The sequence below is a fragment of the Nocardia sp. NPDC049935 genome (assembly GCF_055586645.1).
Genome location: NZ_JBVJHV010000010.1, coordinates 1 through 56,049, shown reverse-complemented (window position 1 = coordinate 56,049; position 56,049 = coordinate 1). Strand labels below are relative to the sequence as shown.

At 68.8% G+C, this 56,049-nt stretch carries 55 protein-coding genes and 1 tRNA gene (1 of these 56 only partly in view); 26 read left to right on the top strand and 30 right to left on the bottom strand.

Annotated features, from left to right (window positions below; all coding sequences use genetic code 11):
- The 12 genes from ACZ6SF_RS30005 to ftsH form a co-directional block, all read right to left on the bottom strand.
- On the bottom strand, positions 1–42 hold the 5' portion of the coding sequence (locus tag ACZ6SF_RS30005; protein ID WP_466066648.1) for a cupin domain-containing protein. The gene continues 576 nt to the left of window position 1, outside the view; the window shows 42 of its 618 coding nt (coding positions 1–42); the start codon lies at positions 40–42; the stop codon falls past the left edge of the window.
- A gap of 195 nt (positions 43–237) precedes the next feature.
- Positions 238–1,032 (bottom strand): type III pantothenate kinase, encoded by a 795-nt coding sequence (locus ACZ6SF_RS30000; RefSeq protein WP_466066646.1) that lies wholly within the window; start codon positions 1,030–1,032, stop codon positions 238–240.
- A 17-nt stretch (positions 1,033–1,049) separates the two neighbouring features.
- Positions 1,050–1,469, bottom strand: coding sequence for an aspartate 1-decarboxylase (gene panD, locus ACZ6SF_RS29995; protein ID WP_357428688.1), 420 nt, complete (start codon positions 1,467–1,469; stop codon positions 1,050–1,052).
- Between the two features lie 70 nt (positions 1,470–1,539).
- Positions 1,540–2,508 (bottom strand): pantoate--beta-alanine ligase, encoded by a 969-nt coding sequence (gene panC, locus ACZ6SF_RS29990; RefSeq protein ID WP_466066644.1) that lies wholly within the window; start codon positions 2,506–2,508, stop codon positions 1,540–1,542.
- A 132-nt stretch (positions 2,509–2,640) separates the two neighbouring features.
- Positions 2,641–3,594 carry a Rossmann-like and DUF2520 domain-containing protein gene (locus tag ACZ6SF_RS29985; RefSeq protein WP_466066642.1) on the bottom strand — a complete coding sequence of 318 codons (954 nt, stop codon included), beginning with the start codon at positions 3,592–3,594 and terminating at the stop codon, positions 2,641–2,643.
- 116 nt (positions 3,595–3,710) lie between these two features.
- The gene (locus tag ACZ6SF_RS29980; RefSeq protein ID WP_466066640.1) at positions 3,711–4,886 is read right to left on the bottom strand and encodes a DUF6779 domain-containing protein; all 1,176 of its coding nucleotides are present in this window, start codon (positions 4,884–4,886) and stop codon (positions 3,711–3,713) included.
- Positions 4,887–5,007: 121 nt separating this feature from the next.
- On the bottom strand, positions 5,008–5,547 hold the full coding sequence (locus tag ACZ6SF_RS29975; protein ID WP_466066638.1) for a DUF3180 domain-containing protein: 540 nt from the start codon (positions 5,545–5,547) through the stop codon (positions 5,008–5,010).
- 25 nt (positions 5,548–5,572) lie between these two features.
- Positions 5,573–6,118: a 2-amino-4-hydroxy-6-hydroxymethyldihydropteridine diphosphokinase gene (folK, locus tag ACZ6SF_RS29970; RefSeq protein ID WP_466066636.1), complete on the bottom strand. Its 546-nt coding sequence runs from the start codon at positions 6,116–6,118 to the stop codon at positions 5,573–5,575.
- On the bottom strand, positions 6,115–6,507 hold the full coding sequence (gene folB, locus ACZ6SF_RS29965) for a dihydroneopterin aldolase (protein ID WP_466066634.1): 393 nt from the start codon (positions 6,505–6,507) through the stop codon (positions 6,115–6,117). Before folB ends, folK begins: the two co-directional genes overlap by 4 nt.
- Complete coding sequence (folP, locus tag ACZ6SF_RS29960; RefSeq protein ID WP_466066925.1) at positions 6,504–7,322, bottom strand: dihydropteroate synthase; 819 nt, start codon at positions 7,320–7,322, stop codon at positions 6,504–6,506. Before folP ends, folB begins: the two co-directional genes overlap by 4 nt.
- Positions 7,323–7,414: 92 nt before the next feature.
- On the bottom strand, positions 7,415–8,086 hold the full coding sequence (folE, locus tag ACZ6SF_RS29955) for a GTP cyclohydrolase I FolE (protein ID WP_450004146.1): 672 nt from the start codon (positions 8,084–8,086) through the stop codon (positions 7,415–7,417).
- Positions 8,087–8,162: 76 nt separating this feature from the next.
- Positions 8,163–10,556 (bottom strand): ATP-dependent zinc metalloprotease FtsH, encoded by a 2,394-nt coding sequence (ftsH, locus tag ACZ6SF_RS29950; protein WP_466066632.1) that lies wholly within the window; start codon positions 10,554–10,556, stop codon positions 8,163–8,165.
- 334 nt (positions 10,557–10,890) lie between these two features.
- Here ftsH and ACZ6SF_RS29945 point away from each other — a divergent pair, with 334 nt between their 5' ends.
- Positions 10,891–11,853, top strand: a complete 963-nt coding sequence (locus tag ACZ6SF_RS29945; protein WP_466066630.1) for a hypothetical protein — start codon at positions 10,891–10,893, stop codon at positions 11,851–11,853.
- A 277-nt stretch (positions 11,854–12,130) separates the two neighbouring features.
- Here the strand turns inward: ACZ6SF_RS29945 and ACZ6SF_RS29940 are convergent, their stop codons facing one another.
- Positions 12,131–12,601, bottom strand: a complete 471-nt coding sequence (locus tag ACZ6SF_RS29940) for an RrF2 family transcriptional regulator (RefSeq protein ID WP_466066629.1) — start codon at positions 12,599–12,601, stop codon at positions 12,131–12,133.
- 80 nt (positions 12,602–12,681) lie between these two features.
- Here ACZ6SF_RS29940 and ACZ6SF_RS29935 point away from each other — a divergent pair, with 80 nt between their 5' ends.
- Positions 12,682–13,437, top strand: a complete 756-nt coding sequence (locus tag ACZ6SF_RS29935; protein WP_466066627.1) for an SDR family oxidoreductase — start codon at positions 12,682–12,684, stop codon at positions 13,435–13,437.
- Between the two features lie 244 nt (positions 13,438–13,681).
- On the opposite strand, the gene ACZ6SF_RS29930 is transcribed toward ACZ6SF_RS29935, so the two are convergent.
- Entirely contained in the window at positions 13,682–14,494 is an 813-nt protein-coding gene (locus tag ACZ6SF_RS29930) for a DUF1266 domain-containing protein (RefSeq protein WP_466066626.1), read from the bottom strand.
- 102 nt (positions 14,495–14,596) lie between these two features.
- Here ACZ6SF_RS29930 and ACZ6SF_RS29925 point away from each other — a divergent pair, with 102 nt between their 5' ends.
- From ACZ6SF_RS29925 to ACZ6SF_RS29910, 4 genes are all read left to right on the top strand, one after another.
- On the top strand, positions 14,597–14,851 hold the full coding sequence (locus ACZ6SF_RS29925; protein WP_466066625.1) for a DUF2277 domain-containing protein: 255 nt from the start codon (positions 14,597–14,599) through the stop codon (positions 14,849–14,851).
- A 186-nt stretch (positions 14,852–15,037) separates the two neighbouring features.
- Positions 15,038–16,630: an aldehyde dehydrogenase family protein gene (locus tag ACZ6SF_RS29920; protein ID WP_466066623.1), complete on the top strand. Its 1,593-nt coding sequence runs from the start codon at positions 15,038–15,040 to the stop codon at positions 16,628–16,630.
- Entirely contained in the window at positions 16,627–17,460 is an 834-nt protein-coding gene (locus tag ACZ6SF_RS29915; RefSeq protein WP_466066622.1) for an SDR family oxidoreductase, read from the top strand. The genes ACZ6SF_RS29920 and ACZ6SF_RS29915 overlap by 4 nt, the downstream gene beginning before the upstream one ends.
- 414 nt (positions 17,461–17,874) lie before the next feature.
- Positions 17,875–18,759 carry a LysR family transcriptional regulator gene (locus ACZ6SF_RS29910; protein WP_466066620.1) on the top strand — a complete coding sequence of 295 codons (885 nt, stop codon included), beginning with the start codon at positions 17,875–17,877 and terminating at the stop codon, positions 18,757–18,759.
- 55 nt (positions 18,760–18,814) lie between these two features.
- On the opposite strand, the gene hpt is transcribed toward ACZ6SF_RS29910, so the two are convergent.
- The 4 genes from hpt to ACZ6SF_RS29890 are packed head-to-tail and all read right to left on the bottom strand — an operon-like array spanning position 18,815 to position 23,078.
- Entirely contained in the window at positions 18,815–19,378 is a 564-nt protein-coding gene (gene hpt, locus ACZ6SF_RS29905) for a hypoxanthine phosphoribosyltransferase (RefSeq protein ID WP_466066618.1), read from the bottom strand.
- A gap of 1 nt (position 19,379) precedes the next feature.
- The gene (gene tilS, locus ACZ6SF_RS29900) at positions 19,380–20,402 is read right to left on the bottom strand and encodes a tRNA lysidine(34) synthetase TilS (protein ID WP_466066923.1); all 1,023 of its coding nucleotides are present in this window, start codon (positions 20,400–20,402) and stop codon (positions 19,380–19,382) included.
- Between the two features lie 25 nt (positions 20,403–20,427).
- Positions 20,428–21,546 (bottom strand): zinc-dependent metalloprotease, encoded by a 1,119-nt coding sequence (locus tag ACZ6SF_RS29895; RefSeq protein ID WP_466066616.1) that lies wholly within the window; start codon positions 21,544–21,546, stop codon positions 20,428–20,430.
- A gap of 14 nt (positions 21,547–21,560) precedes the next feature.
- Positions 21,561–23,078: a D-alanyl-D-alanine carboxypeptidase/D-alanyl-D-alanine-endopeptidase gene (locus tag ACZ6SF_RS29890; RefSeq protein ID WP_466066614.1), complete on the bottom strand. Its 1,518-nt coding sequence runs from the start codon at positions 23,076–23,078 to the stop codon at positions 21,561–21,563.
- A gap of 166 nt (positions 23,079–23,244) precedes the next feature.
- On the opposite strand from ACZ6SF_RS29890, the gene ACZ6SF_RS29885 reads away from it, so the two are divergent.
- On the top strand, positions 23,245–23,736 hold the full coding sequence (locus ACZ6SF_RS29885) for an inorganic diphosphatase (RefSeq protein WP_466066612.1): 492 nt from the start codon (positions 23,245–23,247) through the stop codon (positions 23,734–23,736).
- Between the two features lie 199 nt (positions 23,737–23,935).
- Here ACZ6SF_RS29885 and ACZ6SF_RS29880 read toward each other — a convergent pair whose 3' ends face one another.
- Positions 23,936–24,757, bottom strand: coding sequence for a crotonase/enoyl-CoA hydratase family protein (locus ACZ6SF_RS29880; RefSeq protein ID WP_466066610.1), 822 nt, complete (start codon positions 24,755–24,757; stop codon positions 23,936–23,938).
- Positions 24,758–24,906: 149 nt separating this feature from the next.
- Between ACZ6SF_RS29880 and ACZ6SF_RS29875 the strand changes: the two genes are divergently transcribed.
- From ACZ6SF_RS29875 to ACZ6SF_RS29860, 4 genes are all read left to right on the top strand, one after another.
- Complete coding sequence (locus ACZ6SF_RS29875; RefSeq protein WP_466066609.1) at positions 24,907–25,380, top strand: YbaK/EbsC family protein; 474 nt, start codon at positions 24,907–24,909, stop codon at positions 25,378–25,380.
- Positions 25,381–25,456: 76 nt separating this feature from the next.
- On the top strand, positions 25,457–26,017 hold the full coding sequence (locus tag ACZ6SF_RS29870) for a flavin reductase family protein (RefSeq protein WP_466066607.1): 561 nt from the start codon (positions 25,457–25,459) through the stop codon (positions 26,015–26,017).
- A 361-nt stretch (positions 26,018–26,378) separates the two neighbouring features.
- Positions 26,379–30,299, top strand: coding sequence for a Pls/PosA family non-ribosomal peptide synthetase (locus ACZ6SF_RS29865; protein ID WP_466066605.1), 3,921 nt, complete (start codon positions 26,379–26,381; stop codon positions 30,297–30,299).
- On the top strand, positions 30,299–31,651 hold the full coding sequence (locus tag ACZ6SF_RS29860; protein WP_466066603.1) for a M1 family metallopeptidase: 1,353 nt from the start codon (positions 30,299–30,301) through the stop codon (positions 31,649–31,651). The genes ACZ6SF_RS29865 and ACZ6SF_RS29860 overlap by 1 nt, the downstream gene beginning before the upstream one ends.
- On the opposite strand, the gene ACZ6SF_RS29855 is transcribed toward ACZ6SF_RS29860, so the two are convergent.
- A complete protein-coding gene (locus tag ACZ6SF_RS29855) occupies positions 31,648–31,839 on the bottom strand; it encodes a hypothetical protein (RefSeq protein WP_466066601.1) in 192 nt (63 codons plus the stop codon). The genes ACZ6SF_RS29860 and ACZ6SF_RS29855 overlap by 4 nt on opposite strands.
- Positions 31,840–31,852: 13 nt before the next feature.
- Positions 31,853–32,365: a DUF2752 domain-containing protein gene (locus ACZ6SF_RS29850; RefSeq protein WP_466066600.1), complete on the bottom strand. Its 513-nt coding sequence runs from the start codon at positions 32,363–32,365 to the stop codon at positions 31,853–31,855.
- A 243-nt stretch (positions 32,366–32,608) separates the two neighbouring features.
- On the opposite strand from ACZ6SF_RS29850, the gene ACZ6SF_RS29845 reads away from it, so the two are divergent.
- Positions 32,609–33,661, top strand: coding sequence for an alpha/beta fold hydrolase (locus tag ACZ6SF_RS29845; RefSeq protein ID WP_466066598.1), 1,053 nt, complete (start codon positions 32,609–32,611; stop codon positions 33,659–33,661).
- Positions 33,662–33,787: 126 nt separating this feature from the next.
- Complete coding sequence (locus ACZ6SF_RS29840) at positions 33,788–34,708, top strand: NADP-dependent oxidoreductase (RefSeq protein WP_466066596.1); 921 nt, start codon at positions 33,788–33,790, stop codon at positions 34,706–34,708.
- 4 nt (positions 34,709–34,712) lie between these two features.
- On the opposite strand, the gene ACZ6SF_RS29835 is transcribed toward ACZ6SF_RS29840, so the two are convergent.
- Complete coding sequence (locus ACZ6SF_RS29835; protein ID WP_466066594.1) at positions 34,713–35,192, bottom strand: DUF1772 domain-containing protein; 480 nt, start codon at positions 35,190–35,192, stop codon at positions 34,713–34,715.
- An 88-nt stretch (positions 35,193–35,280) separates the two neighbouring features.
- On the opposite strand from ACZ6SF_RS29835, the gene ACZ6SF_RS29830 reads away from it, so the two are divergent.
- The 7 genes from ACZ6SF_RS29830 (at position 35,281) to ACZ6SF_RS29800 (ending at position 42,216) form a co-directional block, all read left to right on the top strand.
- Entirely contained in the window at positions 35,281–35,877 is a 597-nt protein-coding gene (locus ACZ6SF_RS29830; protein WP_466066592.1) for a TetR/AcrR family transcriptional regulator, read from the top strand.
- Positions 35,878–36,023: 146 nt separating this feature from the next.
- Positions 36,024–37,418 (top strand): lipase family protein, encoded by a 1,395-nt coding sequence (locus ACZ6SF_RS29825; RefSeq protein WP_466066590.1) that lies wholly within the window; start codon positions 36,024–36,026, stop codon positions 37,416–37,418.
- Between the two features lie 58 nt (positions 37,419–37,476).
- A complete protein-coding gene (locus tag ACZ6SF_RS29820) occupies positions 37,477–38,724 on the top strand; it encodes an alpha/beta hydrolase family protein (RefSeq protein ID WP_466066589.1) in 1,248 nt (415 codons plus the stop codon).
- A 153-nt stretch (positions 38,725–38,877) separates the two neighbouring features.
- Positions 38,878–39,933 (top strand): NAD(P)H-dependent amine dehydrogenase family protein, encoded by a 1,056-nt coding sequence (locus ACZ6SF_RS29815; RefSeq protein ID WP_466066587.1) that lies wholly within the window; start codon positions 38,878–38,880, stop codon positions 39,931–39,933.
- Positions 39,934–39,971: 38 nt separating this feature from the next.
- Entirely contained in the window at positions 39,972–40,796 is an 825-nt protein-coding gene (locus tag ACZ6SF_RS29810) for a DUF4253 domain-containing protein (RefSeq protein WP_466066586.1), read from the top strand.
- 115 nt (positions 40,797–40,911) lie between these two features.
- A complete protein-coding gene (locus ACZ6SF_RS29805; RefSeq protein WP_466066585.1) occupies positions 40,912–41,178 on the top strand; it encodes a hypothetical protein in 267 nt (88 codons plus the stop codon).
- Between the two features lie 57 nt (positions 41,179–41,235).
- On the top strand, positions 41,236–42,216 hold the full coding sequence (locus ACZ6SF_RS29800; RefSeq protein WP_466066583.1) for an alpha/beta fold hydrolase: 981 nt from the start codon (positions 41,236–41,238) through the stop codon (positions 42,214–42,216).
- A 7-nt stretch (positions 42,217–42,223) separates the two neighbouring features.
- On the opposite strand, the gene ACZ6SF_RS29795 is transcribed toward ACZ6SF_RS29800, so the two are convergent.
- From ACZ6SF_RS29795 to ACZ6SF_RS29785, 3 genes are read right to left on the bottom strand one after another with little or no spacing between them, the layout of a single operon-like run.
- Positions 42,224–43,063, bottom strand: a complete 840-nt coding sequence (locus ACZ6SF_RS29795; RefSeq protein ID WP_466066581.1) for a transglutaminase family protein — start codon at positions 43,061–43,063, stop codon at positions 42,224–42,226.
- Positions 43,064–43,067: 4 nt separating this feature from the next.
- Complete coding sequence (locus tag ACZ6SF_RS29790; RefSeq protein WP_466066579.1) at positions 43,068–44,048, bottom strand: alpha-E domain-containing protein; 981 nt, start codon at positions 44,046–44,048, stop codon at positions 43,068–43,070.
- A gap of 8 nt (positions 44,049–44,056) precedes the next feature.
- On the bottom strand, positions 44,057–45,661 hold the full coding sequence (locus ACZ6SF_RS29785; protein ID WP_466066578.1) for a circularly permuted type 2 ATP-grasp protein: 1,605 nt from the start codon (positions 45,659–45,661) through the stop codon (positions 44,057–44,059).
- 153 nt (positions 45,662–45,814) lie between these two features.
- On the opposite strand from ACZ6SF_RS29785, the gene ACZ6SF_RS29780 reads away from it, so the two are divergent.
- From ACZ6SF_RS29780 to ACZ6SF_RS29770, 3 genes are all read left to right on the top strand, one after another.
- A complete protein-coding gene (locus tag ACZ6SF_RS29780; RefSeq protein ID WP_466066576.1) occupies positions 45,815–47,059 on the top strand; it encodes an MFS transporter in 1,245 nt (414 codons plus the stop codon).
- Positions 47,056–47,439 carry a nuclear transport factor 2 family protein gene (locus tag ACZ6SF_RS29775; RefSeq protein WP_466066575.1) on the top strand — a complete coding sequence of 128 codons (384 nt, stop codon included), beginning with the start codon at positions 47,056–47,058 and terminating at the stop codon, positions 47,437–47,439. Before ACZ6SF_RS29780 ends, ACZ6SF_RS29775 begins: the two co-directional genes overlap by 4 nt.
- A gap of 122 nt (positions 47,440–47,561) precedes the next feature.
- Positions 47,562–48,569 carry an RNA polymerase subunit sigma-70 gene (locus ACZ6SF_RS29770; RefSeq protein WP_466066573.1) on the top strand — a complete coding sequence of 336 codons (1,008 nt, stop codon included), beginning with the start codon at positions 47,562–47,564 and terminating at the stop codon, positions 48,567–48,569.
- Positions 48,570–48,592: 23 nt separating this feature from the next.
- Here ACZ6SF_RS29770 and ACZ6SF_RS29765 read toward each other — a convergent pair whose 3' ends face one another.
- The 3 genes from ACZ6SF_RS29765 to ACZ6SF_RS29755 all read right to left on the bottom strand — a co-directional run bounded on the left by ACZ6SF_RS29765 (position 48,593) and on the right by ACZ6SF_RS29755 (position 49,723).
- Entirely contained in the window at positions 48,593–49,156 is a 564-nt protein-coding gene (locus ACZ6SF_RS29765; RefSeq protein ID WP_466066571.1) for a dihydrofolate reductase family protein, read from the bottom strand.
- A gap of 69 nt (positions 49,157–49,225) precedes the next feature.
- Positions 49,226–49,588 carry a GFA family protein gene (locus tag ACZ6SF_RS29760; RefSeq protein ID WP_466066570.1) on the bottom strand — a complete coding sequence of 121 codons (363 nt, stop codon included), beginning with the start codon at positions 49,586–49,588 and terminating at the stop codon, positions 49,226–49,228.
- A gap of 59 nt (positions 49,589–49,647) precedes the next feature.
- A tRNA-Asp gene (locus tag ACZ6SF_RS29755) sits at positions 49,648–49,723 on the bottom strand.
- A gap of 355 nt (positions 49,724–50,078) precedes the next feature.
- Between ACZ6SF_RS29755 and ACZ6SF_RS29750 the strand changes: the two genes are divergently transcribed.
- Genes ACZ6SF_RS29750 through ACZ6SF_RS29740 form a run of 3 tightly spaced genes read left to right on the top strand, consistent with a single transcriptional unit; the run spans position 50,079 to position 52,565 of the window.
- Positions 50,079–50,378: a hypothetical protein gene (locus ACZ6SF_RS29750; RefSeq protein ID WP_466066568.1), complete on the top strand. Its 300-nt coding sequence runs from the start codon at positions 50,079–50,081 to the stop codon at positions 50,376–50,378.
- A 16-nt stretch (positions 50,379–50,394) separates the two neighbouring features.
- Positions 50,395–51,327: an SGNH/GDSL hydrolase family protein gene (locus tag ACZ6SF_RS29745; RefSeq protein WP_466066566.1), complete on the top strand. Its 933-nt coding sequence runs from the start codon at positions 50,395–50,397 to the stop codon at positions 51,325–51,327.
- On the top strand, positions 51,324–52,565 hold the full coding sequence (locus ACZ6SF_RS29740) for an acyltransferase family protein (RefSeq protein WP_466066565.1): 1,242 nt from the start codon (positions 51,324–51,326) through the stop codon (positions 52,563–52,565). Before ACZ6SF_RS29745 ends, ACZ6SF_RS29740 begins: the two co-directional genes overlap by 4 nt.
- Positions 52,566–53,459: 894 nt before the next feature.
- Here the strand turns inward: ACZ6SF_RS29740 and ACZ6SF_RS29735 are convergent.
- Both ACZ6SF_RS29735 and ACZ6SF_RS29730 read right to left on the bottom strand, forming a co-directional pair.
- Positions 53,460–53,930, bottom strand: coding sequence for an SAM-dependent methyltransferase (locus tag ACZ6SF_RS29735; protein ID WP_466066563.1), 471 nt, complete (start codon positions 53,928–53,930; stop codon positions 53,460–53,462).
- Between the two features lie 28 nt (positions 53,931–53,958).
- Positions 53,959–55,233 (bottom strand): helix-turn-helix domain-containing protein, encoded by a 1,275-nt coding sequence (locus tag ACZ6SF_RS29730; RefSeq protein WP_466066561.1) that lies wholly within the window; start codon positions 55,231–55,233, stop codon positions 53,959–53,961.
- Positions 55,234–56,049: the final 816 nt, after the last annotated feature.

The following is a 56,049-nucleotide window of genomic DNA, read 5'->3' as shown; positions in this document are numbered from 1 at the left end:
AGACGAGGGCCGCACTACCGACGAAAGAACAGGGGAACGCATGAGCGCATCTCCAGGGGAAGAGTAAGGATCGAGGACTTCACGAATGCCTCGAACCGTCGAGGCGCGTCAGCCTCGACAACACTCCTGGGTACGCATGCGGTTCAGCACATCGAGAGCTTAGCAACCCGGCGCCGTGGCGACCACACGCGGCACAGCGGAATGCGTCACACGGCGGCGGAACCGGCCGCGGACCGGTCAGCCGCGGGTCCGCCGTTGATTACGCTCGTAGACGAGCCCCAAACCCGTCAGCGTGAGATGCGGCCGGTGATGTTCGACCGTTTCCGATTCGCCGATGATCAGCGGTGCGGCCGCACCCGTCGCCACCACCGCGACATCCGGCCCGGAGAATCCGTCGATATCGTCGCGGATCCGGTCGATCAAACCGTCCACCAGCCCCGCGAATCCGAAAATGGCCCCGGACTGGATGCATTCGACGCTGTTCTTGCCGATCACCGAGCGCGGGCGGGTCAGCTCGACCCGGCGCAGGGCCGCCCGTTCGATCAGCGCCTCGGTGGCGATCTCCACCCCCGGGGCGATCACCCCGCCGAGGAACTCCCCCTTCGCCGAAACCAGGTCGACACAGATCGACACCCCGAAATCCACCACGATCGCGGCCGTACCGTACTCGTGGAACGCGGCCAGACCGTTCACGATCCGATCGGCGCCGACTTCCTTGGGGTTGTCCACCAGCAGCGGAATACCGGTGCGCACGCCCGGCTCCACCAGTACATGCGGAACGTGCTGCCAGTAGCGTTCCAGCATCAGCCGCAGCTCCCGCAACATCGGGGGCATGGTGGACAGTCCGGCCACGCCGGACACCAGGTCCAGATCCGCGCCGACGAGACCGCGCAGATTCATCGCGAACTCGTCCGCCGTATGCAGCGGATTGGTGTGGATCCGCCAGTGCCGTACCAGTTCGGCCTGCGGACCGGTACCGGTGATCAGCCCGATCACCGTGCTCGTCGTCCGGACGTCGATGGTCAGGAGCATGCGCGGCGTACCGGCGCTCAGACCAGCGACAGGTTGCGGGGGCTGATCAGATCCGACCCCTCCGGGGCGTGCGCCGGATCCGAACCGAGCTCCACCGCCCGGTTACGGGAATCCACGAACACCACCTTCGGGTCGTAGTTCCGCAGCTCGGCCTCGTCCATCATCCCGTAGGCGATGAGAATCACCAGGTCACCGGGATTCACCAGATGCGCGGCGGCGCCGTTGATACCGATCACCCCGGAACCGCGCTCACCGGCGATCACGTAGGTCTCGAGCCGTGCGCCGTTGTCGATATCGACGATGCAGACCTGTTCGCCCTCGAGCAGATCGGCCGCGTCGAGCAGATCCTGGTCCACGGTCACGGATCCGACGTAGTGCAGATCGGCATGGGTCACGGTGGCCCGATGGATCTTCGACTTCATCATGGTGCGCAACATCGCGGTCACCTTTCTGTGTTGAATTGCGCCGCCTTCGGCGGCGCGGGTTCGGGCCCCGAGGTCTCGGTACTCATCGGCGGCCCGTTCCGGTGGGGATACCGTCCGGAGCCTCCTGCGAGGTGTCGGTTCCGGTGGTGCGGGCGTCGGGGTGACCGTCGAGCTCCACGCCCAGCTGAACGGCGGCATTGTCGATCAGGCGGGTGCTGCCGATGCGGGCCGCGACCAGCAGCCGGGCATTACCGGTCTCGGGAGCCGGGCCCAGGTCCGCGGCGCGCAGTTCGAGGTAGTCGACCGCTATCCCGGGGGCCGCGGCCAAAACCGCGCGGGCGGCGGTGAGCACGGCTTCCGGGCCCGCGGCGCCGGACCGCGCCCCGGCCAGCAGGGCGGCGGACAGGGTGGTGGCGAGTTCGCGCTGGTCCGGCCCGAGATACCGGTTGCGGGAGGACATCGCGAGGCCGTCGGCCTCACGCACGGTCGGCACGGCGACGATCTTCGCGTCGAAATTCAGATCGCGGACCATCTGCCGGATCAGCGCCAGCTGCTGGTAGTCCTTCTCACCGAAGAAGGCCTCGTGCGGTCCCACGATCTGCAGGAGTTTGGCGACCACGGTGAGCATCCCGGCGAAATGGGTGGGCCGGGACGCGCCCTCGAGGTCGGCACCGGCCGGGCCGGGATGGACGGTGGTGCGGGGGCCGTCGGGATACATCTCGGCCGCGCTGGGGGCGAACACCAGGCCGACGCCCTCGCCGCGCAACAGTTCGACATCGGCGTCCAGGGTGCGCGGATAGCTGTCCAGGTCCTCACCCGCGCCGAACTGCAGCGGGTTGACGAAGATCGACACCACCACGACCTGATTCGTGCGCTTGGCCCGGCGAACCAGTTCCAGGTGGCCTTCGTGCAGCGCGCCCATGGTGGGCACCAGACCGACGGTGCGCCCGGCGCCGCGCAGCGCCCGCACGACCTTGCCGATCACGGCGGGATCGTGCTGCACGGTCAGTTCACCGGCACGGTACGCACCGCGCAGAGCCCCATCCGTCATGGCGCCTCCTTCGAAGGGGTTGGATGCGGTCCGCGGAGGCCGGAGCGAAGCCGGAGGTATCGCATCATGGCGCCTCCTTCGAAGGGGTTGGATGCGGTCCGCGGAGGCCGGAGCGAAGCCGGAGGTATCGCATCATGGTGCCTCCTTCGTATTCAGCAGTTCGCGAAGCTCCGCCGGGGCCTGGGCCCGCTCGGCGGTGCGCAGCGACAGCGCGCGATACCCGGCGGCGATCCGCGGGTCGGCGGCGGCGAGCGCGTCCAGATGGGCGGCGACGGCCGCGGTATCGCCGCGCGCCACCGGTCCGGTCAGCGCGGACTGACCGCGGCGCAGGGCGTTGTCCAGCGCCGCCGAGGCCAGCGGCGCCAGCAGACGTTCCGGCAGACCGTTCGGCCGGTCGTCGACGGTCTGCTGGCCGAGCAGGCCGGGCCCGGCCAGGGCCGTCCGCAGCGCTTCCACGGCGTCGAGTATCAGGGTCACCAGATGATTGCTGCCGTGCGCGAGGGCGGCGTGATAGAGCGTGCGGTGCTCTTCGGCGACCCGCACCGGTTCCCCGCCCATTTCGATGACCAGGGATTGCGCGATCGCGTAACCGATCTCATCGGCGGCGGTGATACCGAAACAGGCGTTGGACAGGCGGGAGAGATCTTCGTCGTGGCCGGTGAAGGTCATGGCGGGATGCAGGGCCAGCGGTAGCGCCCCGGCTTCGCGCAGCGGTTCGAGTACACCGATGCCGTTGGCGCCGGAGGTGTGGGCGACGATCGTGCCGGGCCGGACCTTGCCCGATCCGGCCAGGCCGTGGACCAGGCCGGCCAGCTCGGCGTCCGGTACCGCCAGGATCAGTAGTTCGCTGCGGGCCGCGACCTCTTCGACGGGCAGGATGCGCGATTCGGGCAGCCGGGACTGCGCGCGGCGCACGGAGGCGTCGGATATCGCGGCGACGCCGAACACCACATGTCCGGCGCGCTCGAGCGCGGCGCCGAGTGCCGATCCCACGCGTCCCGCCGAGACGATTCCTACCGTCAGTCGTGCGGGCGCCGGATCACCACTCGCGGCCGGATTGCCAGGAGTCACGCGTGGCGAGGTCAACAGTGTCCTCTCGAAGTCGTTCCAGTCCCGCCATGCGGGTACCGGACGTTACGTGTCGAGGATAGGGCGGCCCACGGCCGCTGCGCCATGCCGGGCCGGGTGATGTGCGCCGCACTTCAGGAGCTGCGCTGCTCCTCTTCCCGGCTCAGATTCGCCATGATCTCGGCGACCGACAACTTGCGGGTTCCGGCCGGATCGGCCTGGGTACGGCGGCGCCGGGAATTCACCGACCGGGGGAAACGCGGGGTCGGTATCCGCCCGGCCCGCTCGCGAGGCTTGGCGGCCGCCTCCCCTTTCGACGGCCCGGCGTCCACGGTCGCGGCCTCGGGGGCCGGCCGGGACGGACGATCCTTCGCATCGGATCCGGGCTGCTCTCCGGATCGGGCCGGCGGGCCGGCCGCGGCCGGGTCCGCGCCGGAATCCCCGGCGTCGGGCTCGGTGGATCCGGCCTGGGCCTCGTCGGGGTCGTACTCCACCTCGGTGAACGCGTCGGCCCAGCTGGGGCCGGACATATCCGGTGCGGACCGGTTCCACGGCGGTTCCTGGTCCAAGCGCACGACCGCGGTTTCGGCGGTCACCGGGGCATCATCGGGACCGGCGAAGCGGGGACGGCCGGGATGATCGGTGTCGTATACCGGCGTACCGGGATCGCGGTCCCGGGTCCCGCCCGTCTCGGCTTCCTTCCGGGTGTCTTCGGCGATTTCGGCGGGTTCGGTATCGCCGGTGACCTCGGAGTCCTCGGCGCCGGAGTGCTCCGGTTCGGGATCGACCCAGCCGTCGGCGGCATGAGACCAGCTCGCCGCGGCGTCGGCCCAGGCATCCACCGCATGATGTTCGCCCTCGTCGGAGGCTTTCCACCCCGCCGCCAGCACGGGCCGGTCCTCGACACCGGGCAGTTCGTGCACCCGCACCGCGGTGGCGCGCAGGGCCGGACGCTCTTCGGGGAGATCACCGTCGAACAACCGCTGCAGCTGCCGGCGCAGCACCGCGAGCTCGGCCCGCAGCGCGGCCATCTCGGTGGCCTCGGCACCCACCTCGGCCCGGACCCGGGCCTCGACGCCGAATTCGTGTTCGCGCCGGGCGCTGATCTCCCGTTCGAGTTCCAGCCGGTACACCCGGCGCATCTCACGGACCTTCGCCTGGTACCTGCTCACCCCCCAGGCCCCCAGTACCGCGGCCCACAGCGCCGCCACCAGACCCACCCGGATGTACTGCAGGCTATCGCTGAGAACCAGAAAACCGCTGGCCACCAGTCCGAGTAGAACCAATGCGCCGAGGAAGAGCCTGCCCACATCTTCCCGGCCTCGCGCGGAAGTACTACTGCGGGACGGTGAAACCATGACCGCAAGGGTAGCCGCGATACGCAGCCGCGCCCAGGTCAGAATGGGCGTGATCGATCACGACGACCCGGGGCTACGACGGTGCCGGGTCGTCGGTGGGGTCGTCGGGGGCCCGGCAGCTGTATTCGAGCCACAGGGCGGACAGGACCAGCGCGATTCCGGCGCCGCATCCGATCAGGGCGCCCGGATAGTCGGCGGCGGCCGCGCGGAGATCACCGCGTTGCGGGAAAACCCACAGCAGAAAACCCAGCCATACGCCGGTGACCAGCGACCCGACCTGCGCCGACGCCTTGGCCAGTGCCAGCGCCCGGGCGACGGTGATCGGATGCAGTTGCCGCCGGTCGGCGCCGATCTGCCGGTTGGTCACCCGGCTGCGGATATAGAAGCCGAGAGCGAGCTCCAACGCCGCGACCGGATACAGCGACGCACCCGCGAGTGTGGATATCGGCGGGAAACTCGAGTACGCGAGGCGGGTCGCCACCCAGGCGATCACCGCCGCGATCAGCACATTGGCCAGGAGTTCCCGGATCTTGGTGGGACCGAGCTTCATCCCCCCGTCGTCCCCGCCGCCCGGACCACCACTGGTGTTCATATCGCTGTCCCCGAGTGTCATGGCGCCGCTCCCGCGGCGGTGAGGGTCATGGCGCCGCTCCCGCGGCGGGATTCAACTCGTATCCGGTCCGGTGCACGCCCGCGGGCTCGGCCGGGTCCAGGGCGGCGAGCAGGTCGCGCACCCGGCGCTCGGCGCCGTCGACCTCGAGCGACGCATCCGGCTCCACCGCGAGCCACGGCACCAGTACGAAGGCCCGGTGGTGCGCCCGGGGATGCGGGAGGGTCAGATCGGGATCGTCGAGCCGGACCGGCCGCGGCACGCCGCCCGCCGTTTCCGCGCACCACACGACATCGACGTCGAGCGTGCGGGCGCCCCAGCGCACCGTGCGTTCCCGCCCGGCGGCCTGTTCGAGCCGCTGACCGTGCCGCAGCCAGTCGTGGCAGCCGTAGGCCGGGTCCTCGGCGATCAGCACCGCGTTGAGGAAGTCCTCCTGCTCGACACCGCCCCAGGGCGCGGTGCGGTACACCGGCGATACCGCGCGGACCCGTCCGCCGAATCCGGTGACGACGCCGCGCAGCAGTTCCAGACGGTCTCCCATATTGGAGCCGATGGACAGCACGGCGCGGGTCATGCGCGTTCCCGGTTCCGGTGGCCGGCGGTGACCACCCGGACGTCGGCGAACCGGTGCGGGATCGGCGCGCCCGGTTTGTGCAGAACCACTTCCACGTCCGCGACACCGGGCACCTCGCGGACCCGGTCGGCGATTTCGGCGGCGACGGTCTCGATCAGATCGCGTGGTGGGCCCTGCACGATCCGCACGGCCAGATCGGCCAGCGCCCCGTAGTCCACGGTGTAGGCGAGATCGTCGGTGGCCGCGGCGGTGGAGATATCGGTCCAGACGGTCAGATCCACCAGGAACTCCTGGCCGTCGCGGCGTTCGTGGTCGAAGACGCCGTGGTGCCCGAATACCCGCAGCCCGCGTAATTCGATCCGGTCCGGGGCAGGTGGCGGGGTGCTCACCGGAGGTCTCCCTCGCGCTGGGCCCGGCGCCAGGCGTCGGTCACGGCGATCGCGTCCTGGGATCCCAGCACATCGTGCACCCGCACACCCCACGCACCGTGCCAGGCGGCCAGCGACGAAACGGTCGCGGTGGCGGTATCCCGGCCGGCGGGCGGGCGCGGGTTCTCGGAATCGGCCAGCAGCGACCCCAGGAACCGTTTGCGGGAGGCGCCGACCAGCACCGGGAAACCGTCGGCGACGAACCGGTCCAGGGCGGCCAGCAGCGCCCAGTTGTGCTCGGCGGACTTCGCGAAACCCAGACCCGGGTCCAGGATCAAACGGGCGGGATCCACTCCGGCGTCGATCGCGTACTGCACCTGCGTACCGAGTTCGGCCCGGACCTCGGCGACCACATCGTCGTAGTGATCGGCGGGGCCGGTGTGCCGGTAGTCGGCGGCGGCCCGCCAGTGCATCAGGATCCACGGAATATCCGCGGCGGCGACCACCTCGGCCATGGCGGGATCGGCGCGGCCGCCGGAGACATCGTTGATCATCGCGACCCCGGCCGCGACGGCAGCGTCGGCGACCGCGGCACGCATCGTATCGACGCTGGTGGGCACGCCCGCGGCGGTGAGCCCGGTGATCACCGGAACCACCCGTTCGATCTCGGTTTCCGCGGCGACCCGCACCGCCCCGGGCCGGGTGGACTCCCCGCCCACATCGATGATGTCGGCGCCGGTCTCGTAGAGCCGGATGCCGTGTTCGATGGCCCGCCGCGGATCCAGATAGCGCCCGCCGTCGGAGAACGAATCGCTGGTGACGTTCACCACACCCATCACCACACACGAACGGCCGGGCCGCGGCCGGACTCCCGGCCGGGGCAGGATTCCGGTGAGAGTGGGCACGGCTACGGCCGGTCGCTGAGGGGTCACTTGCGCAGGATCAGGTCGAGGGCCTCCGAGCGGGAGGCCGAGTTGGTCTGCAACAGACCGCGCACCGCCGAGGTGGTGGTGCTGGCGCCGGGTTTGCGGATTCCGCGCATCGCCATGCACAGATGTTCGGCCTCCACCACGACGATCGCACCGCGCGGATCCAGTTTCCGCATCACGGCATCGGCGATCTGGCTGGTCAGCCGCTCCTGGACCTGCGGCCGTTTGGCGTACAGGTCCACCAGGCGGGCGAGTTTCGACAGACCGGTCACCCGGCCGTGCGGGCCGGGGATGTAGCCGACATGGGCGACCCCGTGGAACGACACCAGATGATGTTCGCAGGTCGAGTACATCGGGATGTCTCGAACCAGCACCAGTTCCTGGTGCTCTTCGTCGAACGTGGTGTTCAGCACCGAGTCCGGTTCCACGTACAGGCCGGCGAACATCTCCCGATAGGCGCGGGCGACCCGGGCCGGAGTGTCCAGCAGGCCCGGCCGGTCCGGGTTCTCGCCCACCGCGAGCAGCAGCTCCCGGACCGCCGCCTCGGCCCGGGCCTGATCGAACGGTCTACCGGTGTGCAGGGCGATGAGCTCGGGTGCGGGACCGCCGGTTTCGCCCAGTTCCGCGGGGATAGCGGCGGTATGGCCGTTGGTTTGCTGATTGGCCGACATTCGAGGACACCTCCACATCTCGGGCACGGCAAGGCACACCGCGCGCCGATTCCGTCCGAGCGTAATCGGCGCCGATCTACTGCCGGCCGTTCGGGCCGTCCCATGAGTGCGCCCCGCCACGTCCGGGGTCCTCGCCCTGGCCGTAGCCCGATTCGCCGTGGCCGCCGTTCTGGGACGAACCGGGGCCCTCGCCGGCGTGCCCGCCGGTGTGCTGGTCGGGATGCCGGCCGTGCCACTGCTGCTGCGCGCCGGGCGAGCCGTAGTCGCGATCGGCGGGCGGTGCCTGCGGTTCGTCACGGGGCGGCCAGCCGGGGGCCGACCAGCCCGCGGGAGCGCCGTAATCCGGGCGGGACCCGTGGGTGGCGCCACGCGGATAGGCCGGGGCAGGCTGCTGCGGCGCCGGATAGCCGGTGGGCTGCTGCCCGTACCCGGGCTGCGCGGCGCCGCCCGGGTAGCCGGCGGGCTGGGGCAGGCTCTTCGCGGGGGCGGGATCGCGCGGGGCGCCCGCCGGTACCACCGGCTCCGGGGGCCACGGCTCGCCCCGTTCGGCGGCCAGCTCGCCCGGCGTCTTCACCGGCGGTTTGTCCGAGGGGACGCGGTCGCCGAAATCGTTGAAGGCGGTGATCCGCGGCCGCTTCTGCACCGCGCTGAGAATGGTCTCCAGATCCTTGCGATGCAGGGTTTCGCGTTCCAGCAGGGCCATCGCCAGATCGTCGAGCACATCGCGGTACTCGCTCAGGATCGCCCACGCCTCGGTATGCGCCGCCTCGATGAGGTTGCGCACCTCCTCGTCGATGGCGCCGGCCACTTCGTGCGAATAGTCCGAGGCGGTGCCCATGGACCGGCCGAGGAACGGGTCGCCCTGCTCCTGGCCGTACCGGACGGCGCCGAGCCGGGCGCTCATGCCGTATTCGGTGACCATCGCGCGCGAGATCTTGGTGGCCTGGTCGATATCGGAGGAGGCGCCGGTGGTGGGCTCGTGGAACACCAGTTCCTCGGCCGCGCGGCCGCCCATCGCCATCACCAGGCGGGCGATCATCTCCGAGCGGGTCATCAGGCCCTTGTCGTCCTCGGGGACCGTCATCGCGTGCCCGCCGGTACGACCGCGGGCCAGGATCGTCACCTTGTAGACCGGTTCGATATCGGGCATCGCCCAGGCCGCCAGGGCGTGACCGCCCTCGTGGTAGGCGGTGATCTTCTTCTCGTGCTCGCTGATGATGCGGCTCTTACGGCGCGGACCGCCGATCACCCGGTCCACCGACTCCTCGAGCGCGTCGCCGGTGATGGTCGAACCGTTCTCGCGCGCCGTCAGCAGCGCGGCCTCGTTGATCACATTCGCCAGATCGGCGCCGGACATCCCGACCGTGCGCTTGGCCAGCCCGTCCAGATCCGCTTCCGCCGCGATCGGCTTACCTTGCGAATGCACCCGCAGGATCGACCGGCGACCGGCCAGGTCGGGATTGCTGACCGGGATCTGGCGATCGAACCGGCCGGGACGCAGCAGGGCGGGATCGAGGATATCGGGGCGGTTGGTGGCGGCGATCAGGATGATCCCGGTGCGGTCGCCGAAACCGTCCATCTCCACCAGCAGCTGGTTGAGGGTCTGCTCGCGCTCGTCGTGACCGCCGCCCAGCCCGGCACCGCGCTGGCGGCCGACCGCGTCGATCTCGTCGACGAAGATGATGCACGGGCTGTTCTGCTTGGCCTGTTCGAACAGGTCGCGCACGCGCGACGCGCCGACACCGACGAACATCTCCACGAAATCGGATCCGGAGATGGTGAAGAAGGGCACCCCGGCCTCGCCGGCCACCGCGCGGGCCAGCAGCGTCTTACCGGTTCCGGGCGGGCCGTAGAGCAGTACGCCCTTGGGGATCTTGGCGCCGAGGGCCTGGTAGCGGACCGGATTCTGCAGGAAATCCTTGATCTCGTACAGCTCTTCCACGGCCTCGTCGGCACCGGCCACATCGGCGAAGGTCGTCTTCGGCATATCCTTCGACAGCTGTTTGGCCTTGGATTTACCGAAGCCCATCATGCCGCCGCGGCCGCCGCCCTGCATTCGCGACATCACGAAGATGAACAGCCCGAGCAGGATCACCATCGGCAGGACGAACAGCAGGATCTGGGTGAGCCAGCTCTCCTGTTTGACCACCGTGTTGTACGGCGCGCCGGAATTCTGTACGGCCTGGAAGATCTGCGCCGAGGTATCGCTGCCCCCCGGATACTTCGCGATGATCTTGTTCTGGCCCTGGGTGGCGTCGTTACCGTTCTTCAGCTCGATCCGCAGCTGCTGTTCGCGATCATCGATCTGAACATGGGCGACGTTCGCCTTGTCGTTCAGCTGGTTGAGTGCCACCGAGGTGTCGACGCTCTGCCAGCCGCGGGTGTCGTTGCCGAAGTAACTGAACAGATAGATCACGAGCAGAATGCCCGCGATTATCGCCAGGGTGCGAAACACTGTCTTGCGGTTCATAGAGCGTCGGCCGGGCGGCCAGTCCTTTCAGGCGTCTCCGCGTTCTTGCCTAGCGATGCGTCCGCTCGGGGGGCGCAACCCGTATCCAAGATCGCCCGGTGGGCGGATTCGGATGCGGACATGCCACGTTACCGCGTACCGTCTAGTCGATACATCGCGCTTCCTGACCTATCGCAAGCCAGGAGTTCGGCTGGTGATGCAGTTTCAAGAACTAAACGTCGGGAAAACCGCGGTGGTTCCCGGTGTCGTGGACTGTGATATCTCGTAGTGATCACAATCATGGCACGCACGTTGTACCAATAGTGATCGACGTACGACCCGAGGCGCAGGGGGTATGGACATAGTCGAGTTACGAACACCCACGGCAATCGTGCGGCACGGCGAAGGGCGGCTCGTCGTCCTGCGCCCCGGTGCCGACGGCGAAACCGAGACCGACGGCGAACCGGTACTGGACGTCGCGGTCACCGACCTGCTCGAAGTCCGGCTGAGCCGGCGGGCCGACGACGCGGTGGTCATCGAGATCTATCTGCGCTACCCGACCCCCGTACTGGTCGGCGTCCCCGCCGACCGGACACCGCTGCCCGTCCTCATCGCCGAACACGACGTCCCGGCCGCCGCCGGCATCGTCTCGCGCATCAACGACCAGATCCTGGCCGCCCAGCGGGTCGACGTGGCCGCACCCGACCTCACCCCGCCGGCTCCGGAACAAACCCCCGACGGGCCGGTCCGCGCGGATGTCGAACGCGCCACCCGGCGGATGTCGGCGGCCGGGCGCGGCGAAGCCGCCCTGGCCGATCTGCACCGCCTGGTCTCGCGGGACGAATACGTCCTCGAAACGGCGTACGTGATCGCGCACCCGCCGGTCGGCGACAACGACCCGTGCCTGCTCACGGTGACCACCGAACGGCTGCTCCTGGTCTCCCTGGGCGCCGACGAGCCCTACGCGCACGAACTGCCGATCCCGATGATCATGCGGGCCCGCGCCACCGAGGAACCCGCCTCGATGATTCGCGGGCACACCCCCGAACGCCGCCCGATCGTCGAAATCCACGACGGCAACACGACCATGTGCTTCAGCGGGCTGGACCGGGCCGATACCGAACGGCTGACCTGCGCGGTCAACTTCGCGGTCCGGCTGGTCGCGGTGGACGGCGCGGCCGGGCAGGCGGACCCGAGCGTCGCCCACCTGTACTCGGAATGGGAGCTACTGGTCGAACGACACTCCCTCGGCATGGTCGACGACACCCAGTTCCAGCGCTACGGCCGAGGCATCCTCCGCTCCCTGCCGGGTATATGAGCTGTAATTTTGGAGCAGCTCCGCTGCTCGAGGTTCGGCCCTCCTGAGCGCCTGCTGTCAGCCCTCGAGACTCGCGGCTTCGCCGCATGCGCTTCGAGGGCTGACAGCAGGCGCGGGCCGAACCGGGCCTCGCTGGGCTCGGTGGGGGTGGGTGCGGGGTGGTTGATGATCTGCCGGCGGGGCGGGGGCCGGGTTCTCGGCGGGGGTTCAGTCAGGGGCCCGGCGGAGGCGATACCGGGGGCCTCGGCTCGGGCGTGTCGCGCGGGCGTTGATTCGGTCAGGTGGGGTTGATCAGGCGGCGGGTTCGGGGTGGGGCCCAGGTGGGGAGTTCGGCGACGATATCGGCCAGTGAGGTCGCGGCCAGGGTATGTCGCCAGGCTTCGTGGGCTTCGGCCATCTTCACGGCGAGCAGGCACGGGGTGCGGCATTCCTCGGCGGGCAGGGCGCCTCGGCCCTGCTGCCGGATTTCCCGGCACTCGTAGGGCGAGGCGCCGCCGTCGGCGGCCTCGACCAACTGCAGGAGGGTGATCTCGGCGGCCGGTCGGGCGAGCCGGAATCCGCCGCGCGGGCCGGTCGTCGCACTCAGCAGACCGGCCCGGACCAGGCCCTGCAGCTGTTTGGCCAGGTACGGAGCGGGCAGATCGAAGTACTGGGCGAGCTGTGCCGCCGATACGGTATCGCCCGGCTCCAGCTGCGCCAGAGATGTGGCGCAATGCAGTAACCATTCCGTACTCACCGGCAATTTCACGGTAACGAGTGTATCCAAGATATTGCGGATCTTTTTAGTCCGAGATAGGTTCGGGTCCTGCCGAGACGAAGGAGCGGGCCATGGGTATGCGAATCGCAGTCGCCGGTGCGACCGGGAACATAGGCGGCCGGACGGCCGCCGCGCTGGCGGAGGCCGGGCACGATGTCGTGCGAATCAGCAGGTCACTCGGGGTCGACCTCACCACCGGGGCCGGTCTCGATACCGCCCTCGCCGGAGTGGACGCCGTCATCGACACCACGAACTTCGGCGGGACCGACCGCGCGGAAGCGGTCGCCCATTTCGGCACCACGACCGGCAACCTGCTCGCGGCCGAACAGCGGGCCGGCGTCGCCCATCACGTGCTGCTGTCCATCGTGGGTATCCACGAGATCGACGGAAACGCGCATTACGCGGGCAAACGCGAACAGGAACGATTGGTCGCCGCCGGCCCGGTGCCGTGGACCATCGTCCCCGCCACCCAGTTCCACGATTTCGCCGCCATGGTGGCCGGCTGGACCGAACAAGACGGCGCCGCCACCATCGCCCCACTCCTGGTTCAGCCCATAGCCCCCGCGGATATCGCCGCGGTACTCGCCGAAATCGCCACCGGCACCCCCCAGGGCCGCTACCGCGATGTCGCCGGACCCGAACCCCAGGACCTGGTCGATATGGCCCGCCGCACCAACGACGCCCTCGGCCATCCCCTCCGCCTCATCCCCACCTGGTCGGGAATCTTCGGCCCCGAAATGGCCGGAAACGCCCTGCTCCCGAGCCCCGACGCCAGAATCACCCCCACCACCTTCGACACCTGGCTGGCCGAGATCACCATCCCCTGACAAGCAAACCCCCCGAAGAAACCCCACCTCCGACCAACGACCCGCCACACCCCTCGCCCCCGAGCCAGTAAGACCCCCGAGCCCACCCACCCAGTAAAACGGTTCGGCCCGCGCCTGCTGTCAGCCCTCGAAGCGCATGCGGCGAAGCCGCGAGTCTCGAGGGCTGACAGCAGGCGCTCAGGAGGGCCGAACCTCGAGCGGCGGAGCCGCTCCAAAATTACAAAGCGGCGGAGCCGCTCGAAAATTACAACTCGATCCGCCGCCAAGGGCTGGTCGGGCGGAGCCAGAGGCGGAGGAGTTCGAGGCGGCGGTCCACGCCGCCGTCCTTGAGTTCGGCGAGGTCCTCGCAGGCCTGCCAGTAGGTCCATCCGGTGAGGTAGGCGTCGCCGAACTGACGCCAGTTCCGGTATTTACGCTTCGCCAGCGGGAGCGCGCGGCCCAGGTAATCCCAGGCGACCTCGTCCTCGATGTATCCGGCCGTGTAGGCCATCCGGGCCACCGCGACCACCCGGGCCAGGTCCCAGGCGTGGATATCGGCGGGCAGGGGCCGGGACAGATGGTCGGTGAACCCGATCTTGATGGCCTGCGACCAGATGTCGTAGTCGCGGACCAGGGCCTCGGAGTTGTCGATACCGCGGAAGGACGCGACCTGGCGGAGGAAGGCGCGGTGCCGGTCGGCGCGTTCGCCGAAACGGTCGCGTTCGCTGGCGTTGAGCGAGGCCGTCACCAGCGGGTGGACCAGTGCGTACAGCGGGGCGTGCATACCTTCGAGGAGCTGTTCCATGGAGGCGCGGGCCTCGGTGCCGTCGGTGATTCCCCATGCCCCGGTGAGCGTGTCGATGGCGAGCTCGCGCCGGTCGCCGAGGGGGTGGTCGCGTTCCGGGCCGAGCAGCAGGGCGTCGTGGAAGGCGTCCCAGCGCGCCGAATAGAAGGCACCCAGCGACAGCGCCCGCAGGCGGTCGTCGTCGATCTGCGCGCCGGACCAGTGGTCTTCCTCGCGCTTGTCGAGCTCCGGATAGGGGAAGGGGGTCGGCGTGGGCAATCCGGCAGCAGCCATACCGTGAGTGTAGGACCCGGGTTCGCCGGGGGTCCGGTCAATGCGTTTTCACATTTGTTCCTTGGCCTGTCACGGCACCCATTCCGGCGGTAATGTGCATTCATGTGTAGAAACATCACCGTCTTGCGAGGTCTGGAACCCGCCGCTACCGAGCAGGAGATCTATGCCGCCGCACTGCAGTATGTGCGCAAGGTCGGTGGCCTGTCGGGTCTGAGTTCGGCCACCAAACCCGCCGTGGACAAGGCCGTCGCGGCCGTCGCCGAGGCAACCACGATCCTGCTGGACGAGTTACCGGACCGCCGCGTCCCTCCGCCCACCGAACCGCCGCTGCGCCGGCTGGCCCGGGAAGGCAACTGACCCCCGAGGACCGAGTCTCCTCTACCAGCGGCACCGCGACCGGGACGCGGTGTCCAGGATCGGCGGCCGGGCATCTCTGAGATGCTGAGGTAATTACCGGTGAATTGTGTCACGATCGGTGCGGTGCGCTGATCCCTTGTGATCGGCCACGAGCGGTTCCGAGCACGACGCAGTGGGAGAACAGCAGTGACCAATACCGAATCGGCGCGATCCGATACCGAGCCGGACACCGACGGCCCGCCGGCCGACGCGGCTATCCGAGTCCTCAATCCCGCCACCGGAGAAGTCGTGGGCACCGTGCCCGACACTTCGGCCGAGCAGGTGGCCGAGCGGATCGGCGAATTGCGCAAGCATCAGCGCGCCTGGGAGGACCTCGGCGCCGACGGCCGTAAAGAGTGGTTGCTGAAGCTGCAGGACTGGATCATCGACAACACCGAGGATCTGGCCGACGTACTGCAGTCCGAAACCGGTAAACCACGGGTCGACGCGCTCATCGACCCGATCTTCGGTAGCGATCTGATCGGCTACTACGCACGGCGGGCCGGTAAGTTCCTGGCCGACGAACACCCCTCACCGCACAGCCCCCTTGCCCGGGTGAAACGCCTGACCACCGTGTTCAAGCCGTATCCGGTGGTCGGGGTGATCACGCCGTGGAATTTCCCGCTGGCGATGCCGCTGCTCGATGTGATCCCGGCGCTGGCCGCCGGTGCCGCAGTGATCTTGAAACCGTCCGAGGTGACCCCGCTGTCGGCGCTCGAACTGGCGCGCGGCTGGGCCGAGATCGGCGCTCCCCCGGTGCTCTCCGTCGTCACCGGGGCCGGCGCGACGGGCGCGGCCGTCGTCGACGATGCCGATTACATCCAGTTCACCGGCTCCACCGCGACCGGCCGCCGGATCGCGGCGGCATGCGCGGCCCGGATGATTCCCTACAGCCTGGAACTGGGCGGTAAGGATCCGGCCATCGTGCTCGCCGACGCCGACCTCGATCGCGCGGCGCACGGAATCGCGTTCGGCGGCATGTTCAATTCCGGACAGGTCTGCATCTCGGTGGAGCGGGTGTACGTCGAGGCGCCCGTCTACGACGAATTCGTCGCGAAACTCACCGCGAACGTCAAGGCGTTGCGCCAGGGCCGCGACGATCGCACGCCGCGGCACGATGTGGGCGCCATGGCCAACGAGAACCAGGCGTCCATCGTCGCGCGGCATGTGGAGGAGGCGGTCGCGGCGGGCGCGAAGGTACTGACCGGTGGAAAGCGGACCGGCGAGGGGACGTTCTTCGAACCGACCGTGCTGGTCGATGTCGACCACACCATGTCCTGTATCACCGAGGAGACCTTCGGGCCGACGCTGCCGGTGATGAAGGTCGCCGACGAGGCGGAGGCGATCCGGCTGGCCAACGATTCGGTCTACGGGTTGTCGGCGTCGGTGTGGACCGGCGACAAGGCCCGCGGGGAGCGGATCGCGCGCGCACTGAACGCCGGCGCGGTGAATATCAACGATATCTTCGCCAACCTCTTCAACTTCGCCTTGCCGATGGGCGGCTGGGGCGACTCCGGGGTCGGAGCCCGCTGGGGCGGGCCGAACGGAGTCCGGAAGTACTGCCGGGCCAAGGCGATCACCACGCCGATGCTGCCCACCCAGGAACGCGAACTCACCTGGATGCCCTACGACCTGAACAAGATCCTGATCGGACTCGGCGCCATGCGCGCGGCCGGTGCGCGCGGTATGCGCCGGATCGATATCCCCGCCCTGCTCCGACTCAAGGGAGAGAACCGGTGAGCAAGAACGTATCCCTGCGCGGCAAGATCGTCGTGATCACGGGCGGTGCCCGTGGAATCGGCCTGGCGACCGCGCTCGCGCTGGCGAAACTCGGCGCCCGGATCGCGATCGGCGATATCGACGAGAAAACGGTCAAGGAATCCGGCACCGATCACGATTTCGACCACTACGGCCGCCTCGACGTGACCGACGCCCAATCGTTCGCCACCTTCCTCGACGATGTGGAACGTGAGCTCGGGCCGATCGACGTGCTGATCAACAATGCCGGCATCATGCCCACGGGCCGGCTCGTCGACGAGACCGACCAGATCACCCGCCGGATCCTCGATATCAACGTCTACGGCGTGGTTCTCGGTTCGAAGCTGGCGCTGGCCCGGATGCTGCCCCGGGCGAGCGGGCACATCATCAATATCGCGTCACTGGCCGGAGAGACCCATATCCCGGGGCTGGCGACCTACAACGCGTCCAAGCACGCGGTACTCGGTTTCACCGATACGCTGCGCGAGGAGTACCGGGGTTCCGGTGTCGCGGTCTCGTCGGTACTGCCGACGCTGACCAATACCGAGCTGGGGTCGGGCGTGGCCGCCCCGAAGGGACTGCCGGCCGCCGAACCGGAGGATATCGCCGCCGCGGTCGTGCGGCTGATCGCCAAACCGAAGGCGAAGGCCCGGGTGACCCGGGCGGCCGGGGCCATGTCGGTATTCGTGAATCTGCTGCCGCAGCGGGTGGGCGACGCGATCGGCCGTTCGATGGGGTCGGCACAGACCTTCCTCGACGATGTCGACGCCGAACAGCGCAAGGCCTACGAGGACCGGGTCCGGCACAGCTGAGCCCGTGACGGCGCGCGTCACGGCCCCTCGACGGGTCATGGCGCGCGCCATTTCGCGGGATGACACCCACTCCGAAACCCTATTGTGATCAATGTCACTTGACGTGCATAGTCGGTGAGAGAAACCCGCCGGGCGTGCTTCACCGGCCGCGACCCGCACCCGGCTCACATCTCATCACCCGAGGTGAAAGCACATCTGTCCCGGACGGCTCTACCACAGCAAACGCCGCGGATTTTACGTCGTATCGGCCGCCCGCGCCGCGGCGATCACGAGGTCGGGAACTCATGCTGCGCATCACCGCACAACCCAATAAGCTGTCACTAACAAACCTGCCGACTGTTTCGGGCCCTGTATGCGGACCATCCGAACAAATTAGGGCTGGAAATTCAGGAACTATTCTGATAGCAAGGTGCTATGGACCCGCATTTGCGCGATCTGCGGTATTTCGTCGCCGTCGCCGAGGAACTGCACTTCACCAACGCCGCCCAGCGGCTGCACATCGCTCAACCGACCCTGTCGCGTCAGATCCGGCAGCTGGAACGTCAGCTCGATGTGGTCCTGTTCGATCGCAACCAGCGCAGTGTCGCGCTCACGGTTGCGGGTAAGGAATTGCTCAACGGCGCCCGCAAGATCCTGGAACTCTGGGAGGTCACCAACTCCTCCCTCCAGGAGGCGGGCGAGGTGCTGCGCGTCGGCCTGCAGTCGACGCTGGGCCGCGGCCTGCTGCACGACCTGGAGAGCGCCAGCGGGCATCGGCTCGCTCTGCACCCGGCCGCCTGGACCGATCCGTCCAGCGGGCTCGCCGGGCGGCAGGCCGATCTGGCGCTCGTCTGGCTACCCCTACCCGATCCGAACCGGTACCGCTGGCAGGTGCTGCGCACCGAACGCCGCTGGGTGCTCCTACCGGAGAACCATCCCCGCGCCCATCAGGAAATGATCGATTTCGCGGATCTGATGGACGAGCCCTTCATCGCTCTGCCCGCCGAAGCCGGCGCGGTCCGCGATTTCTGGCTCGGCAACGACGCCCGCAGCGGGCGTCCGGCCACGATCGGCGCCGAAGCCGCGACACCGGAGGACCGGCTGGAGGCCGTGGGCCTCGGGCTGGGTCTGTGCCTGCTGGCGGAGAACAATGTGCCGATGTACCGGTGGCCCGGGCTGACCGCGCGGCCGCTCACCGGTATGCCGCCCTGTGAGCTGGCGGTCGCCTGGCGTGCCGACGACGCCCGCCCGACCATCCTCGAGTTCGGCCAGCGGGCCGTCGCGGGTGGGTTCGCGGCGCCGCCCGCCATCCCCGCCTGACCGCACCACGACCGGTAACGGTGGACGGGCGTCCCGCGCCCGTCCACCGCCGGTTTCAGGACTCTTCGCCGCCGTACACCCGCGGGTGCAGGGTGCCGATATAGGGCAGATCCCGGTAGCGCTCGGCGTAGTCGAGGCCGTAGCCGACCACGAATTCGTTCGGGATGTCGAAGCCCACGTTCGCGACCTCCACCTGGGTACGCAAGGCGTCCGGTTTGCGCAGCAGGGTCACCACCTCCAGCGAGGCCGGGTTGCGCGACGAGAGGTTGCGCATCAGCCACGACAGGGTCAGGCCGGAGTCGATGATGTCCTCGACGATCAGCACATTGCGGCCCGCGATGTCCTTGTCCAGATCCTTCATGATGCGCACCACCCCGGACGACGAGGTGGACGAGCCGTAGGAGGAGACGGCCATGAATTCCATCTGGGTGGGTACCGGCAACGCCTTGGCCAGGTCCGTCATGAAGAAGATGGCGCCCTTGAGCACCCCCACCAGCAGCAGATCACCTTCCGGCGCGTCGGCCGGGTACCGTTTGGCGAGCAGTTCGGCCAGTTCGCTGACCTTGGCCGCGATCTCTTCCTCGGTGATCAGGACCGAAGCGATATCGTCCCCGTACACGTCAACTGGTTTCCCTTCGGTTTCGGCTCACCCGGTCGGCGCGGGCAAGTGTCAGCCTGCCATGCTCGCGAACGACGACCAATCGGGTCCCCCGTTCTCCGCCTCCGACCGCCACCCCGCCCTGTCCGCGCCAGGCCACGACCAGATCATCGACAGCGCGCAGATGCGCGCCGGTAACGGCCGGTACCCGCTGGGCCAGCAGCCAGGCGCGGATCGCGCGACGCCGGATCGCGGGGGCGGCCGCGCCCAGAACGGCACAGTCCGGACCCGTTGCGGCACAGTTCGTTCCCGTCGCGTCCGGCCCGGCGCGGTCCAGCAACTCGGCGGCGAGTTCGTCCAGAACGGCATTGTCCTCACGCAACTGCCCGGCGGTACGGGCCAGGGACGCGGCCACACCACCGCCGAGCACCTCCTCCAGCAGCGGTAGCACCTCGGTGCGCAGCCGGACCCTGGTGAATTCCGGAGAGCGGTTGTGCGGGTCCTCGTACGGAGCCAGCCCGAGGTCGGCGCAGAACTCGCGGGTGGTGTCGCGCCGGACTCCCAGCAGCGGCCGGCCCCAGGGCGGGTCGTAGGGCGCCATTCCCTGGATCGACCGCGCCCCCGATCCGCGGCCCAGACCCAGCAGCACCGTTTCGGCCTGATCGTCGAGGGTGTGGCCGAGCAGCACCGGCAGCTCACCACGGGCGCCGTTCAAGGCCGTATAGCGCGCCGTCCGCGCGGCCGCCTCCATTCCGCCGGGCCCCTCGACCCGCACCCGCAGTACCCGCACCGACCGGCAGCCGAGGGCGCGCGCGGTCTCGGCCGCCGTGGCCGCCACCCGATCCGAGCCCTCCTGCAACCCGTGATCCACGACCAGGGCGTGCACCTCCGGGCATTCGGCGCGGGCGGCGGCGGTGAGCGCCAGCGAATCGGCGCCACCGGAGAGCGCGACGGCCACCGGCTCCCCGTCCGGCCGGTAACCCCCGGTCCACTGCCGGACGGCGTGACGCAGGGCGAGCACCGCGGCGGTCTCCGGTAGCCGGATCGGCGCCTGCTCCACGGGCCGCACGTCAGCCCAGGACGCGGGAGATCCAGCGCTGCGGTTCCTCGATCTCCTCGGACCGCGGGAGGGTGTCCGCGTCCGTCCAGATCGCGTTGAACTGCCGCATACCGACGGTTCCGACCACCTCGTCCACGAACGCCTTGCCGCGCACGTACTGCGCCACCTTCGCGTCGATACCGAGCAGGGCGCGCAGCAGGCGCTGAACCGGATTCGCGGGCCGGGTGCGGCGCCGATCGAAGGCGGCCCGGATCTGTTCGACCGTGGGCACCACGCTCGGGCCGACCGCGTCCATCACATGATCGGCGTGCCCCTCCAGCAGCGTGCCGAGCAGCAGCAGCCGGTCCAGCGCGGCCCGCTGGGCGGGTGGCTGCGTGGCCCGCAGCAGCCCCACCACACCCCGGCTGTTGGGGTCGTCGGAAGCGGTCCCGCTGCGCCGCTGCTTCAACTCGGTGAGCAGCCGGGCCAGCATCTCGGTGGTCGCCTCGTCGCCGATCTCGCCCAGCAGTTCGACGTTCTCCCGCATGTACCCGGCGAGCCACGGCGACGCCGAGAACTGCACCCGGTGGCACACCTCGTGCAGGCAGACCCAGAACCGGAAATCCGACGGCGAGACCCGCAGCGCCCGCTCCACGCCGACGATATTGGGCGCCACCAGCAGTAGCGTGCCGTCGGGGCCGGTGAACGGGTCGTACTGACCGAGGATGGCGGTGGACAGGAACGCCAGCATCGCACCCACCTGCACACCGGCGGGTTTCCCGGTCAACGGGCCGTGCTGATCGCGCGGACCGCTACCGGTGAGCTGTCCCATGGAATCGGCGGCCGCGGCGATCCAGCCGGGCCGGTCCACGATCCGGGCCGCCGGGACCGGCTGGTCGTCGAGCAGACCGGTGACCGCACGCACCGGTCCTTCCGCCCGCACCGAGGCCTCGGCCAGTTCGGCGACGGCCTGCTCGGCGGCGAACCGGGACGTCCGCGGCCCGGAGGGCACCAGCAGCGCACCGGTCCGGGCGGCCCAGCGCCAATCCACCGCGCCCGAGAACGTCTGCCGCTCGCCGTCCGATCCGCCGGGGCCGCCGTCCTCCACCACCGGGGTGCCGGGGCCGCCCGGACCTTGTCCAATCGTCATGCGCCCTCCAGCCGTCAGGAACATCCACAGTCGCGCAGCGTGGTCGCCACGGCATCCAGAGCGGGTCGGCTGACCTCGGGCGAACGATCGCTCGACATCAGCGTGAAGGTCAGAACCCGGCCGTCGCGATCCAGTACGTAACCAGCCAACGTACTGGCCACCGACAGAGTTCCGGTCTTGGCCCGCACCCAGCCGGCGCCACCCTGGTTCTGCGTGACGTAGCGGCTGCTCAGCGAACCGGTGCCACCGGCGACCGGCAGATAGTCCAGCAGCGGCACGAGCCGGCCGGACAAGGTAGGCGCCGCGGCCTCGGCGGTTTCCGGCCGTCCGCCGGCGCCCACCCCGGAACCCAGCGGCGGGGCCAGCGGCGGCAACTGGGTGGTGGTGGCCTCGGCGTCCCCGCCCGGCCCGGCCGCGGTGGCCAGGATCTTGTCGAGCACCCGGGCCGGGATCCGGTCGTCGACCGAGAGCCCGCTCGCGTCGAACATGCTCACCCCGGTCATATCGAAACCGTTCTCGGCGAGTACCGCCGCGATCGCCGCCGCGGCGCCCTCGAACGACATCGGGCGGCCCGTGGCGTGCGCGACCTCCCGCCCCACCGTTTCGGCCAGCACGTTGTCCGAGTACACCATCATGTCCCGCAACCGGTCGCGCAGCGGCGCCGACGACACCTCCGCGATCCGCTTGGTGCCCTGCGGGGCGGCACCGAGATGGACCTTCGCGGGATCGAGGCCGAGTTCGGTGGCCAGTCGCCGGCCCACATCCAGCGCGGGTGTGGCCGAGCGCGGCGAGTATTCGGCGGGCGGATCGAGCCGGCCGCCGTCGAGCATCACCGGTTCGATCGGCGCGATGGAACCACCCGGGATATCGACCGGATCCCAGCCGCGCGCCATCGTCGGGCCCGCATAGGCGGAAACGTCCACCACGATCGTGTCGGCCGGGGTATCGGCGTCACGGATGCGGCGCGCCAGATCGGCGATACTGGCGGCGCCCGGGTAGTACCCCTCCCCGCCCGGCTGTGCCGTGAGCGTCGGATCACCCCCGGCCACCAGCACCATCTCGTTCGGAGCCGAGCCCGCCACCACGCGCGTCTGCACCCGCTGATCGGCGGGCAGGGTCAGCAGCGCCGCCGCGGTGGTCATGATCTTCGCGGTCGAGGAAGGGATCCGCGGTTCATCGGCCCGGGCGTTCCACAGCACCGCGCCGCTCGCCGGATCGGTCACCGACCCGGCGAAACCGCCCAGGTCCGGGCTCGCTGTCACCGGCCCCAGCGCGGTCGTCAACCCCGCCGGACTCGGCGCCGACCCCGCCTCCGGCGCCGCCCGGACCTCCGGATCCACCCGCACCGGCGCCGGCGGCGCGGCGACGGTGAGCCCGCCGTGCCGGAACTCCGGGGTCCACGGCTGCAACACCGCGGCCAATACCGCCGCCGCGCCGGCCAACGCCACCACCACGGTGATCAACCATGCGCGCAATCCCCGGCGCCGCCGTCCGGCCGGACCATCCCAACCGCTGCCACCCTGCAAACCCACGTCGCCCGTCGTCTCCTCGTGCCCTACTGTCCACACCGGGCCCCGCTGAACCGATGTGCCCCCGACAACCCTATCGGTGTTCGGCTACCGTTCTCGGCGAACAACCGGGTGCGCCGGCCCTCGCCGGCGACCACGGCGCATCGTGCGAGCAGCGGAAGGAGTTGGCGTGGAGTTCGACGTCACCATCGAGATCCCCAAGGGTTCACGAAACAAATACGAGGTCGACCACGAGACCGGACGGGTCCGCCTCGACCGGTACCTGTACACCTCCATGGCCTATCCGGCCGACTACGGCTATATCGAGGACACCCTCGGCGAGGACGGCGACCCGCTGGACGCCCTGGTCCTGCTCCCGGATTCGGTGTTCCCCGGCGTCATCGTCGAGGCCCGGCCGGTCGCGATGTACCGGATGACCGACGAGGCCGGCGGCGACGACAAGATCCTGTGCGTCCCCGCGGGCGATCCGCGCTGGGACCACATCCAGGATCTGGGCGACGTCCCGGAATTCGAACTGGCCGCCATCAAGCACTTCTTCGAGCGCTACAAGGACCTCGAACCCGGCAAATACGTCAAGGGTTCGGAATGGGTCGGCCGCGCCGAAGCCGAAGTAGAGATCGAAGCCTCGTTCAAACGCCTGAAGGAGAACGGGGGGCACTGAGATTTTGGCGGCGCCTCCGGCGCCGCGGGGTTGCGGGCCCCTTGTGTCCCGTGTTTCAGCGCCCGAGACTCGTGGCTTCGCCACATGCGCTTCGGGCACTGAAACACGGGACGGCCCGCAACCCTCGGAGGGCCTCGCCTGAACTCGTCGCCGGGGGGGGCGGGCGCTGTGCGGTGCGGGGCGGGGGCGGGGCGGCTTCTTACCTGCCCTTGTAGGCGGGGGTGCGCTTTTCGAAGACCGCTTGGATGGCCTCGGTGAGGTCTTCGGAGGGCAGGAAGGCGGCGTTCCAGGCCGAGACGTAGCGCAGGCCCTCGGCGACGGTGGACGCGTCCCGCTGATCCAGGACGTCTTTCACACCCTGCACCACCAGCGGCGGGTTCGCGGCGATCTCGCGGGCGGTGGCGTGGGCTGCTTCCAGGACAGCTTCCTGGTCGGGGTAGACGTCGTTGACCAGGCCGATCTTCTCGGCGCGGGCGGCGTCGATGTCCTTGGCCGTGTAGGCCAGTTCACGCAGGTGACCTTCGCCGATGATTCCGGGTAGCCGCTGCAGCGAGCCCACATCGGCCACGATCGCGACCTTGGCTTCGCGGAGGCTGAATTTCGCTTCGGCGCTGGCGTAGCGGATATCCGCGGCGGAGACCAGGTCCAGGCCGCCGCCGATGCACCAGCCGGAGATGGCAGCGATCACCGGTTTACGGCATTCGGCGACGGCGGTGATCGAGGCCTGGAGGCGGCGGATCTCGCCGAGGAAATCGGTGCGGGGCGCGGCGAGGGCGCGGTCGGCCATGAGCGGGCCGAAGGTGCCGCTCATGGCGGGCAGGTCGAGGCCGTAGGAGAAGTGCGCGCCCGATCCGGTGAGGACCACGGCCCGGACCTCGGGGTCGGTGTCGAGGCCGCGGAAGATCTCCGGCAGTTCCCGCCAGAAATCCGGGCCCATCGCATTACCCTTGCCCGGGCCGGTGAGGGTGACCCGTGCGACGTGATCCTTGGTTTCGACGGTGAAAGCCTGCCAGTCTGTCATTCGGCCAGCCTAATGGTCCTGGTCGTTCGCGGACCCGACGGTCCCGGCCGCCACCGGACCGGCGCGCACTGTCGCGGGCGGGGACCGGGCCGGGCCGGTGAGTGGGGCAAACGGCGGCGAGACCTGGCCGATCGCTCTACCCTGAGCCCATGCGCAGGTCGCTTCCACCGATAACCTGCCGGGTCTCGGATACTTTGATAGCGCGCGGACACCACGGTCTGATCGTCTCCGCGCCGGAGTCGGCAACAGATGCCGCAGATACCGCTCGGGTGATGGAGGTGGAACTCGGCGCCCTCGTACGGTCCGAGGTCTTCCTACTCGGCGAGGATCCGATTCTGCTGCTGGTTTCGGCCGCGCACCAGGTCGATCTCGGCCAGGCCGGCGCCCGGCTCGACGGTCCGCTGGCACCCGCCCCGCCGCATCTGGTGATGCTGTACACCGGGCAGATGCCGGGCAGCGTCGCCCCCGTAGGGCATCCCGCGAATCTGTCCACCTGGGTGGACAGCACGCTGGCCGCGTTCGGCGAGCTGTGGGCGGCGGGCGGCAGCCCGGGCACGGTGTTCCGGACGTGCTACTCGGAGCTGCTGCGCATCACCGCGGGACTGTCGCTGGAGGTCGCGTGACCCCGGTCGCCGCGGGTGTCCGTCCAGTGGAACCGGACCGGGCGGTCGCGGCGGTCCGGGGCGTAGCGTCGGCGGAGTGACCGAAGCACCACGGCCCGAGACCGGTATCCGGATTCCCGACGACCTCAGCGGTATCACCGCCGAGCAGTACCGTGCCTCGATGCGGCACTACCCCTCAGGCGTCACGGTCGTGACCTTGAACTCGGGAGGCGGCCCGGTCGGTTTCACCGCCACCTCGTTCGCCTCGCTGTCCCTGGATCCGCCGCTCGTCTCGTTCAATATCAGCGACACCTCGTCGAGCCTCACAGCGCTCACCGCCGCCGATTCGGTGGTCATCCACTTCCTGGGCGAACATCAGCGCCATATCGCCCAGCGTTTCGCCCGGACCGCGGCACACCGCTTCAGCGACCCCGCCCTGTGGTCGCCCCTGGACACCGGCGAACCGGTGCTGCACGGAACCCCCCTGTGGCTGCGCACCACCATCGAGCAGCTCATCCCGATCGGCGACCACACCTTCGTCGTCGGCCGGGTGGTCCGGGTCCACGACGACACCGCCGAAGAACCCGCCGCCGCCCCCCTCCTCTACTACAACGGCCGCTACTACCGCCCCACCCCCCTGGCCGACGACACCGAATAGCGATCGTCGCCCCACGGCCCCCTCCCCGACCCCACAAGAAAGCACCCCAGCAACACAACCCACCCGCCCGGATCACTCACGTTTCCCCGCCCACGCACCCCACCCGCCCCCTCCCGGAACCCGCTCCCACCAGGCCTTGAACGGTTCGGCCCGCGTCTGCTGTCGGCCCTCGAAGCGCATGCGGCGCAGCCGCGAGTCTCGAGGGCCGACAGCAGACGCAAAAGAGGGCCGAACCTCGAGCAGCGGAGCTGCTCCATCAACACAGTAGGCTTTTCACCTGGTCGACCGCTGTTTGCCGGGCGGTAACCCTCGTATGAGAGAACGAGTCCGTCGGCAGGGCGATGGAAGGTGGGCCGGACAGATGCAGTCGCAGCTGCAAGCGGAGGACGAACTCCGGCGTGCCGGAGCGGCGGCAACCGCGCGCACGCTGGTCGATGTCCTGGCCGATACCGCCGCCGCGCACCCCGACGCCCCCGCGCTGGCGACCGCCGACCGGACCCTCACCTACACCGAACTGCTGGCCGAGATCGACGCGACGGTCCGGGAGCTCGCGGCCGCCGGGGTGCGGCGCGGCGACCGGGTCGGGGTGCGGATGCCGTCGGGGACCTGGGAGCTGTATCTGACCATCCTGGCGGTGCTGCACGCCGGAGCCGCGTATGTGCCGGTGGACGCCGACGACCCCGAGGAACGCGCCCGGCTGGTGTTCTCCGAGGCCGCGGTGACGGCCGTCGCCACCGCGGACGGGATCGCCCCGGCTCCGGGCGCCGGCGAGGCACCCCCGGCAATCGGTGCGCAATCCACGGCGGCGCCCACCGTCGACGACGACGCCTGGATCATCTTCACCTCCGGTTCCACCGGCACCCCGAAGGGGGTGGCGGTGACCCATCGCAACGCCGCCGCCTTCGTCGACGCCGAGGCCAGGCTGTTCCTGCGCGGCGAACCGATCGGTCCCGGCGACCGCGTACTCGCCGGACTGTCGGTGGCCTTCGACGCCTCCTGTGAGGAGATGTGGCTGGCCTGGCGGCACGGCGCCTGCCTGGTTCCGGCGCCGCGCGCGCTGGTCCGCACCGGCGCGGACCTCGGTCCGTGGCTGGTCCGCCAGGGCATCACGGTGGTGTCGACCGTCCCGACCCTCGCCGCGACCTGGCCGGCCGAGGCGCTGGAATCGGTGCGGCTGTTGATCTTCGGTGGCGAGGCGGTGCCGCCGGAGCTGGCCGAACGACTCGCCGACGACGACCGCGAGATCTGGAACACCTACGGCCCCACCGAGGCCACCGTGGTGGCGTGCGCGGCCCTGCTGGACGGAAGCGGCCCGGTGCGGATCGGATTACCGCTGGACGGCTGGGATCTGGCCGTGGTCGACGCGGACGGTAACCCGGTCGGTGCGGGTGAATCCGGGGAACTCGTGATCGGCGGGGCCGGGCTGGCCCGTTACCTCGATCCGGCCAAGGACGCCGAGAAGTACGCCCCGATGGCGACACTGGGCTGGGATCGCGCCTATCGCAGCGGCGATCTGGTCCGCAACGACAGCGCCGGGCTCGTGTTCCTGGGCCGCGCCGACGATCAGGTCAAGATCGGCGGCCGCCGGATCGAACTCGGCGAGATCGATAACGCGCTGCAGCATCTGCCCGGGGTGAGCGGTGCGGCCGCGGCGGTGCGGACCACCGCCACCGGGGCGCCGCTGCTGATCGGCTACCTCACCGGCGTCGCCGAGGACTACGACCTGGCCGCCGCCCGCACCCATCTCTCCGATCGCCTTCCGGCGCCGCTGATTCCCCGCCTGGTGGTGATTCCGGAACTGCCGACGCGGACCTCGGGCAAGGTCGATCGCAATGCCCTGCCGTGGCCGCTGCCCGGCGCCGATACCGGCGGCGATCACGGTCTCGGCGGCACCCCGGCCTGGGTGGCCGATATCTGGACCGATGTGCTGGGCGCCGAGATCACCGGCGCCGATGCCGATTTCTTCGAACTGGGCGGCGGTTCGCTTTCGGCCGCGCAGCTGGTGACCGCGCTGCGCGCACGGTACCCGCAGGTCACCGTGGCCGATATATACGACCATCCGCGTTTGGGCGCGCTCGCCGAACTTCTCGACGACACCGGACCGGCAGCCACCGCCGAAACCCGGACGGTCCGGCCGACCCCGCTCGCGGCCCAGGCGATCCAGGTACTGGCCACCGTCGCGCTCACCACCCTGACCGGTCTGCAGTGGCTGACCTGGCTGGCGGTCGCCGCCGGGGTCGCGAGCCGGTTCGAGCTGCTGCCCTGGCTGCCGCGGTTGTCCTGGGGGTGGACCGCGCTGCTGTTCCTGGTGTTCATCACCCCGCTCGGCCGGATGGGAATCTGCGTCCTGGGGGCGCGGGCGCTGCTGGCCGGGGTCGGCCCGGGCAGTTATCCCCGCGGCGGTTCGGTCCATGTGCGGTTGTGGGCCGCGGTGCGGCTGGCCGAGGCCAGCGGTGCGGAGAATCTCTCGGGCGCACCCTGGATGGTGCCGTTCGCCCGGGCGCTGGGCGCGAAGGTCGGCCGGGGTGTGGATCTGCACACCCTGCCGCCGGTGACCGGCCTGCTGGATCTGCGCGACGGCTGCAGTGTCGAGCCCGAGGTCGATCTCTCCGGTTACTGGATCGACGGCGATACCGTGCATATCGGGTCGATCCAGGTCGGCCGGGGCGCGGTCGTGGGCGCCCGGTCGGTGCTGCTGCCCGGGACCAAGATCGGCCGCGACGCGGAGATCGCCGCCGGGTCCGCGGTATCCGGCAAGGTGAAGGCCGGACAGGAATGGGCCGGTTCGCCCGCGGTGAAGGTCGGTAAGGCGCGGCACCGCTGGCCCGCGGAGACCCCGCAGCGCGCGATCCACTGGGTGGCGGCGTTCGGGGTGAGTTCGCTCGCGCTGGCGGCGATGCCGCTGTTCGGGCTGGCCGCCGGGCTCGCCGTGATCGCCTGGGGCGTCCGCGACGCCGCGGATCTCTCCGCCGCGCTGGTGCCCGCCTTCCTGTGGCTGCCGGTGGCGACGCTGATCAGCCTGTTCGTATACGCGGCGGCGACGGTGGTGGCGGTCCGGCTGCTCGGGATCGGCCTCACCGAGGGGTATCACCCGGTGCGCAGCCGGGTCGGCTGGCAGGTGTGGGCCACCGAACGCCTGCTGGATTCGGCGCGCAGTTTCCTGTTCCCGCTCTACGCCTCCCTGCTGACCCCGGTCTGGCTGCGGCTGCTGGGCGCGAAGATCGGCAAACGGGTCGAGGCGTCCACGGTGCTGATGCTGCCCAAGTTCACCACCGTCGCCGACGGCGCCTTCCTGGCCGACGACACCATGATCGCCAGTTACGAACTCGGCGGCGGCTGGTTGCATATCGGGGAGGCGAAGGTCGGCAAACGCGCCTTCCTGGGTAATTCCGGGATGACCGCGCCCGGGCGCCGGGTGCCCAAGAACGGTTTGGTGGCCGTGCTGTCCGCGGCGCCGACCAAGGCCAAGGCCGGTTCGTCGTGGCTGGGCAGTCCGCCGGTCCGGTTGCGCCGGGCCGCCGGCACCGCCGACAACGACCGCACCTTCGATCCGCCGCTGCGGTTGCGGGTCTTCCGGGGCGCCTTCGAGACCTGCCGGCTGGCCGCGGTGGTGGTGACCTTCGCCATCGGTCTCGGGGTACTGCTGACCCTGGCCCTGTTGGCCGGTCGCCTCGGCTATCTCGGCGCGGCCCTGTTGTCCGGGGTGGTACTGATGGTGGCGGGCGCGGTGGCCTGCGCCGGCGCGGTCACCGCGAAATGGGTTCTCATCGGCCGGATCCGGGCCGAGGAACATCCACTGTGGAGTTCCTTCGTATGGCGCAACGAGGTGTCGGACGCCTTCGTGGAGACCGTCGCCGCGCCCTGGTTCGCCCGCGCGGTAACCGGTACGCCCGTACTGAACCTCTGGTTGCGCGCGCTCGGCGCGAAGATCGGCCGGGGGGTATGGTGCGAGTCCTACTGGCTTCCGGAGGCAGACCTGGTGACACTCGGTGACGGGGCGACCGTGGAACGCGGCTGCGTGGTGCAGACCCACCTGTTCCACGACCGGATCATGGCCATGGACACCGTGGTGCTGGGCGACGGCGCGACCCTCGGACCGCACTGTGTCGCACTGCCCGCCGCGACCATCGGCGCGGGCGCCACGGTCGGCCCGGCCTCCCTGGTGATGCGCGGCGATACCGTTCCCGCCTCCACCCGGTGGTGGGGCAACCCGATCATGCCGTGGACCGGCGGGCCGAACCCGCCGGAGAACGATCCGGCGGACGAGGAGACCGATCGCTGATGGGGAGCCGGTTCTACGACGCCCCCATCGACGACTATCTACCGCAGAACGGGAATCGGGGCTACCGGGTATCGCGGTACGAACTCGACCTGAACTACAAGGTCGCCAGCAACCGGCTGGCCGGGCGCGCGGTGATCACCGCGGTGACCACGGCCGAACGCCCGCGCTACTCCCTCGACCTCTCGCAGGCGCTGGCGGTGACGAAAGTACTGGTCAACGGCAGTAAGGCCGGTAAGTACAACCATCAGCGCGGCAAACTCACCGTGACCCCCCGGGAGAAGATCCCCGCCGGCGGGATCCTGCAGTTCGCGGTGCAGTACGGTGGCGCGCCCAAACCGGTCCGCGGCCCCTGGGGCGAGGTGGGCTGGGAGGAGCTGACCGAGGGTTCACTGGTGGCCAGCCAGCCCAACGGCGCCGCGTCCTGGTTCCCCTGCGACGACCACCCCAGTTCCAAGGCCAGCTACCGGATATCGATCACCACCGATACCCCGTACTACACGCTCGCCAACGGCGCCCTGGTCGGCAAGCAGACCAAGGCCGGTCAGACCACCTGGATCTACGAGCAGACCGAACCGATGGCCAGCTATCTGGCCACCGTGCAGATCGGCCGCTACCGCAGACACCAGCTCACCGACCGGCACGCCCCGGTTCCGATCCACGCGGTCACCCCGCCGGGCCTGCGGGCCGCGTTCGATCACGATTTCGCCCGCCAGCCCCAGATGATGTCGGTGTTCGGCGACCTCTTCGGCCCGTACCCCTTCCAGAGCTATTCCGTGGTGGTCACCGAGGACGAGCTGGAGATCCCGATCGAAGCGCAGGGCATCTCCATCTTCGGCGCCAACCACTGCGACGGCCGCCGCGGCGCCGAACGCCTGGTGGCCCACGAACTCGCGCACCAGTGGTTCGGCAACAGCCTCACCATCCAGCACTGGTGCGATATCTGGCTGCACGAGGGTTTCGCCTGCTACGCGGAATGGATCTGGTCGGAGTCGTCCGGGGGCGCGAGCGCCGACCAGCTGGCGCGGGCGGCCTGGCATACCCTGCGGCGCGAACCCCAGAACATCGTCGTGGGCGATCCCGGCCCGGCACTGATGTTCGATGACCGGGTCTACAAACGCGGGGCGCTCACCCTGCACGCGCTGCGGCTGGAACTCGGCGATACCGCGTTCTTCCGCCTGGTCCGGGATTGGACCGCCCGGCACCGCCACGCGTCGGTGTCCACCGAGGAGTTCACCGACCTCGTGGGTCATTACAGCGCGGTGCCGCTGCAGCCGCTGTGGCAGGACTGGCTGTACTCCGAACCGCTCCCGCCGTTGCCCCCGGTCGGCGGCAGCGGGGCGCGCACTGGCTAGAAGACGAGATAGCGGCCGGCCAGCTGCTCGACAAGCGGATCGTCGTCGGCGACGCTTTCGAGCGCGTCCAGATCGGCGACCACCGAGATGAGCCGCGGGTCCTCGGAACCGGCGGTCGGCGGTTGCCCGTCCTCGGCCAGCTGCCGGAGCAGTTTGTCCCGTATCCGGTTCTTGAGTGAATCGCCCATATCCGCCTCGTAGTCAGACCGGCGTCAGCCAGGTGCCCCAGGGTGTGTTGCGCAGGACGGTGTAGATCGCGAGGGAGCCGAGCAGTGTCCACATCGTCGTGGAGCCGATACCGGGCAACCGCGCACTCCGGCCGCGCCACGCCCGGACGATCCAATCGCCGACCCACAGCGCGAACAACACCAGCATCGGCAGCGCCAGCAGGTTGCTGTGCAGGGAATCGATCAGATGACCTTCGGTCAGGTTGTGTACCGCCCGCATACCCCCGCATCCCGGGCAGTACACACCGAACAGCGCGTAGACCGGGCACAGTCCCCACGAACCCTCGATATGCGGATCGCGGATATGCACCGCCGCCACCGCGGCGATCCCCGCCCCGGCGGCCGCGACGGGGAGCACCAGGGCCTGCCACCTGCCCGTTCGCCCGGTTTCGGCGGGCGGCTCGGAAGCTCCGGACCCCGGCCCACCCGCGGCCGGGACCCCGGCCGGCACCAGATCCCGCGGTTCGGTCGCGTCCGAGTCGTTCACAGTCCTCACGGTAGCCGGGTCGCGGCGGTTGACGCCACAACCAACGGAGGTGCTAGCTCCGGATTCACTGCCCGATGCATAGAACCCCCTACGAATGGGCATTCCGGGTTAACAACGCCATACGGTTTGTCGATATTCGGGTCAACTGGGGCCGCATATCCGGCGGAATCCGTTAGGGCGCTTGCTCTTGTAAGCACCCTGCTTGCAGGGTTACGGTGTCAGCAGGCACAAAGGAGTGTTCTGATGCTGGTGAAGTCGATAACCGCGCTATCGCAGGCGCACAACGGCGCGTTGACCGCCCCGTACCGGGCCATGTTGCGTACCCGCCGATTCCGAAGCGCGCCGTACAACGCACCGGCCGCCGGGCACGAGGTCATACCCGTCACCACCGTCGACGGCGCCCACCTGCGCGTTCACTCCTACGGTCCCGCCGACGGCGAGCCGATCGTGCTCGTCCACGGCTGGAGCTGCTGTATCGAGTACTGGCATCCCCAGATCAACGCCTTCGCCGACCGCTACCGCGTCATCTGCTACGACCAGCGCGGACACGGCGAGAGCACCCTGGGCCGTGCCCGTCTCGGTGATCACACCCTGGCCGACGATCTGGCCGCCGTCCTCGACGCGACCCTGCGCCCCGGCCAGAAAGCCCTGCTGGTGGGCCACAGCATGGGTGGGATCACCCTGCAGGCCTGGGCGGCCCGCCACCCCGTACAGGTCACGCGCCGGGCGCGCGCGGTGGTGCTCGCCAACACCACCTCGGGCAATATCCGCTACGACACCGATCTGCTGCCGCTGCTGAACAAACCGCTCACCCTGGCGAAACAACCGATCACCCTGCTGGGGTCGCCGGTCCGGCTGCCGATGATCGTCGCCGAATCCATCCTGACCTCGCCGGTGCCGCTGCCCGGCGGCTGGGCCGCCCGGGAAGTGCTCAAGGAGCGCATCATGGCCCGTGGCGCGACCAGTGAGCAGGCGGATTTCGCCCTGAGCATCGTGCGGTCCTGCCGCCCGCTGGCCCGCGGCCGTCACGCCGCGATGCTCGCCGATATGGAGCTCGGGAAGGCCGCCGCCAACCTCACGGTGCCCACCACGATCATCGCCGGCCGCTACGACCGCCTGCTGCCCGAACGGATGTCGCATCTGATCGCCGACACCATGCGCGAGGCCGGGCACCGGCCCGACTACCAGGTATGGCCCACGGGCCACCTGGGCAACCTCGAGGCGACCGACCGTTTCAACGCCGAACTCGTGTCCATCCTGGACCGCACCAGCCCCCGGTCCGCTGCGGCGGGCTGAGCGGAAGTCCCCGAGTCCGGTCGACGATGCCCGGCTCGGTGGACCCCGGCGCGAAACCCGAACCGGAATATCGGTCCCGGCGCGTCGTTGCACACAGGCGACGACCGCAACCGATAGGACTGAGGAATGCGCGCAGCCACCTACGACCGGTACACGAGCGAAGTCGGCGAGGTGCGGGTCCGTGACCTGCCCGAACCCAAGGTTTTCCCGGGCACCGTGTTGATCGAGGTCCGCGCGGCCGGGGTCAATCCGGTGGACTGGAAACTGATGTCGGGCGCCCTGGAGCCGATGATCGACGCGATCTTCCCGGTGATCCCCGGCTGGGATGTCGCCGGCACCGTGGTGGCCACCGGTGTGGATACTCCCGAGTTCGCGGTGGGCGACGAGGTCATGGCCTATGCCCGCAAGGACGTCCTGCACGCGGGCACCTTCGCGGAGCTGGTCACCGTATCGGCGGCCCACGTGGCCCGTAAACCGGCGGAACTGCCGTGGGAACAGGCCGGTGCCCTGCCGCTGGCCGGTGGCACCGCACTGCGCACCCTCGATCTGCTCGAGGTCACCGCCGGCGACACCGTGCTGATCCACGCCGCCGCCGGTGGCGTGGGCAGCCTGGGGGTACAGATCGCCCGGGCCCGCGGCGCGCGCGTTCTGGGCACCGCCTCCGAACGCAACCACGATTTCCTGCGCGACCTGGGCGCCGAACCGGTGACCTACGGGGAGGGCGTCGTGGAACGTATCCGCGAACTGGCACCGGACGGCGTGCAGGCGGTCGCCGATTTCGTGGGCGGTCAGCTCGAGACCACCCTCGCGGTGCTGGCCTCCGGCGGACGGCACGCCTCGATCGCCGACGGCACGGTGGCCGAACACGGCGGGCACGTCGTCTGGGTCCGCCCGGACGGCGCCCACACCCAGCGGCTGGCCGACCTGGCCGCGCAGGGCGCGCTGCAGGTGCCGGTCACCGGGACCTTCTCGCTGGAGGAGGTCCCGGAGGCCTTCACCGCCGGGCAATCCGGCCATACCCGCGGCAAGAACGTCATCGTGCTCTGAGACTTCACAGACCCGCTGTGACCAGAACCGCCAGCAGCGCCGCGAGCACGATCAGCTGCAGGCCCACCCGCACGTAGATGATGCTGTCCCAGCGCTTCTGGAGGTCGCGCGCGTTCGGCGGGATCACACCCGACTGCGCCGCGGCTTTCTGCGCGATATTGACCGGTTTGGCGATGCGGGCGTAGAGCGCGAGCCATACCACCAGCGCGACGACGGCGGTCGCCGCGGCGGCCGCGGGAACGGCGAGCCCCGCGATACCGGCCAGCACGGCCGCTGCCAGCGCACTCAGCAGTCCGGTGATCCCGATCGGCGGCATCCGCTTATCGGCGTAGTAGTGCCCCCAGCCGGCGTTGAGGGTCATGGTCGTGTCGTCGAGGTGCGCGTTCGCCGAACGCATGACCACGGCGGCGAGGATATCGGTGCCGTAGACGACCGCATTGGTGAGGACGGCGAGGGCCGCGAGGATCTGGATCGAAAGGCTCATCGGTTGCTCCGAAATCTAGCAGTGCTATTTCTTGAAGCGAGACTATACATACTCTAGCTACCTTGTCTAGCGATGCTAGAATTCATGGGTGGGTATCCAGAACAGACGAGAACGGGAGCGCGCCGAACGGCACCGGCTCATCATCGATACGGCCCGGCAACTGGCCGAAGCCGAGGGCTGGGACGCGGTGACGGTACGCAAACTGGCCGACCGGATCGAGTACAGCCAGCCGGTGCTCTACAGCCATTTCGCGGGGAAGCGGGCCATCGTCACCGCCGTCGCCGAAGACGGTATCGGTGAACTCGCGGCCACCATGCGCCGCGCCAGAGAAGCCGCCGGCACCGATACCGAAGCCCTGGATGCCGTCACCCGCGCCTACTACGATTTCGCGATCGGCCAGCCCGCCCTCTACGACGCCATTTTCGCGATGCCGACCGATCTGTCCTTCGGCCCGGACGCCCCGGAAGCACTGAAAACGGCCTTCGGCGAACTGGTCGCCGTATTCGGCCCGATGGCCGGGGACGCCGACGTCGAGACGTTCACCGAAACCTGCTGGAGCGCCCTGCACGGGCTCGTCACCCTGGAACGCGACGGCCGGCTGCGCCCCGGGCACCGGGAGCAGCGCCTGGCGATCCTGCGCGACAGCCTGCGCCGGACCCGCGACCCGGCCGGACAGCCTCGTTGACCTGCGCACACCCCTGGGATTGAATGCACAGACGTCCACTCCGGACGTGATCTCGGCACCAGCCATCGCACTGTCACAACACCGACGCTCGAACGCGCCGCCGCGCCTCGCGGCGGCGCCGTCTCGTACCGGAACGGAGTTGCGCCATGAGGACCGCCGGTTGCACATCCCCGCCCACGCGGCCGCGTCACCCCGTACCCGCAGCGGGTCGCGGCGATCACCGGCGGCCTTCCCGCGGTGGCCCGCGCGCTCTGCGCACCGCCACCCGGCGCACCGGCGCACTACTCACCGGCGCACTGCTCACCGCCGGCCTGATCGCCGTCGGGCCGTTCGCCGTGACACCCGCCCGGGCACAACCGGCCCCACCCCCGATCCCCGCGGCCGACCCTTTCTACAGCTACGACGGCCCCTTGGACGCCACCCCGCCCGGTACCGTGCTGCGCTCCCGTCCGGCGGTTTTCGCGGCTCCCGGTTTATCCACACCCATCAACAGCACCCAGGTCCTCTACCGCACCACCGATCAGCACAACGCCCCCACCACCACGGTCACCACCGTGCTCCGGCCGCCGATACCCGGACCGCCGCGGCTCGTCTCCTATCACATGGCCTACGACGCCCTCGGCTCCCAATGCGACCCCTCCTACACCCTCACCGGCCAGAACGATCGCGGTATCGCGCGGGTCGAACAGGCCGTGATCGCCGGATACCTCGCCGCCGGCTACACCGTCGTGGTGCCCGATTACGAGGGCCCCGATCTGGAGTGGACCGTCGGCAGGGAAGCCGGATACGCGGCGCTGGACGGGATCCGCGCCGGCGGCGAGATCCTGGGACTGCCCGCGTCCACCCCGGTGGCCCTGGTCGGCTACTCGGGCGGATCGGTGCCCACACAGTGGGCCGCCGAACTCGCACCCGCCTACGCCCCCGAACTCGGGCTCATCGGCGCGGCGGCGGGCGGTCTGCCGGTCGATCTCGCGCACAACCTCCCCTACGTCAGCGGTAGCGCCCGCTGGGCGGGGGTCATCCCGGCGCTGGTGGTGGCCTACCACCGTGCCTACGGCCTGCGCCTCGGCAGTTTCCTGTCCGAACGCGGCGCGCAGGTGGTCGAGGCCGTGGACGAGCTGTGCATCGCCGAATTCGCCGGCGACTACCCGGGTCTCACCGACGCCGATATGGTGCGCGCGCCCTACAGTTCGCTGCTCGATGTGCCCGAGGTGGCCGCCGCGGTCGACGACAACATCATGGGCACCGCCGGCACACCCGCGGTGCCGCTGCTGCTCGGGGTGGGGCAGGTGGACCCGGTCGGCGACACGATCATGGTCACCGGCGACGTCGAGGGACTCGCCCATCGGTACTGCGGCCGCGGGGTCGCGGTGACCTACACCCGCTACGACGGCCTCGCCCACGGCGCCGCCTTCGCCCCCTTCGAAACCCAGGCCGCCGGATTCCTCTCCGACCGTTTCGCCGGTGTCGCGCCGACGAGCAACTGCGCGTCGATCGGTCCCGGGAACCCCCTCACTCCCGCGCCCGTATCCGCCGGATAGATCGCCGCCTCGCCCCTCCCGGTCCACCGCTCGGCTCCCCTCGTCCGATGGAGACCTCATGTCCGCGATCCCGTTCCGCCCCGCCCATCCGCATCAGGTGTTCAGCGCGGGTTTCTATCCCGATATCGATTTCGATTTCGTGGTGCGTTGCGTCCTCGGCGCCACCGCGTCCGGGGCGGCCGATGTGGGTGAGGTCCTGTGGGCGATCGACGCCGTATCACCGGGCGACCACGGTGAGTGGTTCCGCAGCTGGCACGCGGCCGGGGAACGCGCTCGCGCGCTCGCCGATACCGCCGCGGCCCTCGACCACGAATTCAGCGCCTCCTGGGCGTATCTGCGGGCCGCCACCTATTTCGCCGCCGCCGTCAACGCGCTCAGCGGGTTCGGCACCGACGACCGCCTACTACCCACCTTCCGCAGGCACCGGGCCTGCTGGGACCGTTTCGTCGACACCACGGCACATACGGTCGAGAGGATCGGTTTCCCCTACGAAGGCGGCGAACTGCCGGGCTACTTCTTCTCGCCCGGACCGGCTCCGGCCCGCCGCCCCACCTTCGTCATGGTCAACGGCAGCGACGGCGCCCTGAGCGCCCTGTGGAGTTCCGGCGCCGCGGGCGCCCTGGCCCGCGGCTACAACGTGGTGATGTTCGACGGACCCGGTCAGCAGTCGATGCTCTTCGAACGGGGGACAGCGTTCCGCCCCGACTGGGAGGCGGTACTCACCCCCGTTCTCGACCATCTCCTGCGCCGCCCCGACGTGGATCCCGGCCGCGTCGCCCTCTACGGCATCAGCCAGGGTGGCTACTGGATCGCCCGCGCCCTCGCCTTCGAGCACCGGTTCGCCGCCGCGATCGCCGACCCCGGGGTGGTGGAGGTCGCGGCGTCGTGGTCGGCGAATATCCCGAAATCGCTGATGAAGCTGTTCCACGCCGGTAAGCGAACCCAGTTCGACGCCGAACTCGGCATCGGCCTCAAACTCTCCCCGGAAACCGCCCACACCTGGAACTTCCGGGCTCGCCCCTACCGTCGCGACAGCTACTTCGACACCCTGGCCGCCGTCCACGAACACACCCTCGCTCCCGAGGACGCCGCCCGCATCACCACCCCACTGTTCATCACCGACCCCGAGGACGAACAGTTCTGGCCCGGTCAGTCCCGGCGTCTCGCCGAACTGTCCGGCGGCCCCGCCGAGGTCTCCCGTTTCACCGCGACCGAGGGCGCCAACTACCACTGCCAGCCGCTGGCGCGCGCCCTCACCGACCAGCGCATGTTCGACTGGCTCGACGACACCCTCGCGGCCCGCTGATCCCACCGGCGGGTCGCTTCCCGGCTTATCCACACCCGTCCCCAGACCCTCCCCCTTGAACGAATTCCGGACACGTGTCTACCCTGACCCGGTACGTCGACGTACCCACGGCACCCGGCCGCCGGATCGCCGCGACGGAAAGGTGAATTCACAATGGTTCTGCGCGTGATCCAATGGGCCACCGGCGGCGTCGGCCGGGCCGCAATCGAACATATCGCCCGCCACCCCGATCTCGAACTGGCCGGCTGCTGGGTCCACTCCCCCGAGAAATCCGGCCGCGACGCCGGCGAACTCGCCGGACTCGAACCCCTCGGCGTCCCCGCCACCAGCAGCACCGAGGAAATCCTCGCCCTCGACGCCGACTGCGTCCTCTATTCGCCCCTGATGCCCGACGCCGACGAGGTCCGGGCGATCCTGCGCTCCGGCAAGAACGTCGTCACCCCGCTCGGCTGGTTCTGGCCCACCGAGAAAGAACGCGCCGCGATGGAACCCGCCGCCCTCGAAGGCGGCGTCACACTCCACGGCACCGGTATCGACCCCGGCGGCGCCACCGAACAACAACCCCTCTTCTTCAGCGGCCTCTCCTCGGCCATCACCTTCGTGCGCGGCGAAGAGTTCTCCGATATCCGCACCTACAACGCCCCCGATGTCGTCCGCTACATCATGGGTTTCGGCGCCGACCCGGAAAAAGCGAAAGCCGGCCCGATGCAGGGCCTGCTGGCCCGCGGTTTCGAACAATCGGTGCGTATGTGCCTGGATACCCTCGGCTTCGCCGACGCCGAGATCCGCAGCAGTCACGAAGTCGCGGTCGCCACCGCTCCGATCGACTCCCCCGCCGGAGTCATCGAACCCGGCACCGTCGCGGCGCAGCGGTTCGCGTGGGAAGCGTTCGTGGGCGACGCCAAAGTCGTACGGGTCGCGGTGAACTGGCTGATGGGTGAGGAAAACCTCGAACCCGCTTGGACATTCGGGCCGGGCGGGGAGAGGTTCGAGATCGACGTGAAAGGCGACCCCGACTGCTCGGTCGTCATCCACGGCTGGCACCCCGCCAGCGTCTCCGCCGGCCTGCTGCGCAACCCCGGAATCGTGGTCACCGCCGCCCACTGCGTCAACTCGATCCCCACGGTCTGTGCCGCCCCGCCCGGCCTCCTCACCTTCGTCGATATGCCGGTGGTGACAGGCCGGGCTCATCCGGATCTGGCCGAGTGAGCCTGCGCTGTCACCCCCCTGCTGTTGAATGGCCCACCATGAAAGAGCTGTTGGGCGTTCCTCCGTTTCTGCCGGACCTCCCCGCCGGGCCGCTGACCGACCCGTATACCGGCACCGACCCCTCGGCGACCCTGGCGGCCCACGGCATCGAGATCCCGATTCCCACGGTTACCGCCACCACGGCCTCCGGCGCCCGGGTGTGGACCGTGCCGATCGAATCCGGATACGACGGACCTCGGCTCTGGGAGAGCATCCGTTCGGCGAGTAGCCGCACCGGCCTGTGGCCGCTGCTCACCAATCACACCACCTGGCCCCACAGCTTCCTCGACAGCGGACCCGGACCGCGGGCCCTCCCCCGCACCGACCTCGGCGGCGGCGAATGGCTCACCAAGGAATACGCCGCATACGAGTCCGATCCCGAATCGATCCCACGCGGCGGTCCGGCGTGGTCGGATCTCGATCTCGACGACTACGACTTCGCCTCCTTCGACTGGCGCGATATCTGGGCGATCCGCCCCGACTGCGAGGAATTCGATCAGCTGGCCCTGGTCCCCGCCGCCGCCCACTGGCTGATCCCGCAGGAACTGGGCTGGTCGGGCGCGGTGAACCACGATATCGACGGCACCATCCACACCGCCGTGCTGCGACGCTGGTCGGCGAGCCGTGGCTGCGAATTGGTCGCGCTCGACGGCGACACCATGTGGTTGAGAATCGAACAGGAAGTCCTCGACGAGGACGCCGCTCTGGCCATGGCCATGGAGGCGTTCCTCTACTGCCCCGACGCCGCCCTGCAGGACCGCGACTCCGTGGACGAACTGGCCGCGGCGCTGCTCAACCCGCTGTGGCGCCTCTGGTGGGACTGATACCGCGCCGCGGTCCGCGCTACCCGGCACCCATTGCCTCGCACTCCTCGCACGGATAGCCTTCAATTGTCGGTGCACACTTGTTCACCGAACCACAATCGACTGGAGTGTGGCAATGAGTCGACAACGAACCGGCCGGCCCGAACCCTGGACCGATCTGACCCAGGCCTGTTCGCGAGCGGTGAACCGGGAAGCGGAATGGGTGTCGGAGTTCGCTCGGGAGGTCAAGGCAGCCACCGCGAAAAGCCTCCACCGCGCGAACCGCTCCGCCCGCCGTGCCGCCGGCGATATGGAAACCGAGATCGTCGACCTGAACCGTGAGATCGCCGCCCTCGCCCGTGGCGCCCTGCGTGCGCGAACGGACCGCCCGCACCGGAGGTGACCCGGCCGGTTCGGCCGGGTGCGGGCACAGGCCGCACGGCTGTGGTTGGTTGGGTGGGTGTACCGCACTCATGAACGTCTGGTCGGCACCAACGGTGTCACGCTTCGGTTGATCGAGGCAGGAGATCCCGGGGCTCCGGTTGTCGTGCTGGCCCACGGCTTTCCGGAGCTCGCATTCTCCTGGCGGCACCAGATTCCAGTGCTCGCCGAGGCCGGATATCACGTACTGGCCCCCGACCAGCGCGGCTACGGAGGCTCGAGCCGGCCCGAACCCGTCGAGTCCTACGACATCGTCCACCTCACCTCGGATCTCGCCGGACTGCTCGACGATGCCGGCGCCGAGAAGGCAGTGGTCGTCGGACACGACTGGGGTGCGACGGTCGCCGCCGGGTTCGCGCAACTGCATCCCGGCCGGATCTCCGCCCTCGCGGTGATGAGCGTGCCGCCGACACCTCGACCACCTGCCCCGCCGATGCAGATCCTGGCCAGGCGCTTCGGTGAGAATTTCTTCTACATGCTCTACTTCCAGCAGGTCGGACCGGCCGATACCGAACTCGGCAGCGATCCCGCCACGGCCGTCCGCCGCATGCTCAGCGGGCTACGCGCCGGTGACGATGCCCGCGCACAGGCCACCCTGCGACGCCTCTCGGCACCCGGCCCGGAGGGGTTCATCGAACGGCTTCCCGAACCCGGCACCACGCCGGACTGGATCACCGACGAAGAGATCGACCACTACGTCACCGAGTTCACGCGCACCGGGTTCACGGGTGGACTGAACTGGTACCGCAATATCGACCGCAACTGGCACCTCCTCGCCGACGCGCCCGCCTCGACCATCGGGGTGCCCACTCTGTTCCTCGCCGGAACCGCCGACTCGGCGCTGCTCAACACACCCCGGAATCGGATCGCGGAAATAGTCACCGGCCCGTACCGGGAGGTCCTGCTCGACGGCGCCGGTCACTGGGTGCAGCAGGAACGGCCGGGCGAGGTGAACGCCGCGCTCCTCGAGTTCCTGCGAACCCGGAACCGGCCGCGGTGAAGCCGCTTCAGGCGAGGCGGGTGACCTCCACGACCACCTCGTGGTCGGTCGAACGGCCGCCGGAGAAGATGCCCTTCAGCGGCGGGACATCGGCGTAGTCCCGGCCGACCGCGACCGAGACATGCTGTTCACCGATCGCGGTGGCGTTGGTCGGGTCGTACCCCCACCATCCGCCGGTCCACGCCTCGATCCAGGCATGGCTCTCCCCCGCCACCGCGGTTCCGATCTCCGCATCCGGGTCGGGGTGCAGATATCCGGAGACGTACCGGCACGGTATTCCCATGGCACGCAGCAGCAGGAGCGTCAGGTGGGCGTAGTCCTGGCAGACGCCCTTGCGGTCGGCCCAGGCCTGCACCGCGGAGGTGTGGACCGAGGTGGTGCCCGAGACGTAGGTCATGGTCGTATGCACCCATTCCGCCGCCCGCAATACCGCCTGTTCCGGGGAGACTCCCGCGGCGAGTTCGGTCGCCGCGGCGCGGAGTTCCGCGTGTTCCGGAACGTACGCTGTCGCCGCGAGTAGTTCGGCGTAGGTGTCGAGCATTCGGTCCGAGCGCAATTCCGTCCAGTCGCAACCCTGCACCGCCGCCGCCGGTTCGGTTTCCACCACCGAGTACGAGGAGACCTCCAGCGCGTCGTGCGGGGCGTGCACATCGAAGGCGGTGACCGCGCTACCCCAGTAATCGATATAGCGGTAGGGGCGGGTGGCCGGAACGGTTTCCACCCGGTTCAGGATGACGTTCTGCCGGCCATCCGATCGCGGGGTGAGCCGGGCTTCGTTGAACGACCCGGTCACCGCCGACTCGTACGCGAACCCCGTCGTATGTACGACGCGCAGACGCCGGCTCATCCGATCACCTTCTCTCATAGGTACCCTCCACCACCGTCGCCGGTTCGTGCCGGCGGGCGTCGGTCCATGTGACCCACGGTGCGGCGTGGAAGTACTGCAGGGCGATGGCTTCGGTGACCTCGTGGCAGGTCTGCTGCAGTGCACCGAGCCGGGTCTTCAGATCTTCCAGAAGCACACCGGGCGGAAGGAATTCGAGTTCACTGCGCGACTGTCCCAGTAGTCGCTGTGCCTCGTTACGCGCGCCCCGTGAACCGTCCGGCAGCTGGTCGAGTTCCCGCAGATAGTCCTCGGCCAGCCGCACCGATCGAAAGACCGAGCGCGGGAAGAGCCGGTCCAGCAGGATGAATTCGGCCACCAATCGCGCGTCCAGCACACCGCGGTGGGTGCGCAGATAGGAGTCGTGTGCGCCCGCGGAGCGCAGCACGCTCACCCAGGCCGGTGAATCGCTGGGTTCGCCGCCGCGTGAGAGCAGCAGCCGCACAGTCATATCCACCCGTTCGAGCGAGCGGCCGAGCAGCAGGAAGCGATATCCGTCGTCGCGGCTCAGGGTGGAATCGGCCTGCCCGGCGAACATCGCGGCCCGGTCCTCGATATAGCGGAAGAACTCGTAGGGCCCCAGTTCGCGGGCGGCGCGGATGGCCCCACCGAGACCGTTGTAGGCGGTGTTCAGGCATTCCCACAGTTCGGTGGAGGTGACTTCCCGCGCGCCGCGCGCGTTCTCCCGCGCCGCGGAGATGGACGAGACGATCGAACCGGGTTGCCGCCGGTCGAAGGCCACCAGCTCGGTCAGCGACCACACATCCAGCCGGCCCGGCGGCTGTTCGATCCCCAGCACCCGCAGCAGTACCCGGGCGGCACGGTCGGGGTCGACGGTGGCGTCCTCGAGCAGCTGATGAACCGTCACGTCGAGGATCCGCGCCGTATCGTCGGCCCGCTCCACATAGCGGCCGATCCAGAACAGGGATTCCGCGTTCCGAGCCAGCATGGCGCCTCCTACTGCTGTTGTTGCTGTTGCTGCGCCTGGGTGTCCGAGAAGGTGCGATCGCGGTCGGTATGCCCGGTGGCGGCGGGTTCGGCGACCAGTTCGGCGGCCGGTTCCGGGTCGGCGGTCTCCCGGTCGGCGGCGGCGCGCGGCGCCAGCACCCAGGTGTCCTTGCTGCCGCCGCCCTGGCTGGAATTGACCACCAGCGACCCCTCCGGCATGGCGACCCTGGTCAGCCCGCCGGGCAGCACCCAGACCCGCTCCCCGTCGTTCACCGCGAAGGGCCGCAGATCGACATGCCGTGGCGCCAGCCCGTCGCCGATCATCGTCGGCACGGTCGACAACTGCACCAGCGGCTGGGCGATCCACCCGCGCGGTTCGGCCGCCACCCGCCGCCGGATCTCGTCGCGTTCCGCGGGTGAGGCGTCGGGCCCGAACACGATGCCGTAACCGCCCGAGCCCTCCACCGGTTTGATCACCAATTCGTCGATCCGGTCCAGCACTTCGGCCCGTTCGTCGTCCAGCCAGCAGCGGAAGGTGTCGACATTGGGGATCAGCGGGGTCTCACCGAGGTAGTACTCGATCATGGTGGGCACGTAGGTGTACACGAGTTTGTCGTCGGCGACCCCGTTGCCGACCGCGCTGGAGATCACCACGTTCCCCGCACGCGCCGCGTTCAGGATCCCCGCGACGCCGAGCACCGAACCGGGATTGAAATGCATGGGATCCAGGAAATCGTCGTCGATGCGCCGGTACACCACGTCGACCGGACGTTCACCGTGGGTCGTGCGCATATAGACGAAGTTGTCGCGGCAGAACAGATCTCGCCCCTCCACCAGCTCCACGCCCATCTGCCGGGCCAGCAGCGAATGTTCGAAGTAGGCGGAGTTGAACACCCCCGGTGTGAGCACCACGACCGTCGGATCGGAGGTATTCGTCGCGGCCGAGGCGCGCAGCGCCCGCAACAGATGCCCCGGATAGTCGCCCACCGGCCGCACCCGGTTCGCCGCGAACAGGTCCGGGAACACCCGGGCCATGGTGCGGCGGTTCTCCATCACATACGACACCCCCGACGGCGAGCGCAGATTGTCCTCCAGCACCCGGAAGACGCCGCGCTCGTCACGGACGAGATCGATCCCGGACACATGGATTCGCACTCCGTTCGGCGGTGCGAATCCCGCGGCGGCGCGCTGGAAATTGGGGCAGGTGGTCACCAGCCGCCGCGGCACCACACCCTCCCGCAGGATGGTCTGCGCACCGTAGACGTCGGCGAGGAACATCTCCAGGGCCCGGACCCGCTGCGCGAACCCTTTTTCCAGCCGCGACCATTCCGCCGCCGCGATCACCCGCGGTACGGGATCGAGCGGAAACGGTCGTTCCTGCCCGGAGAGGGAGAAGGTGATCCCCTGGTCCACGAAAGCCCGTCCGAGCGCGTCCGAACGCGCCGCCAGCTCGGCCGTGTCCATCCGCTCCAGCGCGGTGTGTATTCCGCGATAGGGCGGGCGGATCCGGCCCGCCGGGTCGAACATCTCGTCGTAGGCCCCGCGATGGCGGCCGGCCTGGTAACCGTCGAAGATCGACGGTGGATACTGCGAAGCAATGGCGACCGCTGTCATGAAACCGATGGTCGCGTAGAAAAACGGCCCCTGAACTGCCGTGGGAGTTAAATTCTCGAGTCGGAGCGGTTTCCCGGATCGGGCTCACCCACCGCGACGGTGATGTCGCATTCCCGCCGGTGACGCGGCTCCGGCGTCCTTACCGTCGGTCGAGTGCGAATCGATACCGGTGCCGAGGCGAACGCCCGGCTCAGCGGACCCGTCATCCTGTTCATCGCGGTCGCGGCCGCCCTCGGCACGTCGGCCATCTACCCCCTGCAGCCCGCGATCGCGGATGTGGCGGACACGTTCGGGACCCAGATCACCGCCGTCGGAGTCGCGCTCGCTTGTGGCCCCATCGGATACCTGATCGGTCTCGGCCTGCTCGTGCCACTGGTCGACCGCTTCGCCCCCGGACGCGTGCTCGCCGCTCAGTTCGCCGTCCTCGCGGGTGCGCTGGCGGCCTGTGCCGCCGTCGGAACCGTCACCCTGCTGGGTGCACTGATCGGCGTGGTCGGGGCGTGTTCGGCGGTCGGGGCCGGATTGAGCTCGGTGGCGAGCCGTCTGGCGCATCCGCGGCGGCGGGCAACGGTCCTGGGGATGGTGACCGCGGGCATCTCGGTCGGCATCCTGGCGGGCCGGATAGTCGGCGGGTGGCTGGCCGACGAGTTCGGCTGGCGCGCGATGCTGCTGGTCTTCGCCACGGCCTGCGGCCTGGTCGCCGTGTGCTGCCTCCTCGCGCTCCCCGCCGCACCGGGCGGCTCCCCGCACGGCTACCTCGCCACACTGCGTTCCCTCCCGGGCCTGTACCTCCACCACGCGCCGCTGCGTGTCGCCGCTCTCCGTGGCTCGCTGTGGTTCTTCGCGTTCTGCGCGGTATGGGCCGGGATCGCCGTCGCGCTCTCCGAACCCCCGTACTCGTACTCCGCCGAACGAATCGGCCTGTACGCCCTGGCGGGCCTCTCGGGCATCGTGGCCACCCGGATCGCGGGCGCGCGTACCGACCGCGACGGCGCCCGCCGGGTGATTCTCGCCGGACTCGTCCTGGCCGGACCGGCCGCGGCCGTCCTGGGCGCCGGTCTCTCGAACACGTTCGTGACACTGATCTGCCTGGCGCTGTTCGACGCGGGCCTGTTCGCCGCGCAGGTCGCCAACCAGAGCACCGTCCTCGCGATCGACCCCTCGGCACCGGCCCGCTTCAACAGTGCGTACATGCTGGTCTACTTCGTGGGCGGCAGCCTCGGGACCGCGTTCGGCGCGGCGGCGGTCGAGTGGTTCGGGTGGCCGGCCACCGCCCTGATCACCGCGGCGGCCATCGGGGCCGCGGCAGTCATCACCGTCTTCGTACGAACGACACCCGCGAGTGACTCCATTCGTCCAAGACAGCTCGACGCGGCGCGCGGATCGTGGGACCTATGACCGAAACCACCGGCCCGGATCTCGAGACCTTCGAACAGCTCTTCCGCGATTGGGATGCGGCGCTCGTCGCCAACGACCCGGCACGTATCGCCGCCTTCGCCACCCCCGGATGGACCTTCCTCTCCCAGGACGGCCCGTTCCCGGGCAGCGGATTCCTGGAATCGGTGGCCACCGGAATCGTCTCCCACGACACCATGCGCAGCGAAGTGCATTCGGTGTCGATCCTCGGCGACGCCGCGATCGTCGTCGCCCGTGTGGTCAATACCGGCATCTTCCGCGGCGAGCGGTTCGTCAACGACGAGTGGACCTCGGACGTATTCGTCCGCAGGGAAGGTCGATGGCTCTGCGAACTCACGCACCTGACACCGGCCAGGGCCTGAGGGCTGCACGACCGGTCGCGGAGGTCCGGCGCCGGGCCGCCCTCGCCGACCTCACCGATTAGACATCCGCCGCCGTGTCGTCGGTTCTCATAGCCCCCGTACCGGTGGAAGGATCGATGACCATGACCGACGCCAGATCGCCGGGCGCCGATGAGGCCGCGTTCATCGCGGCGGCCCGCGCCGGCGATGCGGCGCGGTTCGCACTCGTCACGGAACCGCATCGGCGTGAGTTGCAGGTGCACTGCTACCGGATGCTCGCGAACTACGAGGACGCCCAGGACCTGACGCAGGAGACGTTCCTGCGGGCCTGGCACAAGCGGGAGTCGTTCCAGGGCCATGCCGCGTTGCGGACCTGGCTGTACCGGATCGCGACGAACGCCTGCCTCGACTTCCTGGAGAAGCGCAACGACCGGATACCCGTACCGTCCGGGCTGTCGGACCCCGGCTTCGAACTGCCGCACCTGCAGCCGTACCCCGACCGGATGCTCACCGAGGACCCGCAGGAATCGGCGGTGGCGCGGGAGACCATCGAGCTGGCGTTCATCGTCGCCGTCCAGCACCTGCCGCCGCGGCAGCGGGCGGTGTTCATCCTGCGCGACGTCCTCGGCTGGCCGGCGTCGAAGACCGCCGAAACCCTCGAGTTGACCGTCGCATCGGTGACCAGCGCACTACAGCGGGCGCGGGTGACGGTACGCAGGCAACTGCCCGACCGCCGCCTGGACTGGCGCAGCCCCGCCACCCACGAACTGTCGGAGGCGGAGCGCGGCGTGGTGAAGTCCTATATCGACGCCCACGAGCGCAACGACCTGACCGGGTTGCTGTCCCTGTTGCGCGACGACCTGCGCTTCGTGATGCTGCCCGATTCGGGCATCCCGATCGCCGGGGCCCAGGAGTCGGTGGACAGCTGGGTCGCCGGCGGGCTCTTCGGGCCCGGCTACGACGACTGGCGCTGTATCACCACGACAGTCAATCGCATGCCGGCCGCCGCGCTGTACCTCCGCACTCCCGACGACCCGGAGTACCGCCTGTTCAATATCGCGGTCCTGCGTATCGCCGACGGGAAGATCGCCGAGCTCACCGGATTCGACGCCTCCGACAAACCCTGGCTGGGCCTGCCTCCGATACTGTGATCGGTCCGGCATCCGGTCCGCGCTCATCGCCTCGTCTCGTACCGGGTCAGCACCACACCGCCGGGAAACATCCGCGTCTCCACCAGGTTCAGGTTCGCCCAACTGTCCAGCGCCGTGAAGAACGGTGTGCCGCCGCCCACCAGAACCGGGTGGGTGACCAGGACGTACTCGTCGATCAACCCGGCTCGCATGGCGGCCCCGGCGAGCGTCGCGCCGCCGATACCGATCCGGCCACCGTGCTCGTCCGCGAGCCGGGTGATCTCGGCGACCGCGTCGCCGCCGACCAGGCGGGTGTTCCAGTCGACCTCGTCGATCGTCGAGGAGAACACCACCTTCGGCGTATCCCGCCAGTTCCGCGCGAACTCGCACTGCGCCGGGGTCGCACCGGGCTGCCGGTCGCCGGTCGGCCAGTAGGAGCTCATCGACTCCCACAGCTTGCGCCCGTACAGCACCAGGTCGTTCGCCCGCTCATAGTCGAGCCAGAACCGGAACAGTTCGTCGCTCGGCACGCTCCAGCCGATATCGTCGCCGGGCGCGGCGATATAGCCGTCCAGGGTCACATTCATACCGAAGGTCAATTTCCGCATCGTGCAGGCCTTTCGTCAGTTGGTCCCACACATACCGACGGTCACGCCGCGCAAACCTGATCGGTGACCTCAATTCAGCGGCGCCATCCACGGGACCGCGTTACCGGCGAAGCTCTGCTGGACCGGCACGAGACCGGCGTGATCATCCAACGCCGTGATCGTGACCCCCACCAGTCCGGCTTCATCCCCCTTGGACGCGACCGAGGAACCGCACTTCGGGCAGAACCCCCGGCTGATCCGCGGGAACGTCTCGAACCAAGTCGGTTCCCCACCCGGACCGGTCCAGGCGAATCCGGCCTCCGGGAAGGACACCCACGACATCACCGGGGCGCCCGAAAGCCGCTGGCAATGCTCGCACGAGCAGAGGTGGGGGAAATCCGGATCGCCGGTCGCGGAGAACCGGATATTGCCGCACAGACAGCCGCCGTTCACATCGCTCCTCGGTCTCGGCACCATGTCGTCTCATCCGATGCCATGCAATGTCCACACAGTGGCCATGGAGGCTGGAATCGAACCAGCGACCTTCGACTCGACGGGGCGAAACTCTACCAACTGAGCTACTCCACGGCCGAGCGCACACGAAATCACCGGCGCGCCCCCAGATCCGGTGGCATGAAGTTCTCCGGCTGGCGCTCGGGGCGCGAGGAATCCAGTCTGGGGAGGGTGTCGGGGTTCGGAAAACCGTGCGGTCGCGTCGTGCTCGGAGGGAATCGGTCAGAACGCTCGGATGTCGTGGTGGGTAGATGGTCCGGCCGGTTCGGAAACGAAACAGGCACTGGGGATCTCCGGCTACACGCGTCCGGGTGCTCAGCGACCGTAATCGTCCGGTAGCGGGTCGCGCCGATACGTAAGAGCAGGAATGGGATTCTTCATGAAGCGTTGCCTGGTGACCGTGTTCTGTTGCGCGGCAGTGGTTCTCGGAATGAGCGGCTGCGGAGGCGACACCGAATCGCACGACGAGCACCCGCCGACCTCCAGCGTGACCGTGACCGGAACGCCGGCACCGACCGGCACAGTGTCGTCGACCACCCCGGACCCGGCCCCGGTACCTTCCGCGCCGGGTGAGCCCTCCCCTGCCACGGAACCACCGGCCGAGGCCCCGGCGCCGCAACCTTCGGTCCAGCAGGAAGCACCCGCGCAGCCGGAACCCGTGCAGTCCGAACCGGCCGCGCCCGAGCCCACGCTCACCCTCCCCGATTTCGATCCGCGGGCCGGCTACTGACATGGGGAAAAATCTGATGCGCAGCCAATTTCGGCGTAGACAAGGGCTGTTCGGCGCCGTGGCGGCGGTCGCGCTCTTCCTGACCGCCCTGCACACACCGGCTGCGGCCGCCCCGGCCGGCACCCACCGCCACGAAGGGAAAACGCTGGTCGTACTGGGTGATTCGTTCACCGCGAACTACCCGAAAGTGTTCACGGAGTCCACCGAGTGCCTGCACGCGCCCACCTCGTGGCCGAACCGGCTGGCCGAGCGAATGGGACTCGCGGGCACACCGGATTTCGTGGACGTCTCCTGCAGCGGATCCACGATCTCCTCGGGACAGCGCTTCTGGCTGGTGCACCAGGTGGCGGCGGCGGCCGACCAGGGGGCGTTCGGCCCGGAGACGGAGGTCATCCTGATTCAGACCGGGATGAACGACGCCTGGTCCCTGACCAATCGGACGTCGCTGATCACCTCGATGCGGTCGTGCGTATTCAACTTCGTAGACGGATGCGGGCCGGAGGCGGCCGACCAGGGGCGGTTCCCCGAATACCGGAACGTCACCGGTCAGCTGTACGCCAAGGGCATCGCCGAGGCGGTCACCTATATGCGCTACTACGCGCCGAACGCCCGGATCATGCTGGTCGGGTACCCGGAGTTGTTCCCGGCGGGACAGGTTCATCTCTGCCTGAACGTCGTCGGCGCCGGTCGGGTCGTGCAACCGAGGGGCCGCGCGGTCACCGAATACCTGGACCGCCTCGACGGCGCGCAGCGGGAGGCCGCGGAACTGCTCGGACTCGGGTTCGTCGATATTCGCTCGGCGACCTCGGGCCACGGGCTCTGCTCGGCCGATCCGTGGCTGAACGGGTTCTTCGATCCCGCGGCCGATATCGCCGGAATCCCGTTCCACCCGTCGGCGTACGGCGACGCGGTGGCCGCCGGGGCGGTGTACCAGCAGGTTCGCGAGTGAACCAGGCGACGGTCCGGTCCGCGACCGGGCCGGACTTCCTCGAGGCTGCGGCGCGCCCGGCTCTGCCCTCGCTGACCGGTGCGCGCTGGTGGGCGGCGTTCGCGGTGTTCGTCCTGCACGCTCTGGTATTCCTGCCGGTGTACCCGTTCCAGAAGTCGGAGTTGTTCCGGCAGATCCATCGGCTGCTGCCGATGCAGCTGGGTGCCGCGGGGGTGACCTTCTTCTTCGTCCTGTCCGGTTTCATCATCTATTGGTCCTTCCGGCCGGGAAGTTCGGTGCCGCGGTTCTATCGGCGCCGGGTGCTGAAGATCTACCCGACCCATCTGGTCGCGGCCGCGGCATTCATCCTGGTGGCAAGTGTTCCCCTGACGCGACCGGTGGTCTGGGCGCCGAACCTCGCGCTGATCCACACCTGGGTGCCGAAATGGACGACCGTCGGCGGACTCAATGTGCCGTCCTGGTCGCTGGCCGCGGAAATCCTTTTCTACCTGAGCTTCCCACTCGCACTGCCGCTGGTGCGCAGGATCAGGAGCGGTCACGTGCTCTGGGTACTGGCGGGTTTGCTGGTGGCGATCGTGTTACTGCACACCGCGTACTACCTGTGGGTCCCCGGGCCCAAGGGGATCGCGAACACCTTCGCCCCGCGACTGCTGCCGGGAGACGTATCGCCGTATTTCGAAATCCATGCCGCGCCCATCTGGTTCGAACAGCCCGATATTCCGGTGGCTCCGTCATATTGGCTCAGCTACAACTTCCCGCTGTCACGGCTGCCCGAATTCTTCCTCGGTGTGCTCGCGGCCCGGCTGGTGTCGGAAGGACGCTGGCGCAATACCCGCCTGGCACCCCCGATGATCGCGCTGTTGATCGCCTACGCGGCGACCTGGCCGGTGCCGCCGAACTACAAGATGTCGGCCCTGCTGCTCGCGCCGATGACGGCCGTGATCGCCACGCTGGCGGCCCGTGATCTGGCGGGAATCCGAGGCTTCACCGCCACACCTCGAATGGTGTGGCTCGGCAATATCTCGTTCGCCTTCTACCTGATCCAATTCCCGGTGATGGTGCTGATCACCCGGTTACTCATCGGCGGAAAGCAATTCGGACCGCTGGGCTGGCTGGGCTTCACCGTTCTGAGCCTGCTGGTCTCGACAGGTGGGGCGGCGGCCATCTACCACTGGATCGACGCCCCGCTGATGCGCCGATTCGCCGGCCGACGAGATATGAGCAGGAATGTGTCGTAGGTTCCACCAAGGAGGCCCCCGACGTGAACAACCACGTCAGGGGCCTTTTTGTTTGGAGCCGCCTAGGAGAATCGAACTCCTGACCTTTTCAATCCCGCGAGAAGCGACTACTACGGACCATTGTAGATCGTCAACCGTGGCAAGAATCACGCATCTACCAGCACATATAAAGCACTCTCGACTACCGTCACCTATCGAACACGATTTCGAGTCCGCCAGTCATAGCGCGAATTTGTTGTGACTTAGTTGCGGACGCCGAGCGTTCACCCTCGGCGTGTCGCACACAGACACGCCGAGACTTTCAGGCCCGCAGCTATCGTTCGGCTACCGATTGGCGGTGCGGGTGAAGGGTGGCAAGCCCCGGAGGGGCGCGGCAGTGCTCTGGCGTTCAACTCGCTATACAGCCTTGTGCAGCGGGCCCGCGCCCCGGGGCACCGGCCGTTGCGGCAGCCCGGCCCCCGGTCCTGGTCCTGCGCCAGGGTGCTGCCCGGAGCGGAGCGGAGGGCAGGCACCCTGGGCGGCGCGCGTGCGCGCCGCTCTTGATTCTGTAGAGGAAAATTCGGCAACATCTGTTGTTGGGTTACCGGCTCACTCTTTCCCTTTCTTTCCCTGTTCCGGGGGTCCCAACTCTTCCTCTATTTCAGCCATCGCTTGAGTTGGCGCATCCGATGCAACGCGGGATTGCTTGTTGTGCCCGATACCTTTGGCGAGCGTTACGGACTGTCTCCCTTGCGCGTGGGTTCGGTTCGGTGGCCGGTGTGGAACCTACGGACCGGTTGCGGTGTGGCCGGCTACGGGCCAGAGCTCGCGAGCGGCAAGGGCAAAGAGGGGCCGTCGATTGGGCAACAATCCGCCCAGCAGGACCGCTGTCGGGGCGGATCGAGCGATTCAGCGCTAGAAGTAGTTCTTCAGCATCTCCGTGGACCAGGGAGCCTGGTGGATCTCGCCGCGTGGACCGAACTCGGTGAACCAGGGCTTGATGTCGAGTACCGGTGTGCCGTCCACGGCATCCAGTTCGGCTACGTGGAGGTCCAAGCCGTCCACACGTAGTAAGCGTGTGCGGGATACGCCGAGCCAGTTGAGGCGGCGCATATTCCGGTGACCGAATATGCCTACCTTGGGCCAGTCGGGGTTGTCGCGGGCGCTGCGTGCACCGAAGTTGAGGTCTGTGGGATCGGTCAGGTGGAACCGGAACACGATCTCGAGGTGACTGAAATCTTCCAGTCCTTGTACGGATTCCTCGGTGAATCGGTCGCTGTCGACTCGGATGATCGCTTCGGACCCGGCCCAGTGGTCGTCGGTGGGTTCTCGCCGACCTCCGATGACGTGCGCGACCGGTACCACTTCGAACGCTTCGTCTGTCATGTGCCTTTGTTCCATTTCCGTGGATGGTTCATTTCGGGTTGCTGGCGAGATAACGCGAAGCCTGCGCGTCGACGTCGTCGACACCGGGGATTCGGCTGTCGACGAAGGGGGCGACGGTCGCCCGGATATCTTGTGCGATGTTCCTGGTCCGGGCCGATTGCACGTCGTTCATGGCTGCCAATGCGGATGTCCAGGTGGAGCATGCGCGCTCGATCTCGCCCATGCGTGCTTGGACGGTGCCCAGGTATCCGAGGGTGACCGCGTGGGTCCGGGTGAATTTTGCAGCCTTGCGTTTCCGGACGCTGATCTCGAAGTGCTGAGCGGCGGCATTCAGGTCACCGGCATCACGCAAAGCACAGGCAGTCTCGTGGGCGAGACTGGCCTCCGAGAAGAAGAAGACCCGGGCGGGTTCGGGTTCGGACTCCGACACGGCTGCGAGATCGTTCTCTGCCTCGATAAGAGCTTTTGCCGACTCGGCGGCGAGACCGGCAGCACTCAGGGCTTTGCCGTGCACCACTTTGAGTAGGGACTTCTCGCGGGAACACGCTGTTCGGTAGCGGCCATCGCCGACTGATGCCTCCGCCAGGCGTAGGCCCTCTGGGTAGTGTCCGAGGTCGATGGCTTGGTGCGCCATCGCGCGCAGGATGTGCCCGGTGAGGGGCTTGTCATCGGATTCGGCGGCCAGTTTGGTCGCCGCCGTGAAATAGCGTTGCGCCACCGGGTGCTCGCCGTTGTCGAATGCCATCCATCCGGCCAGATAGGCCAGTTCCCCGGCTGCCGAGAACATGTCACGACGCACCCTGTCGTCGGAATACGAACCGTTGAGGTACCCGGTTACCTCGTCGGTGAGGTACTGGATCACCGCTGTCCGGCCACGGCCTCCTCCAAGCCGCTGATCCATCTGCGAAAACACCTGCATCACATCTCGAACGGCAGCGACATCGGCCTGCCCTACATGGCGCAGACCGGGCGTCTTCCCCGCCGCCGATCCGGCCGGTGCGAGCCAGCCGGGCAGCAACACCGCAGTGCTCAATGTGGCGGAGTATCCAGCCCGTAGGAATGAGCGCCGTTCCACATCAGCCTTCCCGAGAGTGAGCAGAGTAGCTACCGGGTCCTGGATGTCACCGAAGCACTTTTCGTACCACGCTATGACATCGGTGGTCGGTGTGCGTTCCCCGGTCTCGTAGTAGGCAAGGACGGACTTGCTGTAGGGAATCCGACGCGATAACGCGGCCAGGGAGACACCGGCGGCTTCACGGACGGCACGAAGCTGCGCACCGACGATCGCGGCGTGACTGTCCATGCCGTCGAATGTAGCTCCTTTGTGGACGTGCTGTGGACAGGAATCCATATACGCCCGACGCGTGCAGTGGTTGTCTGAATTCACCAAATATGCACTGGCGGAAGGGGAGCTGACGATCATGAGGAGCGCGACGTACACCGAAGCGGCGTCGGTCCCGCCACTCTCGAATGGGAGGGACTGACCGTGGGGTTCAGCTGGTGGGATAACAACGAGCCGTATGACATGTCGGCACAGGAGGTCGTTGACCGGGTCCATGCCGAATGGCGTGCCGAGAATAGTGGGCGCGCTGTGGCAGTAAGGGATGGTGGCACTTCCGCGATGCGGCCGAAGGGGTGGCCGCACGAGGCCCCCGAGGTCCCGTTGAGCGTGCCCGAGGCCCATCAGACCATGCAGGGGCACAGGGGCTGCCGGGCTGACGGATGCCCGCGTAAGGCGGCTGCATTGCGCACGCTCGTAGCTGCCGGACGCGTTGTCCCGGATGCGTCGCGAGAGCTGCGATGACGTGCGGCGAGCGAGTCTGCTCGACCAATGCGTGCGGGCGCACGATGACTGCGCCTCGGACCCAGCGGGTTTCATCAGCTACGACGTCGCGGTGCTGGTGTATCGGGCTCACGAAGGACATAGCCCGCGCTGCTTGCAGTGGGTGGCCGCCGGCGCATTCCTGAGTGAAGGCAACCAGGACTGAGCACGACGCCGGACAGCGCCCGGGTCCGAGTGGGCTGTGAGGTTCCCCCGCATTGTTGGAGGGCGGGGTTATCAGGTTCCGGCCGGAACCGGGTGATGGTAGCTCGCCTCGAACTCATCGGGTGATCGCCA

Bases quoted from the DNA above. Each gene is read 5' to 3' on its own strand.
- ACZ6SF_RS30000 (WP_466066646.1), bottom strand. From the start codon at position 1,032: ATGCTCCTGACCATCGACGTCCGGACGACGAGCACGGTGATCGGGCTG.
- panD (WP_357428688.1), bottom strand. From the start codon at position 1,469: ATGTTGCGCACCATGATGAAGTCGAAGATCCATCGGGCCACCGTGACC.
- panC (WP_466066644.1), bottom strand. From the start codon at position 2,508: ATGACGGATGGGGCTCTGCGCGGTGCGTACCGTGCCGGTGAACTGACC.
- ACZ6SF_RS29975 (WP_466066638.1), bottom strand. From the start codon at position 5,547: ATGACACTCGGGGACAGCGATATGAACACCAGTGGTGGTCCGGGCGGC.
- folK (WP_466066636.1), bottom strand. From the start codon at position 6,118: ATGACCCGCGCCGTGCTGTCCATCGGCTCCAATATGGGAGACCGTCTG.
- folP (WP_466066925.1), bottom strand. From the start codon at position 7,322: ATGGGTGTGGTGAACGTCACCAGCGATTCGTTCTCCGACGGCGGGCGC.
- folE (WP_450004146.1), bottom strand. From the start codon at position 8,086: ATGTCGGCCAATCAGCAAACCAACGGCCATACCGCCGCTATCCCCGCG.
- ftsH (WP_466066632.1), bottom strand. From the start codon at position 10,556: ATGAACCGCAAGACAGTGTTTCGCACCCTGGCGATAATCGCGGGCATT.
- ACZ6SF_RS29945 (WP_466066630.1), top strand. From the start codon at position 10,891: ATGGACATAGTCGAGTTACGAACACCCACGGCAATCGTGCGGCACGGC.
- ACZ6SF_RS29935 (WP_466066627.1), top strand. From the start codon at position 12,682: ATGGGTATGCGAATCGCAGTCGCCGGTGCGACCGGGAACATAGGCGGC.
- ACZ6SF_RS29930 (WP_466066626.1), bottom strand. From the start codon at position 14,494: ATGGCTGCTGCCGGATTGCCCACGCCGACCCCCTTCCCCTATCCGGAG.
- ACZ6SF_RS29925 (WP_466066625.1), top strand. From the start codon at position 14,597: ATGTGTAGAAACATCACCGTCTTGCGAGGTCTGGAACCCGCCGCTACC.
- ACZ6SF_RS29910 (WP_466066620.1), top strand. From the start codon at position 17,875: ATGGACCCGCATTTGCGCGATCTGCGGTATTTCGTCGCCGTCGCCGAG.
- ACZ6SF_RS29895 (WP_466066616.1), bottom strand. From the start codon at position 21,546: ATGACGATTGGACAAGGTCCGGGCGGCCCCGGCACCCCGGTGGTGGAG.
- ACZ6SF_RS29880 (WP_466066610.1), bottom strand. From the start codon at position 24,757: ATGACAGACTGGCAGGCTTTCACCGTCGAAACCAAGGATCACGTCGCA.
- ACZ6SF_RS29875 (WP_466066609.1), top strand. From the start codon at position 24,907: ATGCGCAGGTCGCTTCCACCGATAACCTGCCGGGTCTCGGATACTTTG.
- ACZ6SF_RS29865 (WP_466066605.1), top strand. From the start codon at position 26,379: ATGCAGTCGCAGCTGCAAGCGGAGGACGAACTCCGGCGTGCCGGAGCG.
- ACZ6SF_RS29860 (WP_466066603.1), top strand. From the start codon at position 30,299: ATGGGGAGCCGGTTCTACGACGCCCCCATCGACGACTATCTACCGCAG.
- ACZ6SF_RS29855 (WP_466066601.1), bottom strand. From the start codon at position 31,839: ATGGGCGATTCACTCAAGAACCGGATACGGGACAAACTGCTCCGGCAG.
- ACZ6SF_RS29845 (WP_466066598.1), top strand. From the start codon at position 32,609: ATGCTGGTGAAGTCGATAACCGCGCTATCGCAGGCGCACAACGGCGCG.
- ACZ6SF_RS29840 (WP_466066596.1), top strand. From the start codon at position 33,788: ATGCGCGCAGCCACCTACGACCGGTACACGAGCGAAGTCGGCGAGGTG.
- ACZ6SF_RS29835 (WP_466066594.1), bottom strand. From the start codon at position 35,192: ATGAGCCTTTCGATCCAGATCCTCGCGGCCCTCGCCGTCCTCACCAAT.
- ACZ6SF_RS29825 (WP_466066590.1), top strand. From the start codon at position 36,024: ATGAGGACCGCCGGTTGCACATCCCCGCCCACGCGGCCGCGTCACCCC.
- ACZ6SF_RS29820 (WP_466066589.1), top strand. From the start codon at position 37,477: ATGTCCGCGATCCCGTTCCGCCCCGCCCATCCGCATCAGGTGTTCAGC.
- ACZ6SF_RS29815 (WP_466066587.1), top strand. From the start codon at position 38,878: ATGGTTCTGCGCGTGATCCAATGGGCCACCGGCGGCGTCGGCCGGGCC.
- ACZ6SF_RS29810 (WP_466066586.1), top strand. From the start codon at position 39,972: ATGAAAGAGCTGTTGGGCGTTCCTCCGTTTCTGCCGGACCTCCCCGCC.
- ACZ6SF_RS29805 (WP_466066585.1), top strand. From the start codon at position 40,912: ATGAGTCGACAACGAACCGGCCGGCCCGAACCCTGGACCGATCTGACC.
- ACZ6SF_RS29795 (WP_466066581.1), bottom strand. From the start codon at position 43,063: ATGAGCCGGCGTCTGCGCGTCGTACATACGACGGGGTTCGCGTACGAG.
- ACZ6SF_RS29790 (WP_466066579.1), bottom strand. From the start codon at position 44,048: ATGCTGGCTCGGAACGCGGAATCCCTGTTCTGGATCGGCCGCTATGTG.
- ACZ6SF_RS29785 (WP_466066578.1), bottom strand. From the start codon at position 45,661: ATGACAGCGGTCGCCATTGCTTCGCAGTATCCACCGTCGATCTTCGAC.
- ACZ6SF_RS29775 (WP_466066575.1), top strand. From the start codon at position 47,056: ATGACCGAAACCACCGGCCCGGATCTCGAGACCTTCGAACAGCTCTTC.
- ACZ6SF_RS29770 (WP_466066573.1), top strand. From the start codon at position 47,562: ATGACCGACGCCAGATCGCCGGGCGCCGATGAGGCCGCGTTCATCGCG.
- ACZ6SF_RS29765 (WP_466066571.1), bottom strand. From the start codon at position 49,156: ATGCGGAAATTGACCTTCGGTATGAATGTGACCCTGGACGGCTATATC.
- ACZ6SF_RS29750 (WP_466066568.1), top strand. From the start codon at position 50,079: ATGAGCGGCTGCGGAGGCGACACCGAATCGCACGACGAGCACCCGCCG.
- ACZ6SF_RS29745 (WP_466066566.1), top strand. From the start codon at position 50,395: ATGCGCAGCCAATTTCGGCGTAGACAAGGGCTGTTCGGCGCCGTGGCG.
- ACZ6SF_RS29735 (WP_466066563.1), bottom strand. From the start codon at position 53,930: ATGACAGACGAAGCGTTCGAAGTGGTACCGGTCGCGCACGTCATCGGA.
- ACZ6SF_RS29730 (WP_466066561.1), bottom strand. From the start codon at position 55,233: ATGGACAGTCACGCCGCGATCGTCGGTGCGCAGCTTCGTGCCGTCCGT.